A 57,671-nucleotide genomic window follows, 5' to 3' on the forward strand; every position below is an offset into this window, starting at 1 on the left:
AGAAGCCGCAGTGCTTGCTGCGAATGCTGGAGTTAATATCGAGCTCCCTGATCCCGATTGCTACCCTAGTCTAAAGCAGCTTGTTCAGGAAGGCAAAATTGCCGAAGAAGTTGTGGATGAGTTAGTTGCCTCTCTTTTGAAGTACAAGTTCGAGCTCGGCCTGTTCGAGGATCCTTATGTTGATCCTGGGTCCATTAAGAATGAAATCAAGTTAGAGAAGGATCGACCGCTTGCATTACGTGCGGCCAGCGAAACCATCACTCTTCTCAAGAATGAGAACGATTTGTTGCCGCTCGATCTGAAGAAGTACAAATCAATTGCAGTTATCGGTCCCAATGCCGACCGCACGCTCATAGGGGGCTATAGCGGCACCCCGAAATATTTTGTTTCTGTATTGGGAGGAATAACGGAAAAGGTTGGAGCTAATGCCAGGGTCTTATACAGTGAAGGATGTAAAATCACCATCGGTGGGTCTTGGAACGAAGACAAAGTGACATTTGCGAATCCCGAAGATAATCGGAAGTTGATCGCTGAGGCGGTAGAAACAGCGAAGAAATCCGACGTCGTTGTGCTCGTTCTCGGCGACAACGAGCAGACATCGCGTGAGGCGTGGAGCAAAGTTCACCTTGGTGACAGGGCGAATTTGAATTTATTCGGTATGCAGGAAGAGCTTGCAAGAGCGATTGTGGAAACCGGCAAGCCTGTTGTGGTCTTGCTGTTTAACGGGAGGCCGATTTCTATCGGCTATATTGCAGAACACATCCCGGCAATACTTGAATGCTGGTATCTCGGGCAGGAGGCTGGTCGCGCGGCGGCAGATGTGCTTTTTGGGGATTGTAACCCGGGAGGGAAGCTGCCGATTTCCGTTCCGAGGTCCTCTGGGCACGTGCCCTGTTACTACAATCGTAAGCCGTCCGCACGCCGCGGATATTTGGATGACGATATTACTCCGCTATTCCCCTTTGGTTATGGGTTAAGTTACACGAGATTTAAGTTCAACAACCTTAGGCTTGAAAAGGCAACTATTCTTCCTGATGAATCGGCTAAGGTCTTCGTCGACGTGACAAACGCTGGCAGGCGAACTGGCGATGAAGTAGTTCAACTCTACATTCATGATGTCATAAGCTCCGTCACGCGACCGGTAAAGGAACTGAAAGGGTTCGAGAGAATCAGGGTCGAGCCGGGCGCGACCAAGACAGTTGCGTTGACTATCTCGCCTGAGCTCTTGGCTTTCACGAACATTGACATGGAACATGTGGTTGAGCCGGGAGATTTTGAGATAATGGTTGGGAATTCTTCACGCGATGAAGATCTATCGAAGATTATTCTTCATGTGCTGTGATGGTGCGGAAGAACGGCGATGAATTGTTGGAAAAAAGAGGCGAGAAAAGTTAGATGCTAATTGCTAAACGCTAATATCTAAAGGAAGACAATGCAGGAAAAAGGTGAAAACGTTTCAGTCGAAATTGCCACCGGTGTCGCGGGAACATCCGAAACCGCCGTTACAAAACTTTCCGTAAGGGAAAAAATCGGCTACGGCTTCGGTGACGGAGCGGCGAACTTTGTCTTCCAGACGATGCTGATTTTTCAGCTTCCTTTCTACACGAATGTCTTTGGCATTACTGCCGCTGCTGCTGGCACACTCCTTCTTGTCGGACGCTTCTGGGATGCGGTATTCGATCCGTTTATGGGTACCCTGGCAGACCGCACAAACACAAGATGGGGAAAATTTCGGCCTTGGGTTCTATGGTCGGCGGTTCCTTTCGCGGTGATATTTGTCCTGTCATTTACCACACCCCATTTCGGTGCGACGGGAAAGATCATATATGCTTATATAACTTACGTCCTTTTGATGACTCTTTATTCGGTTAACAACACTCCTTACTCTGCTCTCAATGGTGTCATTACCGGCGATGTGAATGAAAGGACATCGCTTTCGTCTTACAGATTCTTTTTCTCAATGGCAGTTGCGCTGATAGTTCAGGGTTTCACGCTGCCGATGGTATATAAACTAGGTCAGGACGACCCTCAAAAAGGATGGTCGATGACGATCGGAGTTTTCGCGATCGTCTGCATAATCTTTTTCCTCATAACCTTTTTCAGCGTCAGGGAACGCATCAAGCCTGATCCGAAGCAGAAGTCTTCCCCGAGGAAAGACCTGGTGGGTCTTTTGAAGACCGGACCATGGATCACGATGTTTATCACGACTCTTTTTGTCTTCATAACACTCGCGATGTGGGGAAGCGGCATGTTTTATTACTTCACCTATTACGTGGACAAAGATGCGCTGTTTAACTTCCTTCAATCAATAGGTTTGGGTCAAGTTCAACCGGGGACCGGCGGTTTTTGGTATGGAATTCTGAATGCATTCGGGCTCATTGTCGGCAAAGACGGAAGCAATGTCTCGGGTGTTGGGTTCAGCCTGTTCAATATGGCAGGCATGCTCATGAACATCCTCGGCGTCATGGTTTCTACGGTTCTGGCGAAGCGCTTCGGGAAAAAAGCCGTATTTACCATTGGACTTTTCTTCACGGCGGTTTTCACGGCGATGTTCATCTTGCTGCCGGCGCAGGCGGTCGGTCCCGCGTTTGTTTTGAATATTCTTAAGTCGCTCGCGTATGGTCCTACTATTCCTCTCCTGTGGGCGATGATGGCTGATGTAGCCGATTATTCGGAATGGAAAACGAGCAGGCGTGCTACGGGACTTGTGTTTGCGGGAATAGTTTTCGGTCTGAAGGCAGGACTTGGACTGGGCGGCGCAATATGCGGATGGATTCTTTCGGCATATGACTACGTCCCGAATGCCGTACAGACCGCTCATGCCCTCTTTGGAATCCGAATGGCTTCCAGCATATATCCGGCGTTGACTTTCTTTGCGGGCGTTGTTGCGATTTTGTTTTACGGCATCAGCAAGAAACTAAATTTACAAATCCAGGATGAGTTGGCAGAGCGGAGAAAGAGTTTTTGAGTATTGGCAAGCTGGAACCCATTGCGAGGCAAAAGAAAATTGATTGCGTCATTGAAATGAATTCGGCAGATACAACGGACGGAGTGTGAGCGGCAGCATGGACACATTTATGAGTTACGCTGTGTCGCAAGGCTGGTTGAGCAGTTCAATGTGCGGTGATTGAGTGCGGCAACGAACTAATGCAAGGAGATGGAACATTTGCTTATAACATTGCTTCGATTAACTGAGAGTTGAAAAGAATCTCCTAGTTACCCTTACTCTTCGCAGAGAGAGGGAACTAAAGAGATGAATTCGGAATTACAAAAAAGGGAGAAGAATATGTTCTATAGTGCAAACCGAATGATAAGAAGGGCGTTGCTCTTTCTGGGCATGGTATCCCTTTTGGCGATTCAATCGGCCTTGGCGGCGGGGACCGGAACACTGAAAGGAAAAGTGTTCGATGCGACGACAAAGGATGCACTGCCGGGAGCGACGGTTCTTGTGAAAGGCACTAGCGTTGGAGCGTCTACCGACCTGAATGGAGATTTCTTGGTTCATAACGCCCCGAGCGGCAATCAAAGTGTCGTTGTCTCCTATATCGGTTATACTCCAATCACCGTGACTGTAGATATTCCTGATGGTGAGACTTTGACAAAGGATTTTTATCTGGAGGCAACCGCCGTGCAAGGTAAGGTGGTTGTCGTGACAGCTCAGGCGCAAGGGCAAATACAAGCAATCAACCAACAGCTTGCCTCGAACAAGATTGCGAATGTCGTCTCCGAGGCAAGGATACAGGAGCTCCCGGACTTCAACGCGGCAGCGGCTATTGGCCGCCTGCCCGGCGTTTCGACTCTGAAAAGTTCGGGCGAGGATGATAAGGTCGTGATCAGAGGTTTGGCTCCACAATACAACGAAGTAGCCGTGAGCGGAGTAACGCTTGCGGCAACTGGAAGTAACCAGATCGGTGCGACCTCACATATTACTTCACCCAACCCTGCCAATTCGATTGACAATGACAGAAGCGTTGATCTTACGATGATTACCCCGTACATGATCAAATCTATAGAAGTTTATAAGACGCTCACTCCGGACATGAATGCGAATGCCATCGGCGGCTTTGTCGATATGTCTCTAAGAGAGGCACCGTCCGGACTCCATGGCGACGCATTGTGGCAATCAGGCTACACGGAGAAAAGCAACACCTATGGAAATTATAGGGCTGTGGCATCGGCCAGCGATCGCTTTTTCAATGATATGCTCGGTGTGTATGTTCTTGGAAATATGGAGCAGTATGACCGAAATGCAGATAACATGACTGCCACCTACACCAGTCCAAAGCCTGATTCGGTTGAGGTAAATACTGTTGGACTTCAACGTCATCTCGAAACCAGGAAGCGCTACGGTGCAAATCTAATTCTTGATTACAGCCTCCCTTCGGGCTCTATAAAGTCGGTAAATATGATAAGCCGCCTCAATTCCAATTATCAAGATTACCAGGAGAACCTGGACTATTCGACCGTGACGAAACTGCTTGCTTTCACATATGGAGCAGGTAACGACAATACTGATCTCGCCATCAACACATTAAATATTACGAATGATTTTGGATTCATGTCTGTGGAATTATTAGCTGCGAATACTTATTCCCGCAATCATCTTCCATCCTTCCCTGATTTTCAGTTTCAACAGCAGCAATCATATCCTCCAACTCCTCTCAATACACCTCCAGAGGGTTTAATAAATGAGACAAAGTATGCAGGTGACAGTGTGACCACATTGACCAATATGGGTTTGTTTAGTTCCGATTATCATGAGAACGACCAGGTTTACAAGGGGGACTTCAAAATGCCTTTTGATTTGGGGACATCGGTTTCGGGCTACTTCAAATTCGGCGGTGAGTATCGTTACAATTATCACACTAATGCTCAAAGTACCCCTTACGGCAATGTAAGCGGACCTGTGACCGGAGGAGGGACTACCACCGATCCCAATACAATAATGGGTGATTCCCTCATAGCCCATTTTCCCCAGCTGGCAGGGGCCAGCGGTAATTTCACCGCTAATTTTTTCACAACACCTCGCAGTTCAAATCTCTATGACAGTTTCCTAAGCGATAGGTTTGGAAGGATGTACTGGGTTGTCGACCCAACTATTTTGAATTATGCCGTTAATTATCTCTCCAGGGATACCGTGTTCCGTGCGATAAGTGGTGCGGGCGGGTGGTATGATGGCATATATCAAAATTATCCTAACGACTATAAATATATAGAGAGGTATTATGCAGCGTACTTGATGTCAGAATTGGATTTCGGACCTGACTTTATGGTGGTTGGCGGTGCGAGATTTGAAGAGGACAAATCATTGTTTGCTGCATGGGATGTGCTCGATGATCCTACTCCCTCAGGTCAACGTAAATACCCTGTGACTGCCTATCCAGAAAATCATTACTGGCTCCCCATGGTAACGGCAAGATATAACGTTCTTGATTGGGTTGACGTACGATATGCTTACACTCAGACACTTGCGCGGCCTGGTTATTCGCAGCTTGATCCACACTTCTACCTGGATTACAGCCATAATAATGTTTGGGCAGGGAACCCTGATCTCAGGCCTGCACAGGCATACAATCACGACGTCGAGATTACGTTTCACAGCAACACCATTGGCCTCCTGACAATAGGAGGATTTTACAAAACCATTTCTCACTTTACATTCTCCACGAACTACCCGATGTTTGATAATCCAAAGTCCGTTCCAGCAGGGTTCGATTCTACCGGGTCGTTCGTCTTTCCCAATGGAGTTCGGCCAAATCAGCAAGTTGGGGCAGTGTATACTTACATAAATAGCCCTTACAAGGCCTATGTCAAAGGTGTAGAAGCAGATTTCGAAACGAGATTTTGGTACCTGCCGGCTCCGTTAAATGGGGTCGTTTTCGGCATTAACTATACTCACATTTCGTCGTCAGCGACCTATCCGTTCCTGTTCCCTCGTACTATTAACAATCCTACTCCGCCGCCGAGGTTCACGACCATTTTGATCGATAGTTCACGCAGTGGAAGATTGATTGACCAGCCAAACGACATAATGAATTCCTATATCGGATACGACTATAAAGGCTTCTCTGCCAGAGTCTCTTTTGTCTTCCAGGGTAATTCCGTCAACTACGTCGGAGGTTTTCCTTACCAGGATGGATTTACCAGGAACTACTTTCGAATAGATGCCTCTGTGAGGCAGATGCTTCCCTGGGCAGGTCTCCAGCTTTATGCGGATGCCAACAACTTGAACAGTGAATCCAATATTGCTGCTCAGCAGACGATCGGTGGTTTCACTTCCGAAAACTTTTATGGTTTAACAGCAGACCTTGGAGTTAGGGTTACACTGTGAATAACGTGAATAGTGTCCCGGAGGGATTCCTTTGGGAAAAAGTGAATGACGAAAAGTCATTTGAAACGCAAATCAACTATAAGGAGAAGTAAAATGAGACATTTTATTTGGGCTCTGCTTTTCGCAGCAGCCATGATACCGGTATCGTTATACGCACAAACCGATACTTTAGATGTTCCTCCTGATGGCGCCAGTGGTGGAAATCTTGATCATGCGATTGACTCTGTCATCAGTGCAGGAACGCTTTCAAACACCGTTTTCAGATTAGTTCCCTCCGGATTTGGATATGGTCAGGATTATGTCTTGAATGGCATAGTCACCACTCCGGTCCATCAGAAACTCACCATTATTGCGCCCGATCCGACACCGACATCACCTCCACCGCAAATAGTTATGCAAACTGGCAATGGAGTAACATGGACACAGAATTTCGACTGTTTCGGTGATCTCTACATGAAGAATATCTGGATGATGTATGTAAACACCAGCGGCACTCAAAATGGAGCAGGTATATTCATAGAGGACGATAGTATTGCAAATAATAGCGGTGAAGGAGAACATGCCTATTTTGAAAATTGCATATTCGATTTGCAGAAAACCAGTGCGAATGGTTGTATAAATCCAGAATGCCAGCATTTCAGAGGGACTTTCAAGAACTGCTATTTCCGGAATGACGTTGATAATTACTTCATCTATTATGGCAGAGCAATCTCGTGGCAATTTGGTGATACCAAATGGCACACCGACAGTCTCTCGTTCGAGAATTGTACCTTTGCTAACATGGGGTACGTTCTCATGAATGAGAAGCCTTGCTACTCAGACTATGTGTGGCTCAATCATTGCACGTTCCTAAATATTTGCTGTTTCCCTCTGGAAGGAGACGTGTGGCACTGGCTTGACGTCACTAACTGCATTTTCGTGAATACATGGATGTACGGTGACAACATGAGTGCTACTTATAGTAGATTCTCGAGGGCTGCAGGTACTAATCCGATCGGCGCCATACTTCAGGTTGACAGTTTGGCAGCCAGCAACTATTCTCAAGGCACTGACGCAGTAACTTTTCCTTACACCGATGCCGATCGGCATATACTTTTTGCCAACAACAGCTTTTATGAAGAGAAATGGCTGACCGACTTCTGGTTTAGCAACCCTGTCACGGTCAATCCGGCCAGCGACACTTCTCAGCCGCGTCCCCAGCCGATGATGAATTTACCTGCACGTCAAATGTTTGGGAACGATTCTCTGGGGAATAAGCGCTTTCCCTATATTAACTTAGCCAATCTTTATCCTTCCGACGATACTTCCTATAACGCTTCCATCGCAAATCCAAACTTCAACTTGCCGCCGACCCAGGTCGACAGCATCGAAGGTTTCTTGGATGGGAGATACTTTACCAGCGCGCAAATTAATTGGGCATACAATCAAGGTAGTGATGACAAAAATGGAGCATGGCCAATGAGCGAAGATTTATCCTACGACACTAAATCCGCATTATACACTGCAGGAATAGGTGGATTCCCGCTTGGAGATTTGTATCATTGGTGGGGACCTAATTCATCGACGGGAATAGACCAATATACTCCGTGGAAAGCACAGGCAGCTGGTGAAGATTCAGTTATCCTTCATGCGCTTACTACAGGAGATCTTACTGGAATTATGGCCGGCGTGAAGTCGCGTCCCGGTACGCCTGAGAGTTATGTGCTTTCTCAAAACTATCCGAACCCGTTCAACCCGTCAACCACGATCGAGTATTCTGTGCCACGAAATGGTTTTGTAACGCTGAAAGTCTATAACATTCTTGGACAGGAAGTATCGACGTTGTTCTCCGGTGTTCAGCACGCAGGAAATTATCAAGCTACATTCGATGGTGCAAAGTTCGCCAGCGGAGTCTATTTCTATCGCTTGCAGGCTGGAAATGTTTCAATTACGAAAAAACTTGTTTTGATAAAGTAATAACTATTTGTGACAGCCGCTTTCACTCTTGTCAGCCTTGCGAAGGTTTCATCGAACAAGTCCGGTGATCTTCGCAAGGCCCGGAGAGAAGCGGGTCGCAATTTGGCCAAAGGAGGTGATTGGGTTCAGAGCTTATCCTGACGAATGTCAGGATCGAAAATCTTTTGAAAGAATCTCATTTGAAGAAATCCTTCAAAAGAAGTTGTTCGGTAATCAAACTTAACTAAACAACTCCGATAACAAAAAACTTAGGAGGAAGTATGAAAACTTTTCTACGCTCGCTCGCGGCCGGAGTATTTCTGCTCCTGCTGGGATTGAGCACATCCGACGCACAGGAAGTGACATTCACTGCCGGTCCGTCAGTTACGGCAACGGGAGGCGCCGGAAACGGCGGCTTCGCTTGGGGAGATTTGGATGGGAGCGGTAATCTAAGCATCTTTATCCCGTACAATATTGTTGAGCTGAATAGTATCACTGCATTCACTAAGGCAGCGTCAACGGCGACGGCGAACATCCCGATTAATACTAACTCAACAGGCCTGTTGCTCGCCGATTTCAACGGCGACGGCGTTCCCGACCTGTTTACAACAAATGGCGGCAATCCAAGCACTAGTGGCGTTAATTCCAGTCTATTTTATGACAGCGCTGGTGTATTTATACTGGCTACCGGGGTTGGCGATCTTGCCACGGCGGGAGCTACCGGCGAAGTCTTCCAGGGAGCTTCGGCGGCACCAATCGATCACAGCAATTACCTTAGCATCGCCTATCCTGGAGGCTTTACAGGCATCGCCGGCAGTAATCAGGCAGCACCGGTACCACCCAACGGTGGTGTATGGCTTCTCAAAGGAGGTCCGACTGGATTTACTGACATAGGCAAAGGAGCCGCTGCTGGAAATCTTGGCATAGACAGTACCCTTTCATATGAATCGTGGGATGTGCGTTTCTTCGATGCGAATAATGACGGCTACCTGGATTTGTTGATGCCGAGCTTCCGAAATGGATTCTCAAAAATTGACACGGGTACGTCGGGCGCTCGAAAAGGATGCGTCATGCTCTTGAACGACGGGACCGGGAAGTTTATTATTCCAACAGCAGCGACTCTTGGACGATCAATCTATGCTCTTGATTCAGTGAAGCTTAACAAAGCCGGGACTGCTGACAGTATTGAATATTCCAGCGTTCATGGAGATACAGGAATCATTGTCGATGATACAGTCCGCCACTTCGCTGCCATTGGAGAACAATGGGGTGATCTCAACAACGATGGTATCGAGGATCTTGTATTGAACGGGCTTAACGCAACCGATAACAGAGACGGCAACGATACTTTAAGGGCCGATGTTATCCTCTACGGAAAGGGAGACGGCACGTTTACGTACAAGTGGGATGGAGTACACGTTGTTGCCAACAACGGATTGGTTCAGAGTACGGCGCAACGCGCAATATCCATTGGCGACTACAACAATGATGGGCTACTGGATATATACACGGCCCAAACATTCACCCCCCAACATCTGTACAGGAACAATGGTGATGGCACGTTCACAGACATCGCAAGCACGGATGGCGTGACTGGAGGTCCTGGTACTCAGCGAGGAGCACAGCTCGTTGATTACGACAACGACGGCTTCCTTGACGTATTCGTATATACCGGTGGCAATACTCTTTTGCTGAAGAACGGCGGCAACACCAACAACTGGATTGCATTCAAGCCGATTGGCACAGGTAATAACAAATCGGCAATCGGAGCAAAGTTCACCGTGTGGACTGGAGGGCATAAGCAGATTCGCGAGATCAGCGCTTCGGGCGGTTCCGCAGGCATGGGCGGAACATTGAGAGCAAACTTCGGACTTGGAACGGCGACCGCGGTTGACAGCGTGCACGTTCAGTGGCCCGACGGCAACAGCCAGACCCTTGTCCTCAAAGATGGCGTTAACCGATATTATACCGTCAGAGAAGGCGACCTTGTTCCCGCGGTCCCGGTGCTTGTAAGTCCGAAGAATGACTCGACTGGAGCTCCGACATCCATGACGTTAAACTGGAACAGCTCCGCAAATGCTGCCCATTATCAGGTACAGCTCTCTCTTGATCGGACGTTTGCAACAAATGTCGTTGCGAACGATTCTTCGTTGACCACAACGAGCAAATCGGTCAGCGGACTCGGCTATAGTTCATGGTACTACTGGCGTGTCCTTGCTTACGATACGTTCTACACAAGCGGCTATTCAGTTGTAGATTCTTTCCAGACGATCGTGCAAGCTCCGACAGCAGTGCCGACGTTGCTGTCGCCGGCAAACAATGCAACGAACCAGCCTTACAAGCTTAAACTGGTGATAAGCAAGACATCGGATGCTGCGCAATATAACTGGCAGGTGACGACAGACGGTACATTCGGTTCGACCTTCGCCGTCAACGATTCAACTATCGACACGACGAATACCGTGACATTAGCAGGCGGCACGAAGTATTTTTGGCGTGTACGCGGAGTTAATCCCGGCGGTGCGGCCAACTTCTCGTCTGCCGATACGTTTACTGTCATGACAGTTCCGGCGGTAGCGGTGCTCGCGTTCCCGGCCCAGGGTCAAGTCTCAATTCCTGCCGACACTCTGGTTCTGAAGTGGCATTCGGTGGCGGCTGACACCGGCTACATTTGCCAAATTTCTACCAGCAAATCGTTCTCGTCGTTGGTTTTCACTTCCGATACGACGAGAGACACGACGTTTAAAGCTACGTCGCTGCAGACTCTAACGTGGTATTACTGGCGCGTAGCCTCGTACAACGCCGGCGGCGCGAGTGCGTTTACTGCGGTGGACTCTTTCCAGACGATCGTTCCGATCCCTGCTGCTCCGTTGCTTTCTTCGCCTCTAGCCAGCGCAACGGGCGTGGCGCGATTGACCACCTTTGTATGGCGCTCGGTAACGTACGCGTCAAAGTATCACCTCCAGGTTTCTACAGCCAACGACTTCTCCGCTGTGGTTCGCGACACGACTGTAGGTGATACGACCGCGACTTTGACGAATCATTTGGACGCCAGCACAAGATACTATTGGCATGTCAGCGCAATAGATACTGCTGGAGAAGGTGCGTTCGCGTCAACCAGGTTATTCACCACAGGATTAGTGGATGCACTCAACGAACAAGGCGGTCCTCCAAAAGAGTTCGCTCTGTTCCAGAACTATCCGAATCCTTTCAATCCATCTACAATGATTAACTATGACATACCAAAGAATGCGTATGTCAAGGTAGTTATCTACGATGTACTTGGCCGAGTCGTTGCAACGCTGGTAAACGGTGTGCAGCAGCCAAGCCATTATAGTGTAGAATGGAACCCGGCAGGCTTGAGCAGCGGAATTTATTTCTGCCGTATCCAGGCCCAAAGCCAGGATGGATCAGGCAATTTTGTCTCGGTGAAAAAACTGGTTTACATGAAGTAAGATTTAATAGCGTTTAGCCAAGAACCGATAGCTAATAGCTAACGGACTTATTGCAAGTAAATCTTCTCCTTATGGTTATCCCGACCCGGCCTCATCCGGGTCGGGATATTTTTTCGGATCTACTAATTGTCGGAAAGGTTATGCAGACGAAAACACGGGCAATGTTTTTTCTAATCATAGCGACAATTATGCTCGTCAATCCGGCAATCGTACCGGGGGCTGATAAGAAGGGAGCTTACTATACAGGGGTTTATGAAAACCTGTTTGCAGAATTGTTGGGTAAGAATGAGTCACAGGTAAAATCCAAACTCGACAGCGCTTTCAGCCAGTTATTTTTTGGGAACGACAGCACACAGCGGGTGTATTTCCCTGACAGCTCCGACTCTACCATGGCATATGTCGAGGATATTGCGAACCATGATGTCCGGACTGAAGGCATGTCTTATGGGATGATGATTGCGGTGCAAATGGATAACAAGAATGTGTTCAATCGGATTTGGAAGTGGGCAAAGTCTTACATGCAGGTCAAAAGTGGTCCGCACGAAGGATATTTCGCATGGCACTGCAGACCCGACGGGACACTTCTTGACTCGAACGCCGCGTCCGACGGTGAGCAATGGTTCGTGATGTCCCTGTTTTTCGCGTCGGCGAGATGGGGAAACGGCGATGGGATTTACAATTATACGGCAGAAGCGCAAAAGATTTTGTACACCATGATGCACAAGGAAGACGACCCGGCGCATGACAAAGTAACTAATATGTTCAATAATGAGAGGAGGCTGGTCGTTTTCGTCCCGACTGTTAGCGCCGACGGATTTACTGACCCATCATACCAGCTTCCTCATTATTATGAGCTTTGGTCGCGATGGGCAGATAAGGATAATCAATTTTGGTGTGATGCTGCTTCAACAAGTCGAAAGCTTATAAGGGAGGCCGCAAACCCGACCACCGGATTGTGCCCCGACTACTGCAACTTCGACGGAACCATTGTGACTTTTTGGCATGGTGGACATCAGGATTTCAGATTTGATGCCTGGCGTGTTGCCATGAACGTTGCCGTTGATTATGAATGGTTCATGGCTGATGATTGGGAATCAACCGAATGCAACCGCCTGCTGGCTTTTTTTCGATCGGAGGGAATAAATAGTTATGGAAATCAATACGCGCTTGAGGGGAAGAGACTTGGAAACGATCACAGCACGGGTTTGGTAGCGATGAACGCAGTCGCTGCGCTCGCTTCCACGAGTGATGACAGGAAAGCGTTTGTCGAAGCATTGTGGAATGCCAGAGTGCCGGCTGGTCTGTACCGATACTATGACGGCATGCTATACATGCTGGCAATGCTGCAAGTGAGCGGAAATTTTAAAATTTATGACCCGACGGGCAAGCCGGTTCCGGCCTGCGGGAAATAAATCAGGCAGGAGATCACTTAATTATGGAACGGTGGAGTAATGGATCAGGATGGAACGCGAGAGCGGGAGCGAGAATCCAGGAACTAGAATCCAGAAACAAAGAGACTTATTTATCACCTTTTGCCACCTGCGTCTTGCTTCTTGCATCATGGCTTGTGTTTCCGCAAACCGCATTTTCCATCGGAGGCGAACGATATGTCAGGTTCGAGAACGGAAGAGGCTACTTCCCTCTTGTCGTAAATGGCAAGTCCGCACCGCTATGCGTGAGCTCGGATGACTTTCCGGGAGTCAGACTCATTCTGAAATATTTCCAGACCGACATTGCAAATGTTGCTGGAACGAAACCTGAAATCTCGATTGATACCATCCCACCGTCGAAAAATATTGTCATGGTCGGCACAATCGGGAAGAGTCCGGTGATCGATCGGTTGATTTCAAAAAAGAAAATAGACGTATCCGGAGTCGAGGGAGAATGGGAAACTTCATTGATTCAGGTCGTGAACAACCCATACCCAGGCGTGGATCATGCTCTGGTAATTGCGGGAAGTGACAAACGTGGTACGATATATGGGATGTTCAGCATCTCCGAAAGGATCGGCGTGTCCCCTTGGTACTGGTGGGCAGACGTGTCGATAAAGCAACACAGGGATATTTTCATACTCCCCGGCCGACACTCGGATGGGCCGCCCTCAGTCAGATACCGGGGAATTTTCCTTAACGACGAGTGGCCGGATTTGACGAACTGGGTGGCGGCGAAATACGGTTTCGCGACACAGAGCGAGAATCCTCCAGTCCCGCCGGGAGTTGCAAACTACGGGCACGAATTCTATGAACGGATATTTGAGCTGCTTCTGAGATTGAAGGCAAATTATCTCTGGCCCGCCATGTGGGACAACGCGTTCAATGAAGACGACACTTTGAATCCGAAGCTCGCCAATGAGTACGGCATCGTCATGGGAACGTCTCATCAGGAGCCGATGCTGAGAGCACAGAAAGAATGGGACCGGCGCTATCTCAATACCATCGGCACCTGGAACTTTGCCAAATATCCAGATACGCTGGAGAATTTCTGGCGCGCTGGTGTCAGACGAAATAAGGATTATGAAAGCATTATCACGATCGGCCTTCGCGGTGCGAACGACACTCCGATGGCTCCCGGAGGACCGGAAGCGAACATGGCTTTGCTGGGAAAGATCGTGGACCTCCAACGGAGAATTTTGAAAGAAGAGGTGAATCCTGACGTTACGAAAGTGCCTCAGTTGTGGTGTCCCTATAAAGAAGTGCTTGATTTCTACAACGCTGGATTCCGCGTTCCCGATGACGTCACGATCCTCTGGACTGACGACAACTGGGGAAATATTCGCCGACTTCCGAGTCTCGAAGAGCGCGCGCGGATCGGTCGAGCGGGGGTCTATTATCATTTCGATTATCATGGCGGCCCGCGGAATTATCAATGGATCAACACAAACCCGATCTCCAAAATATGGGATCAGATGTCGCTGGCAAAGAAGTACAGTGCAGATGAAATTTGGATCGTAAATGTCGGCCATCTGAAAGGATATGAGCTGCCGATCAGCTATTTCATGGATCTTGCCTGGAACACAAATAGATGGACGGACAGCAACATCGACGACTATACGAGGCTTTGGGCGGAACAACAATTTGGTGATGAGTACGCGAAAGAGATTGCCGACGTACTTGCAAAATACACGAAGTATAATGGCCGAAGAAAGCCTGAGCTATTGAGTCCGACGACCTACAGCTTGGTCAACTATCAGGAGGCTGACAACATCGTGGCTGACTTCGAGTCGATTACTGCCAAAGCCGAAGAGATTGGTAGCAAATTACCCGAAGACGAACGAGATGCATTCTGCGAGCTGGTGTTGTTGCCGACGAAGGCTAGCGAAATTGTGAACGAGCTCTACGTTGCAGCAGGTAAGAATGAATTATATGGCGAACAGAAACGGGCGAGCACAAATGATATGGCTGCTGAGGTCCATTCGCTGTTCGAGGCAGACACAAGCTTAATGGGGTATTTCAATAGAACGTTCGCCCGAGGGAAGTGGGATCATTTCATGGATCAACCGGTACTTGGATATACAAGCTGGAACCAGCCGCAGAACAATAATCTCGATGCTATTCACCTCGTGGAGCTAAGCGTGCCGGATACTGCGTCGATGGGCGTCGCTGTTGAAGGCTCTGAATCAGCCTGGCCGGGAACGGAGAATGATCCAACATTGCCGATTTTTGACCCATTTGGCGAGAGGCAGCATTACATTGATGTATTCAACAAGGGAAAGACTCCGTTCGAATATACCGCGGAGGCTGACAAACCCTGGATAAAAATATTATTGCCAAACGGGAAGGTCGATAAGGAGAGCCGGATCTGGATCAACATTGATTGGAGCGCTTCGCCAAAGGGCACATCAAACGGTATTGTCAAGATAAACGGGGGGAATCGCGTAGTATCAGTGAATGTCAAGATTAACAATCCATCGGGCATCACACGCAGGTCTTTGCATGGGTTCATTGAAGGGGATGGATGTGTTTCGATTGAAGCGGCGCACTATACGAAACTAACGGACGCCGGCAGTAACCGATGGATTAATGTCGAAGACTATGGAAATACATTATCCGGAATGAGAGCTACATCTGCCGCAGATGCGCCGGCCGCCGCGCCCGGTAAAAACTCACCATGTCTGGAGTATAGAGTGTTCTTATTTGATACGGGGAAAGTCGACGTCGAAGGAATTTTCGGTTCATCTTTGAACTTCATGCCGGGCAGTGGTCTTCGGTACGAGGTTTCACTTGATGATGCGGATCCACAACCCGTTGAGCTTGTCCGAGAAAATTATAATGCACAGAACGGAAATTTGGACTGGGAAAGGTCTGTCGCGCACGATGTGCGCTGCGGGCACAGCAGATTCACGATTACGGAGCCGGGCTATCATACGTTGAAAGTGTGGATGATAGATCCCGGAGTTGTGCTCGAAAAAATTGTCGTGAATCTTGGTGGAGTGAGGCCGAGTTATTTGGGACCGCCGGAGAGTTTTCACAGAGATGTCGCAAATAGTGAATGAAAAGAAAAAATGGTGTCTGTATTACCTCGCAAGATCGGATTGTTACTGAGTGGTTTGTTTCGCCATGTCTCAGTCGTGAAAATCGGTATCATCTGTGTTATCAGCATCTGGTTACTTGCTTCTCCCCCGGTTGCTTATGCGCAGACGAAAGATGTTTTTCAGATGTCTCCAGATGAGCGTCTAGCCTATCTCGCGAAGATCAACGCAGAATCAGAAAAGGATTGGCGACGAACAATCAATGTTCTGAACATCAAGCTTCCAGATTCCTTGCCGCCGGTGGCTGAGGACCAAAATCGCCCAAAGAATACATTCCAGAAGAAAGGATCATCGAACTGGAATGACAGCACCGGAAACACATATACTCGTTCTGCGTGGGGAACATGGAACAACTACGATGAGGCAACGGCAAACCTATTTGCGAAACTGCCGGATCCTTTGGTCCTGGATGACGGCGCACCTGTGAAGAGTGCGGAGATGTGGTGGAAAGTCCGGAGACCTCAGATCATGGCACAGTTTGACAGTGAGATCTTCGGTGAGGTGCCGAAGAACATACCACCTGTGCGGTGGGAAATTGTCTCAACGAAAGACACAGCGGTTGGCAACATTGCCGTTATTACGAAAGAGATCGTGGGACATGTGGAAAACTCGGCGGATACGGATACGCATGTGGATATCCGCTTGACTCTGACGATCCCCGTGAAAGCAAATCACCCCGTGCCGGTCATAATGGAATTTGGTTTCGTTTTCCCGCCTGGGTTCAAATTCCCGGGGATGCCTCAACAGGAAGGTCCGAGCTGGCAGGAGCAGGTTCTCGGCAAAGGCTGGGGTTACGCGATCTACGTCCCGACCAGTGTTCAGCCGGACAACGGTGCCGGATTGACCCAGGGAATTATCGGACTGGTGAACAAAGGTCAGCCGCGCACTCCTGAACAGTGGGGAGCACTGCGAGCCTGGGCTTGGGGAGCAAGCAGGGTTTTGGATTACTTCGAAACCGACAAGTCAGTGGATGCGAGGAAAGTCGGCATCGAAGGTGTATCCCGATATGGGAAAGCGGTTCTTCTAACCATGGCCGAAGACCAGCGGTTTGCTATTGTACTTGTCGGCTCCTCTGGCAAAGGCGGAGCAGCGCTTTACCGGCGCGACTTCGGAGAAGACATGGGAAATATTTGTTCGTCAGGCGAGTACCATTGGTTCTCGGAAAACTTTCTCAGATACGTCTTGACACCGGAGACCTTATCCGTGGATTCACACGAATTAATCTCTGCATGTGCGCCGCGCCCCGTCTTCATAAGTTGTGGCTCTCCAGAGAAAGAAGGAAACTGGGTCGATGACAAAGGACAATTCATGGCAGCGGTCGCCGCCGGACCTGTCTATGAATTACTCGGCCAAAAAGGTCTAGGTACGTCAAGTATGCCCCAGATCGGTGTTCCGCTTATGGATGGTGCTCTTGCATTCCGTCAGCACGATGACGGACATACGGTTGGACCAAACTGGCCATACTTCTTGAAGTTTGCGGAAAAATGTTTTAACGTCTCCAATTCACCCGACTCTAAGTAGGAATGCTCTTAATGATTTCTAAGTTAAACAAACAAGGTTGTTTTCGAATGAGAACCAGCAGAATGTTCCTTGTACCTTTTTCCGTTCTTGTCCTCTTTGCTGCGGAGACAGCCTATTCTTACGTGAGGCTTCCGCACCTGATCAGCGATGGGATGGTGTTGCAAAGAGACGATTCGGTCCGTATTTGGGGCTGGGCTTCGCCGGGCGAGAAGGTGGTCGTCAGGTTCTTGGGTCGAGCCGATTCTATTATGGCTGGTTCAGACGGGAGGTGGGCGATCATGCTTTCTCCGATGAATGCCGGCGGACCATACAGTATGGAGATTGATGGGAGCAATCACATTGTGTTGAATGATATCCTGGTCGGCGACGTATGGGTTTGTTCGGGTCAGTCGAACATGCAGTTGCCGATGGCAAGAGTCAAGTGGAAGTACGAAGATGTGGTTGCCAATTCCGCCAATCCTTACATAAGACAACTGCTCGTTCCCAATGCGTACGACTTCGGCGCGCCAAAGGAAGATATTCAATGGGCACAATGGCAGCCGGCGAATCCTTGGACAGTACTTCAGTTTACTGCCGCGGGTTACTTTTTTGCGAAAACGCTGTATGAAAAATATCACGTGCCAATCGGTCTGATCAATGCAAGCGTAGGCGGGACGCCCATCGAGGCATGGATGAGTAAGGATGCATTGAAGGATTTTCCTTTAATTCTCGAAAGAGGCGAAAAGTTCAGCGACAGTGCCTTCAGGGACAGCATTACGAAGGTAAATAATTCTGTAAGCGATGAGTGGAATAGCAATGTGTGGCAGCAGGATGAAGGATTGAAGGGCGACAGGCCGTGGTATGATCCGACATGTGATGACTCTCAGTGGTCTACGATGGATTTGCCGGCATATTGGGCAGATGAGGGTCTGAAGAATACGAATGGGGTCGTCTGGTTCAGAAGACAGTTTAACGTTCCGGCGTCCCTGGCAGGTAAACCGGCAAAGCTAATCATGGGCAGGATAGTCGATGCTGATTATGATTATGTCAACGGTGTCTTTGTTGGTTCCGTTTCATATCAATATCCGCCGCGTAGATACGACGTTGCGCCGGGAGTACTTAAGGCAGGCAGGAACACAGTAGTAGTACGTGTGATTAATTCAGGCGGTCGAGGGGGGTTCATAAAAGATAAACAATATGCACTGGTGATTGGAAATCACACGATCAATCTCGCCGGGAGTTGGAAATGTAAAGTAGGCGTTGCCGTGCCGCCGATGCCGTTTGGCGGGCCGACAATAATCTATCAACCCTTCGGGTGCTTCAACGCGATGATCGCTCCGCTTTTGAACTACACGATCAAAGGTGTCATATGGTATCAGGGCGAATCGAACGCGGGCAATCCCGGTGGGTATGCTGAGAAATTTGCAGCGATGATCACAGATTGGAGAAAAAAATGGCACGAAGGGGATTTTCCATTCTTATACGTCCAGCTTCCCAACTATGGCGAACCCGTCGTGCAACCAGCCGAAAGCGGCATGGCACGGCTGAGGGAAGCGCAGCTTCAAACACTCTCAGTTCCAAACACCGGCATGGCAATCACGATTGACATCGGCGAGTGGAACGATATTCATCCTCTGGACAAGGGTGACGTTGGGAAAAGACTGACGCTCGCTGCCGAGCGTGTTGCGTACCATGATACCACCGTAGTTTATTCAGGTCCAATCTTCAAATCGATAGAGTTCAAGGATAACAAAGCGATCCTTTCGTTTACGAATATTGGAAAAGGTTTGATTTCCAGAGGTGGTCCGCTTAAGACCTTTGAGGTATGTGGAGGAGACGGTAAGACTGTTTGGGCGAAGGCAATAATCAAACGAGACCAAGTGATTGTTTGGAGCGACTCCATCTCTGATCCAACCGGTGTTCGCTATGCATGGGCAGACACTCCACAGGGCGCAAACCTCTACAACAAGGAAGGCTTGCCTGCATCGCCTTTCGTGGCTGGGACATGGGTACAAAGGGAATATTGAAATGCCATACAAAGAAATAATAAATGGATTTGTAGAATGCATGTTCGCGATGGATGAAACGTCCCCCGGAAAATCGAGCCAAAGCATAGGTTACTTCAGTTGGTTCAGATATGAAGGTCACGATGAAGCATACGTCAAATGAAATATCGTCTGCAGGCACTTATAGGGATCTACGGGATAAGGTCGTTCTTGTGACAGGCGGTGCAAGCGGCATAGGTTATGCGATTACGCAAGCGTTCTCGGCAAATGGTTCGAAGGTGGTCGTCGTCGGAAGAGACAGGGAGAAACTTGAGTCTGCCAAAAAGGAAATTGGTGGAAAGATCAACTCCATTCGATTTGACCTGAATGAAACAGACAGTTTATCCGATTTGGTTAATGAAATAAGGATCGATATTGGCGAGGTTGACGTGCTGGTGAATAATGCCGGAATCAACTTGAAAAAAGATGCGCTCGACGTTTCTAATGAAGAATATGAGAACATAGTTAGGACAAACCAGACAGCAGTTTTCGCGCTGACAAGAGAAGTCGGCAAAGCGATGGTCGCCCGTAGTTCCGGAAGCATAATAATGATCAGCTCGATGGCATCGCAATATGGCATTCCGAAAGTGGTTGCATATACGGCTTCAAAGTCTGCCATCGAAGGGATGACCCGAGCGCTCGCCGTCGAATGGTCACCGCACGGTGTGCGTGTCAATTGCATCGCTCCCGGTTTCATCAAAACCGCGATGTCGTCAAGAGCGCTCGACAATGACTCGGAGCGGAAGAGGAAAGTTCTATCTCGCACACCGGTGGGCAAACTTGGTGAGCCTTCCGATGTGGCTGATGCAGCATTGTTCCTTGCATCATCCCAATCGAAATACATCACTGGTGTGGTCCTGCCGGTCGACGGGGGGAACTCAATAGGGTTTTGAAAGGAGAAGTCAAGTGTGAACAACGAGAAACGGAAAGACCAGAGTTCGGTTTTTTTGAAATATAAATTAGTTTATGAAGGAGAATGATCATGTCAACGCGGTTCTTTTTGAACAACATATGCAAAAACTTTTTTTGTCAGTCCGAGGGAAGCGGAAAATCTTCCCATCACTGTCGCACAGGCGGAGTTTTTCTTGTGTCGCAAATGATAGTGGCTGTCGTCATTTTGTGCTTCTTATCCACTCCGTCATTTTCACAGTTGGCTCTCGGCAGGAGCAAGTTTGTTGGAAACGCGATTACTTATGGTTTCCAGATGCCGGATAATTTCCTGACATATTGGAACCAGGTTACGCCGGGGAACGATGGCAAGTGGGGGAGCGTCGAAAACAGTCAAGGCGCGTTCGGCTGGTCCGGACTTGATGTCATTTACAGCTTTGCCCTGACGAACGGCATTCCTTTCAAGTATCACAACTTGATATGGGGATCGCAGCAACCTGGATGGATTAGTTCACTCGACTCAGCCAGTCAGAGGGCCGCCGTGGAAGCCTGGATCGACAGCGTCGGAAGCCGGTATCGAAATATGGATTTCATTGACGTTGTCAACGAGCCTTTCAACTCGCCTCCGGATGGGCAGAACGGAAGGGCAAATTACATTCGCGCGCTGGGAGGAACTGGAGCCACAGGTTGGGATTGGATCGTCACGGCATTTACGTGGGCGAGACAGTACTGCGCACCAGGCGTGAAGCTCCTGATTAACGAGTACAATATTTTGCAGGACAACAGTAGAACGAGCAATTACATTGCACTGATCGATACGCTTAAGGTAAGAGGTTTGATTGATGGAATCGGAATCCAGGGTCATTACTTCGAATTCAAGGATGCGGCTTATCTCGGCTCGAGATACTCTTATCCGGTAAGCACGCTGAAAAATAACCTTGACAGGATAGCCTCCGCCACGGGTTTACCAATCTACATTTCTGAATTTGATATTGACGAAAAAGATCCTATCGTTCAACTTCATAACTTTCAAATATATTTTCCTCTCTTCTGGACCGATCCTGCAGTGAAAGGCATGACTCTGTGGGGATATAATTTTGGTGACACATGGAAGCCTTATGCTTACCTGGATTCACTCGGGGTGGAGCGTCCGGCCCTTAAGTGGCTTCGGACGTATCTTGCACAATATTTGCTGCAGCCGGTAGTTATATCGCCTATCGATACGGTCGGCGAGTCAACCACCCCCACCATGATATGGCATTCATCAGAAGCTGCATCGTCGTATCGTTTGCAGGTAGCTACTGACGATATATTCTCCGCGGTCGTGGTAGATTCGACAGTTGGAGATACTCTTTTGCAGCTGCCCTCGTTAAATGAGAATACGAAATATTATTGGCGTGTTGCGGCGATGAATGCGAGTGACACAGGCGATTACAGTTCTTCAGTGAGCTTTGTTGTAGGAGATACGATCGATGCGGTAAGAAAGTTGGAAGGAATCCCGGCACAGTTCGCGCTTAGCCAGAATTATCCGAATCCATTTAACCCATCGACAGTGATCAGCTATCAGTTGCCGTCCGTCAGTCATGTTACATTGAAAGTCTACGATGTACTTGGCAGAGAAGTGGCAATGCTGGTGGATCAGAAGCAAGGAGCTGGATATTACAATGTCACGTTCAATGCCGGCAATCTGCCCAGCGGTGTGTACTTTTACCGTTTATCGGCCGACAGCAAGTTGATCACAAGAAAATTAGTTCTGGTGAAATAAGAAAGGAGAATATCAATGGCTACGCGAGCGTGGGATTCTTACAAAGCATTCGATCATCGCGGAATTAAATCCCGAACTGCAAATCATCCGGAGGTGCCGGTGATCACATTGTTGCTGTTTCTTTTGTCATTTAGCCATGGTGGCATCGCCCAGACACTCTCGGGTCCCTATCAGGTGGGGACATGGCAGGGATTTCGTTCCGCGGCTGTGAGCTACACGTTCGATGATAATTGTCCCAATCAGCTTTCAATTGCCGTCCCCATGTTCGATGAGTTTGGGTTCAAGCTGACGCTGTTCACGGTAACGAGCTCCAGCTGGGGTTGGAAAGCTGACTGGAGTGGATTGCAGAAAGCCGCCTCAGAAGGACACGAAATTGCAAGCCACACGATCACTCATCCTAATTTCAGTACGCTGGCCGATTCGCTGCAGAAACAGGAACTGGAGTTTTCTCAGGATACTATCAATGCTCATGTCACAGGCCAGAAGTGCATAACGATCGCCTATCCTTATTGTGTCACAGGTAACAGTGCATTGGTCGCCAGCTATTACATTGCGGCACGCGGCTGCTCGGGTCAGATAGTGGCTAAGACCCCGAGCGATTTTATGAATATTAGTTCCATTGTCTTAGGTGATCAGGGCCTGAACGCGGTCGCTGCTATCGAGTCTCCGGCGAACAGTGCAGTTGCTGCAAAAGGATGGTGCGTGTATCTGATTCATGGAATCAACGGGACCGAGCCAGGAGCATATTCGCCCATTTCACAAGATACGTTGCTCGCCACTCTCCAATACTTGAATGCCAATCCGGATGAATTCTGGGTTGCACCTTTCGGTACCGTGGCGAGATATATCATAGAAAGAAATTCAACGTCGGTCACGGAGATCTCTAATTACGGAGATAGTATTAGAGTTCAATTGACCGACAATTTGGATAGCGACTACTATGACATTCCGATCACGATCAGGCGTTCTCTTCCCGAAGGCTGGGATTCGGTGGTTGTCCTGCAAAATGGCGACACCCTGTCTTCACAAATGGTCAAGGTCGACACAGTTAAATACGTAATGTTTGATGGAGTGCCCAACGCCGGCAATATTACAATCGTCAACGAAACCGGAACGGCGGTCGGCCTGCGTGGTGGATTTGCTTCGCCCGAAGCGTTTGGACTCCTGCAAAATTATCCGAATCCGTTCAACCCTAGCACAAAGATCACTTATCAATTATCGAAAAGTGGTTACGTGACATTGAAAGTTTACGATGTACTTGGAAGGGCTGTGGCGGTGCTGGTAAATCAAAGGCAGAATGCGGGCAACTACAATGTCACTTTCGACGCAAACAATTTGTCGAGCGGTGCATATTTCTACAGAATCTCAACGGAAGAGTTTTCGGATGTAAAAAAACTTGTGTTAGTCAGATAAAGTGAGATGATACAATGTGCCATCACGTGTTGAGCATTAGATCGACAATCATTGCATTGATGATTGGGTTAATGGCCGCGGGTTGCTCAAAAAAAAATTCGGTCACCGGCCCTGGTGTAATACCAAATTCTGCAAATATCGATCTAAACAATACCCAGCAGATCATCAGGGGATTTGGTGCCGCCAACATTGTCGGCTGGCGGCCTGATATGACTCCTGCGCAAATCCAGACCGCTTTCGGCGACGGCGATGGACAGGTTGGTTTGACAATAATGCGGCTGCGAATCCCTCCCGACTCGACGGAGTTCGGCATCGATGTTCCTTCGGCACTGTCGGCGGAAGCGCTCGGTGTGACTGTCATTGCAACGCCGTGGACGCCTCCGGCGTGGATGAAGATAAATGATAACTTAGTCGGAGGCTACCTCGATCCTAACGAGTACGCGGCCTACGCCGCCCATCTTAAGGCATTTGCCGATACGATGAAAAACAACGGTGTCTCAATCTACGCCATCTCGGTTCAGAATGAACCCGATGCCCAAGTGGTGTACGAATCATGTTTTTGGAATGCAACACAGTTTCTCAGCTTCATGAAACATTATGCGCCGTCCGTTGGTGTTCCGGTTTTCATGCCTGAGTCGGAGAGTTTCGATCACCAGTTCTCAGACTCCACGCTGAACGATCCTGTCGCCTGCGCCAATGTCGCATTGATTGGAGGACACCTGTACGGGAACACGAATTTGGGTTACCCTTTAGCTATTGCCAAAGGGAAGGAATTGTGGATGACCGAATACCTCCTCACCGATACATCGTGGGCGGCAGTGCTCGGAACTGCGAAGCAGATCAATGATTGCATGAACGCTCAAATGAGCGCATATATATGGTGGTACATAGTAAGATATTACGGTCCGATCGCCGAAACGGGTAATGCGCCGACGAAGCGCGGTTACGTCATGTCCCAGTATGCGAGATTTGTAAGACCGGGCTTTTACAGAGTTTCTGCCACAGCTAACCCGCAATCAAATGTTTACGTGACGGCATACAAGAATAGCTCCAAAGTGGTCATCGTGGCACTGAACATGGACACGTCTGCAGTCAGTCAGACATTTACGATGCAGAACGGAAGCGCTGCTACCTTTACGCCTTACGTCACATCGGTCAATGTGAATTGTGTCCAGGGAAGGGTCGATACCGTATCGAGCGGATACTTCACGACCACTCTTGAGCCGTCGAGCGTAACGACTTTTGTGTCGAACTGAGAGGGCTCTGACAGAGTATATCTTTGTTAGATCAATAACTAGGTTGCATCACGACGTGAAAAACATAATCTTGAAGATTGTTTCGACCATGCTTCTTGTCGCAGCTTGCATTACCGTCCGTGCCGAAAACGGACACGGTCTCTGGCTGAGATATAAGCTTGTCTCAGATAAGCATCTGCGGGAAGAGTACACAAAGTTAGTCGATGGAATGATCGTAGAAGGAGAATCGCCGACAATCCAGGCTGCTAAGAATGAACTTCAGAAAGGATTAAGCGGATTGTTGGGAAGGATGGTTCCTGAAATCAAAAGTGTAAATCATAACGGAGAAATATTAGTAGGGAGCTATAAAAGTTCGCCATTGATCGAACATGCCGGTGTGAAAAGTGATCTGTCGAAAACCGGACCGGAAGGTTTTGTCATCAAAAGTTTAGAGGTCGGCGGACGAAGAGTAACTGTCATCACCGCTAACGAAGATGTAGGCGTGCTTTACGGCGCTTTCCATTTCTTAAATTTACTGCAGACGAACCAGGATATTTCCCACATCAACATTGTCTCCTTTCCGAGAATTAAACTGAGAATGTTAAATCACTGGGACAATCTTGATGGTACAAGAGTCTATCCTGGTTTTTCAATCTGGGATTGGCACACGCTTCCAACTTACATAAAGCAGATATATGTCGATTACGCCCGCGCCGACGCATCGATCGGCATCAATGGTACCGTGTTGAACAACGTCAACGCTGATCCGCGAATTATTACTCATGATTATCTTGTTAAGATTGCCGCGCTCGCAGATGTGTTCCGTCCTTATGGAATAAAAGTTTTTCTCAGTGCCAATTTCGACTCGCCCGTGAAATTGGGAGAATTGAAATCTGCAGATCCATTCGATCCACAAGTAAGAGAATGGTGGAAAAACAAAGTCAAGGAAATTTATTCCTTCATTCCGGATTTCGGAGGCTTTCTCGTGAAGGCCAATTCGGAAGGTGAACCCGGACCCGGAGACTACAATAGAACTCAGGCCGATGGTGCAAACGTGCTCGCGGAAGCGGTGAAACCTTATGGCGGAATCGTGATCTGGAGAGCTTTCGTCTATGCTTACAACCCCAAGGATCGTGCGCGCGAAGCCTACGATATATTCAAGCCGCTGGACGGAAAGTTCGACAGCAACGTCCTGCTACAGGTGAAGAACGGTCCGCTTGATTTTCAGCCGCGCGAACCGTTCAGCCCCTTGTTCGGCGCCATGCCAAAGACACCTCTGATGATGGAATTGGACATAGGTCAAGGTGCTTTGGGCGAAGATGTGGGTTTAGTTTATCTTGCTCCGATGTGGAGAGAGTGTCTTATGTCGGATACTTACTGCAGAGGAAAAGGATCCACGGTCGCGAAAGTCGTCGACGGCTCAATCGATGGTTACGAAACAACTGGCATTGCGGGAGTTTCAAATGTCAGCAACGAATGCAGCTGGACGGGGAACATTTTCGGACAGGCGAACTGGTACGCGTTCGGCCGCCTTGCCTGGGACTATGATCTTACTTCGAGTCAGATAGCCGACGAATGGATCAGGATGACCTTTTCGAACGACACGTCCGTAATAAATCCCGTTGAAGAAATAATGATGACTTCGCGAGAGAATGTAGTGAACTATAGAGATCCGATCGGTCTCAACATGTTAGGCGGGTGGAGTGTTTATCATGGACCATGGGTTAACAATTCGGTACATGCCGATTGGAATTCTCCATATTACCACAGAGCCGACAGCATCGGCATCGGCTTCGATCGTACGAGAACCGGCAGCGATGCCGTGGACCAGTATTATCCGCCGGTCGCCGACCAATTAAATTCCCTCGACACTTGCCCGGAAGAATATCTCCTCTGGTTTCATCATGTACCATGGAACTACAAGATGAGATCGGGTAATACCCTCTGGGATGAGCTTTCCTATCATTATTATAGAGGCGTCGAAGGCGTACAGGAAATTCAGAGCATATGGAATTCTTTAAAAGGGAAAGTAGACAGCGAGGAGTTCAATTCGGTACGAATGCTGCTAAAGATACAGCATGACGATGCTGTCAGCTGGAGAGACGGTTGCGTTCTATATTTCCAGACTTTTTCTCATTTGCCCATTCCTGCCGGATTACCTGCACCTGAACACGATCTTGAATATTACGAGGAGCATAATCCGAGGTGAACTATTGTGGTGTTAGGTTGGTCATGCGAATGTTCATTTTGTTCCTAACTTTGGCACTCCATTCAACAACTCTCCGTGCTCAGGATTTTGGGAATTCGGCATTGATACCACCGATGGGATGGAACAGCTGGGATTGCTATGGACCTACTGTCACCGAGCAGGAAGTAAAGGCAAACGCAGATTATATGGCTGCTCATCTAAGAAATTTTGGATGGAATTATATCGTGGTCGATATTCGCTGGTATGTCTCAAATGACAAAGCGCATGGATACAATGAAACGGACCCCGCCATTAACATGGACGAATACGGCAGGCTTTTGCCTGCAGTTAATCGATTCCCCTCCGCTGCGGACGGCGAGGGATTCAGACCGCTTGCGGACTACGTTCACGGCAAGGGATTGAAATTTGGTATTCATATTATGCGCGGTATCCCGAAGCTGGCAGTTGAAAAAAACACACCGATCTTCCGGACCAGCGCGACTGCCAGAGATATTTACAGCGATAAGGAATTATGCGCGTGGCTCGGCGACATGTACACAGTGGACGCGAGCAAACCGGGCGCGCAGGAATATTACAATTCACTTTTCAAAATGTACGCATCATGGGGGGTTGATTTTGTAAAAGTGGACGACATCTCGCGTCCTTATCATAAAGATGAAATCGACATGATCCGCAAAGCCATAGACAGCTGCGGACGGCCGATCGTCCTTAGCCTGTCGCCGGGCGAAACGCCTATGGAAGACGCCCGGCATGTCAGCACCCACGCAAACATGTGGCGCATCATAGACGATTTCTGGGACAACTGGTCTCAACTGGAGTCGCACTTTGTACTCTTCGAGAAATGGATTCCGTACATGAGTCCGGGTCATTGGCCGGACGGTGACATGCTTCCGCTGGGGATGATTGGCGTCCGTGCGGAGAACGGCAACGCCCGTATGACCAGGTTCACCAAAGACGAGCAGAGTACTCTGATGTCGCTATTCTTAATCTGCCGATCGCCGTTGATGTTCGGCGGCAATCTTCCTGATAATGACGAATTTACTTACGGCCTGATCACGAATGAGGAGGCGCTCGCCGTCCTGCAAAGAAGCAATAACAACAGATTGCTTTTCGATGATGGGGACAAAATCGCGTGGGTAGCCGATGATGCAGGGAGCGGCGACAAATATGTCGCTCTCTTCTATGCCGCTGACAGGAAACCGATATTGGAAAGCAATGCAATATGGAACAGCAAACTTCTTACATATAAACCGTCTGAACAAAGTGCCGATGTGAAAGTGAGAATTGACGGGGCCAAGAAACTTTACCTTGTAGTCACCGACGGCGGAGACGGAAACAATTGGGATCATGCCGATTGGATAGAACCGAAACTTACGGGCAAGAAAGGCTCACTGAACCTGACAGCTCTTGAATGGTCAAGCGCAACTTCAGGATGGGATACGCCAAAGATAGACAGAAGCGTGGGCGGAAATAAATTGATCGTCGGCGGCAAAGAATATGCTGACGGGATCGGCACACATGCCACGTCGGTCATAGAATATGATATCCCTGAAGGATATGATACTTTTTCTTCCATCGTGGGGCTCGATAAAGAATGTGTTGACCATACCGAAGGAGCAACCGTCAAGTTCCAGGTGTTCACCCGGTATCCCACCGGCACTATGCCGGAAGATTCGATTGAAATTTTTCTGGATACTGAGCAACTGGGTTTCAAAGGGACATGTAAAGTTCGCGACCTGTGGGCGAATGGGGATATTGGAGAATACACGAATGCGATACCGCTGAACGTGAGGAATCATGGAGCGAGGCTGCTGAAGATCAGTGAAGTCAAATGAAGCAGACTAAATTTTTTGTTACAAATGCTTACGGGAGAAATTCATGTCAAGAATATTTACAGTTGTGAGTTGCTTTTTGTTTTTTATCAATTCAGGATTCGGGCAGTCAGCATCGTTCCAGACTTACATGAATCCTGTGATCCCCGGTGACCACCCCGATTGCACATTAACAAAGGTTGGCAATGACTTTTACACGACCGGGTCATCGTTCAATCCGACGCCGGTCATTTATCATTCCACCGATCTGGTTCATTGGGAAGCGATAGCCCAGCCTGTGAGCGCTGCCTGGTCAAACTACGGAGATGCGCCCGCCGGCGGATGCTGGGGCGGTCAGGTAGTTTATTATAACAATAAGTGGTGGGATTTCTTCTGTCGAAATTGGCAAATGTATTTTGTCACTGCTGACAGCGTCAGAGGGCCATGGTCGATGCCGACGTTGGTGAATAATCCTTCGAGTGTCTCCGGCGGCTTGGGCTACGACAACTCTATCTTTGTCGACGACGACAGCACGTGGTATTTATTGGTGAAAAACGGTCAGGCAGGTAACTGGATAGTGCAGCTGGGGAATAACGGTCAGCCAAGCGGGAAGGTTTTGAATTTGACGTGGATAAATCCCGCACCTTCGTATCCATACAGTTGGGCGGAAGGACCGGTTATGTGGAAGCACGGCGGCTATTACTACTATGCTTTTGCTCAGAACGTCGCCGGTGGGGAATACGTCATGAGAAGCAAGACTCTGACGGATAGCTCATCTTCCTGGACGACGCCGGTTAATTTCTTCAACACGAGCGATCCGCAAGCTTCATCAGCAGTGTTCGGCAATCCTAATCATTGCTCAGCTGCGGTAGTGATTGATGACAGTACGGTCTGGATTCTCCATCCGGTGTGGCGCACCGGAAGCAGCAATGAATGGTACAGTCAGGGACGGCAGGGATTGCTCAATCAAGTTCGTTATGATTCCACCGGCGAACCGACTGCCGACTACCCGGTGAATGCTCCGAAGGATGCGCCCAAATTACCAAGCAGCGGTATTCCGTGGATGGTGCCGCATTCAGATTTTTTTGATTCGAACAAACTGAATCCCGAGTGGTCGTTCCTGGGATATACCGCTTCCAATGCATATTCTCTCACCGCTCGTCCGGGGTGGCTGACACTTTCTCCAAGAGGCGGAGAGTTCAATACAGTAATCAAGAATGACGGTGAACATAATTATTCAGTAACCACCAGATTGGAATTCAAACCGCAATCAGTCAGTGATGAAGCCGGCATCTGGATCGTAAACGGACCGGAAGCTATAAGCGCAAAATTGTTCAGCTCGATCGACAGTTCAGGAAACAAGATCGTGACGTTCAGTTATGAAATCACTCGTTACACAATTCCTGACCCTGCAGGTGTCGGTGATAGTACATTGTGGCTTAAGCTTGTCCGTGTCAACCATATGCTTACCGGTTATTGCAGCACTGATGGTTATGACTGGATCCGCGTGGGAAGCAGTATCAATGTAACCGATCTGGATGGGTATCAATCCAATTACAACAGCTCATGGACAGGAAACCGACAGGGGTTGTTTGTACAAGGAGGAGTCCCGGCCGGCTTTGATTTTTATATTTATCGCGACGCTTATACACCGATATTGGCCGAATGTCCCGCGAACCAGTACGGCACGACCGTTTCGGCAAGAGTCAACGGAATGAGTTCGTTGACCAATATACATGATGGTGACTGGGCATTATATGCCGGCCTGGAGTTTGGGAACTCGGAATACGTAATTGAACCTGATTCTATTCATATTACGGCTTCATGTGCTTCTTCGGGTGGTGTTGTCGAAGTCTGGCTTGATTCGATCGATACCGGTACCAAAATAGCTGAATGCAATATCACCAATACCGGCAGCTGGAGTAATTACGAAACATTCTCCACCAATGTTCTCACAACCGTTTCGGGCAACCGTGATGTCTACTTGAAATTCAAAGGTGCAGGCTCGGGTAATCTTTTTATGCTCCAGTGGGTGAGTTTTGTTGATAAATCCCATCCTTTAACATCTATCCACGAATCACGATCAGGACTGCTTCCGAAACACTTTGAGCTTGAACAAAATTATCCCAACCCATTTAACCCGGCGACAAGGATCAGCTACCAGTTGCCGGTTGCAAGTAACGTCACTCTGAAGATTTATGATGTGTTGGGCCGAGAAGTTGCGACACTGGTGGATGAGAGACAGAGCGCGGGATACCATGGCGTCACATTCGACGCAGGAAATTTGGCGAGTGGTGTGTATTTCTATCGAATCGGGACAGAGATGTCTTCTGCAGTGAAGAAGCTTACGTTAGTGAAGTAAGAGAGGGGAGCAAAATTGCGGTGCCGGGAAGGTTTCTCCCGACCGGATGTAAAATAATGGATGTTAGATACGATTAATTTAATTCCAGATAGAAAGGTGCTATATGAAAAAGATTTCATTATATATAAAGAAAGATTTTAAGAGGTGGATTATCCTGGTATTGCTGGCAGTATCTGCCTCGCAAGCGCACGCCCAAACAGGTTGGGGCAATATTCAAACAAACGTGCCGGAGCTTAAGAATGTTTATGCAAAGGATTTTTATATCGGTTGCATCTTATCATATCCGCACATTGGGTTCACCACTGATCCGCCCGTCCCGGGTCAATCGGCTGTAGTAGATACCAATGGCGGGTACTTAGTGAAATTTCATATGAACTCCATGTCGCCCGGCAACAATATGAAACCGATGTATACCGTCAATATTAGTGCGAGTGCTGCGGCTTATTCTGCCGCAACTACTCAGGCGCAGAAGGATTCGATCAACACCCACCCGATAATAACTTTCAATGGCAACCTGATTGCTCAACTCAATTGGGCACAAAGGCAGGGCTTTACGTTTCGAGGACATACGCTGGTTTGGCATAACCAGACTCCGACACAGTTCTTCCGGACAGGTTATACGACTACGGGCGGTTACGTGTCAAAGGATACGATGATCCAGCGTATGGGGTGGTACATACACGAGGTGATTCGATCAATTCACCAGAGTTGGCCGGGCTTATTATCCGCAATCGACGTGGTGAACGAAGCGATCGCTGACGGCACAGGAGCAGTCCGCACCACCGGCAACGAATGGTACACCGTGTTTGGTGATTCAACTTATGTCATGACTGCCTTCCAACTGGCCCGCCAATATACTCAGCAATACGGCGAGACGCAGATCAAGCTGTATTATAATGATTACAATACCGAGGTCCCAACGAAGGCTGACGGCATCGTGAGACTACTGACTCCGATTTATCAGGCAGGTTATCTCGATGGTATCGGAATGCAAAATCACAATAGCCTTTCAACTCCGACCGCGCAAACTTTCATAGACTCGTACAATAAATTCTATCCGATATGCAACGAGATGGCCGTAACAGAATTGGATGTAACGACCGGCACCAGTACCCCTTCTGCTTCGCAACTGGCCGCACAGGCGAACCAATACGGCATGCTTTTCAAATGTTTTGTTGAGCGCAGTTATAGATCCGGCAGGGGAAAGATTGTCAATGTTACGAAAGATGGTTTGAATGATAAGTATACATTCGTGACTACGGGGGCCACCTCATTATGGGATTCCAACGACCAGTGCAAGCCGGCGTTCTTCGCGGTCGCAGATGTTGGTACCAACTATAACGCTTTAGACTCGCTCATCTCGTATGCTGATTCTTTGCACGAAAGCAAATATACCGCATCATCATGGTCGCAATTTGCTGCAGCATTGGACTCGTCGAAGAGCGCCATGGCACAGGAATATTCAGTATCTGTATCGGCGGATACCGCTTTAAGCAATGCAAGAGTCGGTCTTCAGACTGCCATTGCAGGATTGGTACTGAACATCGTGAAGATGCCTGTCATCAATATTTCATCGCACTCCATCGATTTTGGAGCGGTCCCTTACGGTTCTACCAAGAAAGATACCGTTCAAATTTACAATACTGGTACAGACACACTGAAGGTAACCTCGATCACCTCGACTGACACGACATTCACTTTTGCGCCGGCCGCTTTCAACATCGCACCATCGGACAGCCTTAATTTTGTAGTAACATTCGCGCCGAGAGAAATTGCGAACTATACTGGATTCATCATTCTCACCCACGATGCTGCCGGATCGCCGGATTCGATTCCGGTCAGCGGTCAAGGCATTGAAATATATGCGGTTCATAATGGAGGGGGGTTGCCGACTGAGTTTGCATTAAGTCAGAACTATCCCAATCCATTTAATCCGTCGACAACGATCAATTATCAATTGCCTGTACATAGTCGAGTAACGTTGAAGGTCTATGATGTTCTCGGAAGAGAAGTCGCAACGTTGGTGAATGAAAGGAAAGACGCGGGCTATTATAATGTTTCGTTGGATGCGGGCGATTTGCCGAGCGGTGTGTATTTTTACAGGATTGAGACCGAGAAATTTACCGATGTCAAGAAATTTATCCTGATAAAATGATGATTGGTTTACCTTTCGTTAGGAAAAGCGTATGCAGTATTCAGAACTATAACAAATACAGGGACAACTAATGAAACATTCCTTCCAAATAAATATTAGCGTTACTGCTTTTTGTCTGAGTCTGATTTTTACTACAGCCACCGCTCAGCCTTCCGGAGGCCCTTACGGTCCGGTCCGCCAAAGTTACAGGTTGCCGACAGCGACGGGAAAAATATATTACGTCGCAACGGATGGCGATTCAAGCGCGTCAGGCGAATCTCTGAGTAAACCGGCTACGTTGGAAGCAGCCATCGCGCAAGTGCAAACCGGTGACGCTATCGTCATGCGCGGCGGGATATACCGTATCGGCAATCTTGAATTGAATCAGGGAATCACGATCCAGCCGTATGAGGATGAACGGCCCGTACTGAAAGGAACTGAAGTTGCCTCGGACTGGAAGAACCTCGGAAACGGTGTCTGGGTAACAAGATGGGCTCACCTGTTTCCTGCTCAGCCCGCGGACTGGTGGCAGCGCGGAATCGATGGGAGGAAAACTCCGTTGTGGCGTTTCAACAACGACATGGTTTTTATTGACGGCAGATATCTACGATCTGCCGGATGGGTGGGAGCCGTGGATTCAAATTTATACTATATCGATTACTCAGATAGTCTCGTTTACATCGGTACCAACCCGGCGAACCGGCTCATCGAAATCACTGCCCATGATGCTGCGATAGTTAGAGCCACCGGCGAATGCCACGGTAAAGAATCGGACCACAAGGGATATGCCATTCGCGGGATCACATTCACGCAGTATGCGTATCGCGCGCTTGAGGTCGAAGGTACCGAGCCTGAAGGAGTAGCCGACGAGTCGAAGTATGGAAAGGATGTAGTTGGTACAACGTTAGATAATTGCACCATTTCTTACTGCTCGCGCGTCGCAGGCTATTTCCGCGGAGATCATCTGACGATTCGCCACTGCAAAATAAGTGACACAAGGACCGAAGGTATCTACGTAATAGCTTCAAATGACATTCTGCTGGAAGGAAATATTTTTACTCGCAATAACATCGACAGCATAAGCGGATATTTCCCCGCAGCGGTAAAGATATTCAACCAGTGCCATCATGCGGAGTGTCGCGATAATCTGATAATTGATCTGCCTAACTCGAACGGCGTGTGGTACGATGTCGGTGAAGTTGATGGCGTATTCGTCGATAATTGGGTCGAAGGAGTCGGCGCGGTTATCAAGACAACTCCAACTGATCAGCTCTGGCCGAGCAACAACGGGTTCTTCTTTGAAATCTCAAAGGGTGTCGTGGTGGCCGGAAATGTGTTCGTGAATTGCGACCATGGCATGATGATTCTCAACAGCTCGGACGCTAAAATTTACCAGAACACTTTTGTGAACAGCATGGCGTGCATCGGACGGAATGGGCGTACTCCGGCGGGGGATCGCTTCGGCTGGCATTCCAGCACGGGGCCAGCAGTTGATGAGCGGGAAGGCCACATATTCGAGAACAATCTTCTCACAGGTGATGCTGACTTTAGCAGGCCGCTTCTCTTTGTCTGGCAGCCGGCCTCGCTTTGCGGTCAACTCACAAAACCTCAGCTAAGCGAGATGGATCACGACGCTTACGTGCGTGCAGCCGAGAAAATATCTTATCCGTTGATTCTTTGGAGCCCTGCAGAAAACGAAAAATGCCAATTAGGATTCGATTCGTTGGATGGTTTGCGAAGACTCTATCCTGAGTTCGAGGCGAACAGCCGCTTTTACACTAACTATGATGGACCTTTGTTCAAAAGTGCTCAACTAGGCAATTACGAATTGCTAACCAGCTTTCCAGGAGCGAAATTAGGAACGAGGCTGCCGGATGAAATCAGAGTTCTCCTTGAGAATTCCAGGAATGAACAGCGATATGTTGGAGCGTTCCCTCCAGTCCAATGAAAATCTCGAGTACCATTAAATTAGGTTAACTCTACCCATGCAGAAGCTGAGACTATCCTTGTTGATCATTTCGTTACTGTTGTTCGGACATTCTATTAAGGTCCTATCACAGAACTCTAGCAGTATCTTTGATTTGCCTCATCTGGCGAGGCATGGTACAGCGACTCAACTTATTGTTGACGGCAAGCCTTTCCTTATGCTCGCAGGTGAGTTGGGAAATTCCAGTGCGTCGAGTTTGGATTACATGGAGCCGAATTGGATTAAACTGAAAAAGATGCACCTGAACACCGTGCTTGTTCCTGTCTACTGGGAGCTCATAGAGCCGACTGAAGGGTCATTCGATTTCACTCTCGTTGATGGCGCCGTCTATGCTGCGAGAGAAAACAATCTGAGGATCGTCTTCTTGTGGTTTGGAACATGGAAGAATAGCATGTCGTGCTACGCGCCGTACTGGATCAAATCTGGCGAAAATAGATTTCCCCGGGCTCGAACTAAAGACCGGAAAGTGGAAGAAATACTTACCCCGTTCAGCGACGAGAACATGAATACTGACGCGCGCGCGTTTGCGGCGCTGATGAAACACATCTGCGCTATGGACACGAAGAAGCACACTGTCATCATGGTACAAGTCGAGAATGAAATTGGAATGATTCCAGACGCACGTGATTATTGTGATTTGGCAAATGGGGCATTCTCAAAGGGAGTGCCGTCAGAATTGATGACGTACCTCTTGAAGGACAGGGACTCATCGAGCCTGGAGCTTCGTAAGCTGTGGCAGGATGCTGGTTTCAAAACTTCCGGTACCTGGGAGGAAGTGTTCGGGAGTAGCTTGCAGACGGATGAACTGTTTATGGCCTGGTACTTTGCGAAGTACACGAACTATGTTGCCGAAGCGGGAAAAAAGGAATATCCACTTCCCATGTACGTGAACGCAGCGTTGATCCGGCCCGGCTACAAACCGGGCCAGTATCCGAGTGCCGGTCCATTACCACACCTTTTCGATATTTGGAAACTCGCTGCGCCAGAAATAGATTTCCTGTCGCCGGATATTTATTTCAAGAATTTTGCGGAATGGACCGAGAAGTATGCCCGGCCGGACAATCCGATGTTCATACCGGAGGCGGCCAACTTTCAAAGTATCGCGAATGCCTATTACGCCTTTGCCCAGGAGAATGCGATGGGGTACAGCCCATTCTCGATTGAATCGCTTGATCCCGATAACAGCCAGGTTACAAAGGGGTATGACGTTCTTCGCCAACTGGAACCTTTGATTCTTGAGAATCAGGGAACGGACAAGATTGCCAGCGTGCTGATCGACAGTGTGAACCAGAAAGCACAAGTTAAAATTGGAGATTATTTGATTAACGTCAGGCATGAGTATAGCTGGCCTTATGCCGTCCGCTCAGGTGTCGACACTCCGAGGGTCGGCGGAATGATTATCATGCTTTCGCCTGATGAGTTCCTGATCGCAGGGAGCGGTATCGTAGTGACATTTCAGTCCGCTACAGATGACAGCACCGCCGGAATTGCAGGTATGGAAGAAGGTAAGTTTGTCGATGGGAAATGGATTGCCGGCAGAAGAATGAACGGCGATCAGGACAACCAGGGGCGGCAGATGCACCTGCCGGGCGGAACTTTCGGCATTCAGAAAGTAAAACTTTATAAGTATAAATAAAATCAGATCCGACGTTGGAAATTCATAATTTAAAAATTTCAGGAGGGGCTTGTTGTGGTTGAGAATAAATCGACGGCAATCTTATTACTCTCGTGCAAAGATCGGACGGGATTGATCTCCAGGATTTCTCACTTCGTGTTCGAACGCGGTGGAAATATTCTCGACCTGGATGAGCATGTAGACGTAGATGACAAACAGTTCTTTATCAGGATAGCATGGGATATGAAAAATTTTACAGTCCCGGAGTCCGAAGTGGCGGATGCGTTTACGCCTCTGGCGAAAGAATTCGGCGCGACATATAAGATCAATTTCACCGGCAAGAATCTGAGAGTAGCGGTCTTCGTATCGAAGCTTGAACATTGCCTTCAGGAGATTTTATGGCGCCAGAGGCTCGGTGAGTTTAATATTGAAATCCCGCTGATCGTATCGAATCATGAAGATCTTCGGCACCTCGCCGAGCAGTACAGCATCCCGTTTTTCGTTTTTCCCGTGACAAAAGAAAATAAACCTGAGCAGGAAAGGAAAGAATTGGCATTGCTGGAGGAACAGCGGATCAATACAATTGTGCTGGCGCGCTACATGCAGGTTTTGTCTCCGCAGATTGTCTGCAAATTTCAGAATGAGATCATCAACATTCATCATTCATTCCTTCCTGCGTTTGCAGGGAGCGATCCATACAGGCAGGCCTATGAGCGGGGCGTAAAAATAATCGGCGCGACGAGCCACTATGTTACTGAAGAACTCGACGAGGGCCCGATCATCGAGCAGGACATCATCCGGATATCTCATAAAGACACAGTGAGCGATCTCGTGCGCAAAGGAAGAGATCTCGAGCGCCTGATACTCGCTCGCGCTATGTATTTCCACGCCCAGCACCGCATACTGGTTCATGGCAAACGAACTATTGTCTTCGAATAAGGAGAGAGCATAAAATGACTGATCAGCAATGGGATACACTTCTTAGAATAGTCAAGGGGGAGAGAGTCAGGCCGCTTCCGGCCGGTTTCATCATTGACAGTCCGTGGCTTCCAAACTGGTACGGAGTGAAGATATTGGATTATTTTTCAAACGACGAGGTTTGGCTGAATGCGAACCTGAAAGCCATGAATGATTTTCCCGACGTTATGTTCCTGCCCGGATTTTGGTCGGAATTTGGAATGTGCACTGAGCCGTCTGCATTTGGCGTGCGTTGCACCTTCCCGCCGAACGAATTCCCGTTTGCGCACAAGGTCATTCAGTCGTCGGATGATATCGATTCGCTGCCTCAGCCGAATCCGAAGACGGATGGGCTTTTGCCTTTTGTCTTGAATAGGTTGAAGCTTGCCCAGCCAAAAATCGAGGCGGCCGGTCATAAGATTCGGTTTGCCGTCGCTCGCGGTCCATTGAACATCGCCAGCTATTTGATGGGCTCGACGGAATTCTTGACGACCATGATGATGGAACCGGAGAAGGCAGAATTGCTTATGAAGAAGATCACTATCTATTTGAAAGATTGGCTTCATCTCCAAATGGAGACCTTCCCTTCAATCGATGGCATCCTCATGCTCGATGATATCATCGGATTCATGGGGGCAGATCAATTTGAAGCTTTCGGCATGTCGTATTTCAAAGAGTTGTACAATCAAAATGTTTCCGTGAAGTTCCTTCACAACGACGCACCGAGCAGGGAATCGGCGAAATTCCTTCCGGAAATTGGAGTGAACTTATTCAACATGGGATTCGATGTCACTCTGAACGAGTTAAAGCAGTTAACCCAGAACAAGGTGGCGTTGCTTGGAAATATTCCTCCACGCGATGTTCTTGCGAGCGGAACACCGGAACAGGTGACAGAGACGATCGTTGACTTGATGAATTCGCTCAAAGACAATTCAAGGGTGATATTATCTTGCGGAGGAGGAATGCCTCCAGCGGTCAGCACGGAAAATATAGAAGCGTTTGTCCGGGCAGTTAAAGACAATTCGCTCGTCTGAAGATTTGATGTGAACTAAATGTCTCAGGAGTCTGTTGTTGAGACATTGAATGTGAGAAGAAAAGTTCATGCTGCTATTTCAATCTAAGGTCCTGTAAGTTCATGAATATTCGTTGTAATGAGGGGTTAGGAAATTGAGGGATGATGAGTAAGGAGAGATCACGATGAAAAGAAGAGACTTTATCAGATACACTGCTCTTTCTGCAGGAGCGGTCACATTTTCGCCTTACACGAAGCTCTTCCCGCCTGATGATAAGAAGAAATATGCGAGCGATGTGGTGACGTTAGGCAAGACCGGGATCAAAGCGTCCCGGCTTGCGATGGGGACAGGGACTCATGGCTATAATCATCAATCTGATCAATCGAGAAGTGACTTACCGGGTTTACTCCGCGCCGCCTTCGACCATGGTATCAACTTTTGGGATTCAGCGGATCAATACGGCACGCACCCCGATCTGAAAGAAGCTCTCAAAAGTGTGCCGCGCGAGAAAGTTGTTATCCTGACAAAGACGGAGGCGACGACAGCTGATGAGATGAAGTCCGATCTCGACCGTTTTCGCGAAGAGATCGGCACCGACTATATTGACGTCGTCCTCCTGCACATGATGACGAGCGCCGATTGGCCAACCGAGAAACAAGGCACCATGGAAGTGCTGGAACGAGCGCGGCAGGAGGGAACGATTCGTGCCCACGGCGTCTCATGTCATACGTTTGAAGCGCTCGAGGCAGCATCGAACTCGGATTGGGTGCAGGTTGATTTCGCGAGGATCAATCCGGCAGGTATCATCATGGATGCGGAAGTGAATGCAGTTGTGAAGGTACTGAAAAAAATGCATGACGATGGCAAGGGTGTGGTGGGAATGAAAATCTTTGGGGCGGGACGGCTTGTCGATAGAAGAGACGAATGCCTGCGATATGTCTTGAGTCTCGATTTTGTCGATGCATTTACAATCGGCCAGCGCAGCCAGGATGAGATGCTCGATTTGGTGAAACGCATACCGGCGGTGAGCACTTCAGACTGATCTGAAATTTCTTACCTCATTTTTTTCTGCACACGAATTCTCCTTTTCCTATGGGAACCAGTAAACAGTCGAGCCCCGGATCCTTTTCCGCCTTATCTATCATCGGTCTAATCATTTCATAATGACTGATCGCGTTGTCCGCCACTATAAAACCGTTCTTAATCAACTTCGGTAACACAAGATCAAAGCATCTTTCATAGATCTCTTTCTCCGCATCCAAAAAACAGAATGCGATGTCGTCAATTTTTTTCTCTTCGTTCAAAAAGTCCCCCTCGATTAATTCCACATAGTTTTCTATGCCTGCCGTTTTAATAGTTTCCCTTGCCAGTCTCGCCTTCTCAGGTAATATCTCGAAAGTTTTTATTTTCGTGTTTCTTTCTTTTGCAGCTAGCGACAGCCACATTGTCGAGTAACCGGCGCTCGTGCCTATCTCTATGAACTCGCCCGTCGGACAATTAGCCGCCATCAATGATATGAATCTGCCGGTTTCAGGAGGGATTTGACGCAGCCTTTGATTTTTGGGCGTACCATCATGTCTGTCTTTCCTGTCAATCTCCTCCAAATAGTTCATCCGTTTTAACATCGCGTCGGAAATATCATGGAACATTTTTTCTCCTTCAGCTAGGCATTCCTGGAATGTGAGATGAGACTCCGCAGATTAGGCCCGCTATTGTAACCCAAGCGAGCGTCTGATTCCAAGTTCCAGTCCGCGCAGTTCGGAAAGTCCCCGCATCCGGCCGAACAGTGAGTATCCTGGGTAGATCCCTTTCCTGTTCATGTCGGGAATCATGAGATGGCCGTGGTCGGGCCGCATCGGCAGACTCTTCAATCCTTTCTCCGCGCGCCGCTCCTGTTCGAGTACGAGCGGTTTCATCACGCGGTACATATCCACGTCGCCGTCGAGGTGATTGTCTTCGATAAAGCCTCCCGTCCCGTCCCGCTTCACATTCCGAAGGTGGATAAAATTTATACGAGATGCGAACGCTTCGGCCATTTCCACGATGTTGTTTCCCGTAGAAGCCGCTAGCGAACCCGGGCAATAAGTAATTCCGTTCGACTGCGAATCCGAGACGCTTAGTATCTGCTCGAAATCTTGCTTGCTGCTGACTACTCTCGGCAGGCCGAAGAACTGAAATGGCGGATCATCGGGGTGAATGCCCAAGAGCACATCCGATTCTTCGGCGGAGGCGATTATTTCCTTGATGAAAAAATACAAATTTTCCCGGAGTTCGCCCGCGTCGATCTTTTCATATTTTGCCAACTCCGACCTGAATCCATCCAGCGTGTAAGCATCAAGGGAACCCGGAAAGCCGAGAAGAATTGTCCGGTGCAGAGTATCCCGTTGCTCGCTTGTCATGGCGCGAAAATATTTTTCGGCTTCTTTTATTTCCTGGTTGCGATAATCTTTTTCGGAATCTTTTCTTTTCAACATGAAGATATCGAACGCGGCAAGAACCCGTCTCTCAAATTTCGTGGTTATCGATCCGTCTTTGAAAACGACCCGCAGATCTGTGCGCAGCCAATCGAGCACCGGCATGAAATTGTAGCACACGACGCCGATTCCGCATTGACCGAGATTTCTTATCGTCTCTTTGTAATTGTCGATATACTTGCGATAATTACCTATTCGTTTCTTGATATCCTCATGTACCGGGATACTTTCGGTGACGGACCACCTTAGTCCCGCCTTCTCGATCAGATTTTTTCGCTCGAGGATTTTTTCGATACTCCATGTTTCTCCAGTCGGGATTTGATGGAGCGAAGTAACGATGCCGGTCGCGCCGGTTTGCCTTACTTCCTCAAGCGAGATCGGATCGTTCGGACCGAACCATCTCCACGTTTGTTCGAATGGCATTTATTTATTTTCCCCAACAGGCCTAGCGCAATCCCGGCCTGCTTCATTCAGTCGTTCAATACCCTCGTTGATTCTCTGATGACAAATTCCGTCTCGAAGACAACTTTTTCGACAGGGAGCAATTTCGGAGATTCGATATTTCGAATAAGTATTTCGGCTGCCCTTCGTCCTATCTCATGTTGAGGCGCCCTTATCGTCGTCAATGGTACCGGATAGATTTTCGCATAGTAGATATCGTCGTTACCGACGATCGATATATCGCCCGGCACCGAGATATTCAACTGTTTCAGCGCCATCATGACGGCGAGCGCCTGATGGTCGTTAAAGCAGACAATCGCCGTAGGATATTGGTCTTTCGTTTTCTTCTTAAAATATTCTACCGTCTTCGGGAACACTTCATCGTAATGAGAACCGATGGGTACGATCATATCCCTGTTGAACACCGAGGTACTCTCGCTGAAAGCGTCGCGGAATCCTTCAATGCGCTCCTGTGTGTGAGACGACTGATGGGGGCCGGCAAAGTGCACGATTTTTTTATGGCCGCTTTCTATCAGATACTTCACAGCTTTCTTGATGGCCCTCAAGTTGTCAATCGCCACGACATTTGCCTGAATCCCTTTGACTTCTTCCAGCAGAACGAACGGATAATTTATCATTTTCAATTTGAAGAGATGTTCAATCTCCGCCGTCCCCTCGACAACCGGAGCTATTATAGTCCCTTTGATGTCCTTCGTCGAGAAAAGATGGGACAGCTTCTTCTCGTTCTCATGATTATCATCCGAGCTTGTCACGATCACGGAGTATCCCTTGGTACTTGCGTAGTCCTTCACGCCGGTTGCTATGGAAGTATAAAAAGGATAGTTTAAGTCTTTTATGATTATCGCGATGGATTTGTCCTGAGTTCCGTTCTTCAGATTTCTTGCGACTCCCCTTGGCCGGAAGTTCAGTTCTTTCATTACTTCGAGTATGTGGTCCCTCGTTCCGGGTCTCACAGAGTTTTTCGCATTGATGACGGCGGAGACTGTTCCTTTCGAGACCCCTGCTCTCTTCGCAACATCGTCTATCGTTATTCTTTTCAGCAAAATTCCTGCCCTTTTGGATTTATTAAATTGAAACGGTTTTGTGAATTCCTACACAGTTCAAATTACCTCACAATTGTTTGAAAATCAACTAACTACGTGACTGTGTCAATTGAAAGTATTATCAAGAGGTAGTATAATTCACACGAAATGAATGGCTTGCGCGTCGGTTAATGTGCAATGATTGTGACACCGAAAAAAACAATTCGCCGAATTTTCTGATTAAGTGAAAAGGGAGACTGTAATGTCCAAGATATTTTTTCTTTTATTTTATTTCCTTTCGTCAGCTTTGTCCGCTCAAACATCGAACGTTTCTCTTCAGACAATTTCAAATTATGACAAATGGGGATGGGGTGCGATCGTTATTCAAAACGGTGTCATAACTCTTGCTACAGTGCCTGCCATTGGAGCCCGCGTCATGCAGTACGACTTGGACACTCTGCAGTCAATAATGGTAAATCCAAGTTTGTTGGGAAAAACTTACACACCTTCGACCAGTATTCCGTGGCCGAATTTCGGCGGATACAAAACATGGCCGTCACCTCAGAGTAACTGGAACTCTGGACAGTGGCCTCCACCGCCGACGCTGGACTACGGTGCATATACTGTCACCGACACCATTCGGGCAAGCGACTCCGTAACAGTGGGAGTAGCCAGCCAAACTGAACAGTGGTACGCACCGGGGATCCAGTTCACGCGTAAGGCGACGATCTATAACGGAACCAGTCGCGTAAAGATGGAACAAACAATAATCAACCAGGGAACAACAGACGTGACCTGGGGCGTCTGGAGTATCATTCAATCGGTCGTGAATCATACAGGGAAAAGTGATAACCAGAACTTCTGGGCATATTTTCCTATCAATCCCACCAGCATTTTTGGGAGTGGCGGCGTCGGAATGCCTCAAGGTCAAAGCAGAGCATGGAAAGGTGAAGTAGCACCCGGCATCTACGGCGTTCAGTTCTATCCGGACAACAACAAGATCTTTGCTGATCCTGACAAAGGTTGGATTGCGTACACAAGTCTTTCTGACACTGTCGTGTTTGCAAGGACATTCCCAATTTATGATTCGCTTCAATACCCTGATGGTGGTGCGAGAGTTTCGGTGTATGTAAGTTCTCCAAGCTCAAGCAGCGCGCCTGCATATATGGAAGTGGAAGTGAAAGGTCCGCTGGTGAGCCTCGCTGCCGGCGGTGGAGAATACACCTTCACGGAAAATTGGTGGGCTGCTAAGGTTCGCGCGCCTGTTCTCGATGTGGATTCCGCGGGCGCTGTCGGTGAACGTATGTCATACGGCGCAACGACTCATGTGATATCCGCCGCCTACGGCGTATTTTATAATGGTACAGCCAAATTGTCATTTGTCGACAGGCAGGGAAATATTATAGCCGAAGGACAGGAACATCCGGTCTCTCCGCTTAATGAATTTCGACTCGGGGAAACAGTCGCTATACCCGATAGCGCAAGTGCGGTGGAAGTCTTGATTCGCGACGGCAGCGGAACATTGATGGGCATATTGGAGAAGGAGGATATTTCTCAACTTCTATCAGTAGTGAATCCAAAGACGCAGGCCGGCGCTTCGAATTATCGTCTCGCTCGAAATTATCCCAACCCGTTCAATGGAGGCACGGTGGTTACATTCTTCTGCCCGGTGGTCACGCGTGGCTCGCTCAAGATTTACGATATACTGGGAAGAGAAGTGGCGCAGCTCGCATCAGGAAGATTTGAAGCGGGTGAGCATCGTTACAACTGGAATCCTGAGAATCTTGCCAGCGGTGTTTACATAGCAACCTTTGAAGCTAACGGCCTTCGGCTGACTCAAAAAATGTTATACCTCCGGTGAGGGTATTGGTATTAGTGACCGCGGGAAAACTATATTAAGCAAGCGGATCGATTCTTGAAGATGATGATATGCACGAAATACTGGAACAATTGACAACCTGCATCGAGCTTGGAAAAATCAATAAGGCTTCACCATACCCGCCTGCTTTGAAAGGACAAGATGGAGCCGATGAGCTTTGCAAGATGGCACTGGATCAGGGGATAGCCCCGGACGATGTTTTGAACAAGGCGTTGATACCGGGAATGTCGAGAATCGGTCAAAAATTTTCACAAGGTAAGGCGTTCGTTCCGGAGATGTTGATCGCCGCGAAGGCGATGACGGCGGCAATGAAACACCTGAAGCCATTTTTTACGTCGGGCGAAATAAAGAGGAAAGGCACATTCGTTGTCGGAACCGTCATGGGTGACCTCCACGATATAGGTAAAAATATTTTGTCGATGACTATTGAAGGCGCAGGATGGGAAGTGGTAGATTTGGGCGTCGATGTGAAGGCAGAGAAATTCTTAGAGGCAATTGACAAACACCCGGATTGCGTTGTCGGTTTGTCTGCACTGCTTACAACTACGATGGCAAATATGGAGTCGATCGTGAAGACAATCAGAGACAAATACCCCAACAAGGTAATCCTCGTAGGCGGGGCGCCGTTATCGATGGACTTCTGCAAAAAGATCGGAGCGAATTTTTATTCTCCTGACCCTCATGGAGCTGTCGAGTTTCTGAACAAACTTGCAGCATGAGCATATGAACGTATCCGAGTGGATAGTCTCCTTAGGTAATTCTCCGAACAGACTTGCGGTCCCGATCATGACGCATCCGGGTATTGAATCTACAGGCAAGACCATTGTCGAAGCGGTCAGTGACGGCGAGACACAATTCCGGGCAATCAAAGCAGTTCAGGAAAAATATTCGCCTGATGCTGCAACGATGATCATGGATCTGACGGTTGAAGCTGAGGCTTTTGGCAGCAGGATAAATTTGTCCGACAAAGAAATACCTTCACTCACCGACAGACTTGTGGGTGATCAGGAATCTGTGGAAAGGTTGAGGGTTCCTTCACTTGAATCCGCACGCGTTCCACAGTATCTCAGGGCTGCTCAGCTTGCGGTTAAGGAAATAAAAGATAAGCCGGTGTTTGCGGGATGCATCGGACCTTTCTCGCTTGCCGGAAGATTGTTCGGCATGTCCGAAATTATGACCTCGCTTTTCATCGAGCCTGATGTAATTAAACTTCTCCTGGACAAGTGTTCTTCATTTTTGCGTTCGTACATCGGAGCGATGAAAAATCTCGGCACTGATGGAATTCTAATGGCTGAGCCGGCTGCAGGACTTTTATCGGCGGAAATGTGCGATGAGTTTTCCTCGGATTACATAAAAGGAATCGTAGATGATGTTCAGGACGGGGATTTTCTTTTTATACTCCACAACTGCGGGAACACGGGTCACGTAACGCAATCCATGATATACACGGGCTCCGGCGGGCTGCATTTTGGAAACAGGGTCAGTATGGTCGAGGTACTGAATGAAGTACCCAAAAACAGACTTGTGTTCGGCAATCTCGATCCTGTTAGCGTTTTCAAGTCAGGCTCGCCAAAACATGTTTTCGATGAGACGACTAAACTCTTGCGCCAGACTACCGATCATAGAAATTTCATAATATCTTCCGGCTGTGATACCCCGCCCGGCTCTCCTCCGGAAAATGTGGAAGCTTTCTTTCACGCCGTCAGAATATTCAATGCTGGAGACTGATGCTGTTGGCAAAGACTTTTGCGAGTGCCGAGACTTTTTCTTTTGATCATGACGAGATAAGGATTTCGCGAAATGCCTTTGCATGTGCATTGGGCTACGATCCGGATTCAATGCCCGCTCCGCTAATCGAATCGATCGATGATATTCTCGAAAATGGTAACACATTATGTAACATTGAAGGTGGATACAAAATAATCGGCCCGGTTCAGTTTGATCGTGTTAGCCATTCCCTTATGCTAAGTTCTTATAGCTTCAATGTAAAGAAAGTGGTTTTCCAGCAGTTGAAGAAAGCCGAGAACATCGCCCTTTTTGCATGCACTGCGGGAAACGAAATAATCGAAAAGTCGAGAGATTTGATGAAGGGGGGAGAGCTCCTGAAAGGTTATGTCTACGACGTGTTCGGGTCCTTGGTAGTTGAAGAGGCGATGGATCACATACAGAACGCGCTTAGAAACAAAATGCTGGAAGAAAAGCTGAAGATTACAAATCGCTACAGCCCGGGATATTGCGGATGGGATGTGTCGGAGCAGAAAAAGCTGTTCAGTATGCTGCCTAAAAAATTCTGCGGTATTGAGCTAACCGATTCATGTCTCATGCGGCCGATCAAGTCGGTCAGCGGAATCATCGGCATCGGGAAATCCGTCAAGTTCAATGAGTACACGTGCAATTTGTGCGATGAAGCAGACTGTCTTTATAGAAATCTGAGACACAAGACAGCGTTATCAAGTTAAAGGACTGAAAAATGAAGAGAATCAAAGAGAGAGTTCTATTCGGCGAGATTCTACTGTCGGATGGTGCATGGGGTACCATGCTACACTCGAAAGGTTTAAAAATAGGAGATTGTCCTGAAAGATGGAATCTCGAAAGACGCGCCGACGTGCTGGACGTGGCAAAAAGTTACGTCGATGCGGGTTCAGACATGATTGAGACGAATAGCTTCGGCGGAAGCAAATTCAAGTTGGACTATTACGGATTGGGAGATAGAGTCGTTGATGTAAACAGAATTGCCGCCGAGATATCCAGGGAAGCCGCCGGAGACATAGTTTATGTCCTCGGATCCGTCGGGCCGACGGGAAAGATGCTGCTGACAGGCGATGTGACCAAGGAAGAGTTATATGAATGCTTTGGGGAGCAGGCAAAGGCACTCGAGGCTGGCGGGGCGGATGCTATTGTTGTAGAAACGATGTTCGATTTAGATGAAGCGAAGTGTGCGATAAAGGCGGCGAAGGAAAACACAAAGTGCGAAGTCATTTGTACCATGACGTTCGATTCCAGCGGAACGGGATTCCACACCATGATGGGGACAACTCCCGAAGTCGCTGCACGATCATTGATGGAAGCCGGCGCAGACATCATCGGATCAAACTGCGGCAACGGTGTTGAGAATATGGTTAGCATTGTGAGACAAATGCGCTCCGTCGATGGGAAGATCCCAATCTTAGTCCAGGCAAACGCCGGCCTGCCGATGGTAGTTGAAGGTAAAACAATATTTCCCGAAACGCCTGAAGCGATGGCAAGGTGGATCAATCCATTGATAGACGGAGGCGCCAACATAATCGGTGGATGCTGTGGAACTACCCCGGAGCACATCAGGAAAATTGCCGAAGTCGTCAGAGCAAGTTGAAAATAATATCAATATTATGAAAGGGTATGCTTGATGAGCTCGACTCAATTCTTTCCTTCTGAAGAAATGATCTTGAAAGAACGGCTGAAGAACTGCAGAGAGTTATGCGATGACCCGCAGCTGATCGGAGATCCGGGTTTCAAAAATCCAATAGCCGAATCGCGTATCGGTCGATATGTAACAGGTAAAAGAATTTGTGCGACCGGAGATATCGATATCATTAAGGCTTATTTAGATGTGAATCGGAACCTGCCGAGTTTTCCTGCAGCGGGCCCGCGGGAGCACCTGTTCTTTGACCCCGCCGAAGTGAGAGTTGGAATCGTGACTGCCGGCGGAATCGCACCGGGACTTAACACCGTGATTCATTCGATTGTGAATATGCACTCGACCGTTTACGGAACGCGGGAGAAGGCGGTCGGTTTCCTCGGCGGATTCCGCGGTATTGAACAGCAGCATACCGTTGAGTTGGAGCCGATGAAGACAATCGAATGGCTTCAAAAAGGGGGAACGGGGATCTACACGGGCCGCGACAAAGCAGATGTGAAAGCAATCGTGACGAGTATCGTGCAATTGGATATCAATATCCTTTATGTAATCGGCGGAGATGGATCGTTGAGCATGGCCCATGCAATCGCGAAAGAAATCGAGGCGAGGAGGCTTAAGATTGTGGTGGCAGGGATCCCTAAGACGATGGACAATGACGTGATGTGGATTTCCCACTCATTCGGATTCGATACGGCGGTCGAAGAGGCGGCTCGCATCGTAAACGCGATCCATGATGAGGCAAAGTCTACGAGAAGAATTTGTCTCCTGCCGCTTTTCGGAAGGGAAGCAGGCTTCGTCGCAGCCCATGCAGCGCTCGCATGCGGGCATGTCGACGCAATCCTTGTTCCCGAAGTGGAATTCAAACTCGAGCCGCTTCTCGAATATGTGGATAAACTTGTCAAGCGGAAGGGGCACGCGCTTATTGTTTTGGCAGAGGGTGCGTGCCCGTGGGGTTATGCCGAGAAGGACATTGAGAGAGAACTAAGAGGACGTGGACTCGATCCGGCGGATAGAACTAACCCGCATGTCAGCGATGCGCTGCGTTCGTGGCGCCTGAACGTGATCCTCGACAGATTCAGGGAATACTTCGGAAAGTTGTGGGGAGATGAACATCAGGTTTTTGTAGAAGAACCGCGATACCTTATCCGCGCGATTCCTGCGAACTCGGTCGACCAGATTTACTGCCAGCGGCTTGCTGACCTTGCCGTCCACAATGCGCTTGCCGGTTATACCGATTTCATGATAAGCCAGTGGCTCGATGAGTATGTGTTGGTTCCGTTGAAGCTGGTCGCAGAAGAGAAGGGTCCGGACGGGAGGCGGCTCACAAAAAAAATTCATCCGGGGAGTGTCTTCTGGGCAACAGTCATAAACAGCACAGACCAGCCGTCGTTCGCGTGACAGCACTCTTCACGTTTGAAGATAAGAGAGCCCTGCATGTTCAATGACGCAAGAAGCAAGAAAATAGTCGTTACCGCTCACTGTTTGTTGAATCAGAATTCAATATCAGATGGCACCGCAGACATGCCGAGCCAGTTCGACACCATCGTAAACCTGCTCATCACTAACAAAGTCGGAATAATTCAATTGCCATGTCCAGAATTCCTATGTTTGGGATTGGCACGAAGAGATGAAGGTGGCGCAAATAGAGAGCTGCTGGCCGAAAATACCAGGATAAGAGCTTTAATGCGCGAAGAAAGGAATAAAGAGATATTAATAAAAAAGGCACAAGAAATAGCAGAACAATTACGGGACTACCAAAAGTATCATTTCAAAATTCTTGGTCTGATCGGAATAAATAGATCTCCTAGCTGTGGAGTAGATACGACTACCTTGGATGGGCGAGAGATGGAGGGACACGGAGTTTTCATGGAAATACTCGAAGGGGAATTATCGCGGAAGAAAATCCGATTGAACATGGTAGGGGTAAAAACGAATCGGGAAGAAGAGTCCATAGAAAAAGTGAGAAATCTGCTTGAAGAATGAAGGAGAGATTGCTCCTGATTTTTTACAAAAATTCAGTCCCACGTTTCAAACCAGAATTCGTGGGTGTTGCCTAATCCTATATTGGCATTTTAGGATTAAAGATTATTCTCAACAAAGTTTTTCAGTCGTCAAATTTGAACTAAAAGAATGATATTCATAACGGGGACAGCAATAGCTTTTTTCCTGGAGCTCCTGCTTCTGAGTAAGAGAGGCAAAGCTAAATCGGATATCATTCTTGCTCTCTGGATTTTTTTTATAGGGCTGCATCTGTTTTTGTTTTACTTGCAATATGCCGGTCTTTACAGCAAATTCCCCATGACTATCGGGCTGTTGTTTCCGCTTCCTTTAGTACATGGTCCTTTCCTGTACTTGTACGTCTCAACGCTAACCGGCCAACAGCCCAGGAGGAAAATTCTCCTGCTCATCCATTTTATTCCTCCTCTGTTCATGTACCTGTACTTGCTTCCCTTTTTCTTTTTGCCGGCCAGTGAAAAGATTGCGGTCGTGAGATCAGGCGGAGGCGGACACGAGGTATTCAGTGCCATAAATCTGGCTTTGATTATCGTTTCCGGCATTACTTATGTCACATGGTCTCAGATTATCCTGTACAGGCATAGGAAAAACATTGAAGAACAATTTTCGAATATTGAAAAGATTAACCTGAACTGGTTGCGATACCTTGTCGGAGGTATGGCTATTATCTGGTTTGTTATCTTATGCGTCAGCCTGATTTTCTCGGAATTTTTGAAAACGAATGGTCTCGATGCCGATGCGCTTATCTACACTACCGTGGTACTGTTCGTCTGCTTCTTGGGTTTCTTTGGATTGAAACAGACCAATGTCTTCATTGCTTCAATAAGCCTGGTGCCGCAAATTCAGGAAGCCCAACCTTTTGTGCATACAGAAAAATATGCTAAGTCGGGATTAAAAGATGCAGATGCCGAACGGTTGCATAAAAATCTAAATGAATATATGAAGGTTGGAAAGCCTTACCTCGACAGTGATTTGTCATCATCAAAGCTGGCAGAACAATTCGACGTTCATCCTAATTATCTCTCTCAGGTTATCAACGAAAGGGAGCGGAAGAATTTTTATGATTTTGTGAATACTTACCGCATCGAGGAATTCAAGCGAACGATATCTGATTCCCAGAAAAAGAACTTAACCATATTAGCGCTGGCCCTGGAATGCGGTTTTAAATCCAAATCTGCTTTCAATAAGTGTTTCAAAAAAATGACAGGGCAAACTCCTTCCGAATATATAAAGCAGATAAAGTAGATTATCTGCGAGTTACTTTACTGCTTTCTTGGAACGCCTCCTGTTTCCTCACCCAAACTACTTATGTCAATACCCTCATAAGCTTCTCCTTGCAAGACGGTGCTTCTATTTGGTGCAGCCTTGCAAGCAAAGTCGATTAGCTCTCCTCGCCTTTGTATTTTTTTAAGCGAAAATTAAAAAGGAGAAATCATGAGAAGATATTATTTCTTTCCTATCGTAATAGTATTAGCACTTGCAATAATGGGAGGTTGCGAACCCTTCGATCCGATGGAACCGGGCAACCTAGTTCCGAAGACCGTCGATGAAGACAGCACTTTGCCTTTCATCGAGGTAAACGGGACGAAACTCCATGTAGAAACCTTCGGCAATCCCTCAGATCCTATTATTATCATCCTTCATGGCGGCCCCGGAAACGATTATCGTTATATGCTCAACTGCAGAAAGTTTACGGATGACGGCTTCTTCGTTGTGTTCTTCGATCAGCGCGGCGCAGGTCTTTCAAGACGCCATAGTTCGGATGTTTTTACCGGGAAAACGTATCTGGAAGATTTGCGTCAGGTCATCGATCATTATCGCCGCTCACCAGATCAAAAGGTCTATCTCATGGGACATTCATGGGGTGCCATGTACGCCACAATGTATATCAATGCTTATCCCGCTGAAATTGCAGGAGCAATATTATCTGAACCAGGAGGTTTTACTTATGACGATATGTATGGATATGTTAGCAGAGTTTCTTCAGGAGTGAATGTTTTTTCAGAGAACACAAATGATGTATTGTGGCAGGATCAGTTTCTTACAGGGAAAGGCCACGAAATGCTCGATTACAAATACATGCTCTCGACTGTCGGCGAGAGCAGCGCAACAGGCGACACGGCTAATGTGCCGATTTGGAGACTTGGAAAAGTATGTTGTCAGGCCATGATGGAAAACAACAAAAGTTTTGACTGGACAACAAACTTACATTCATTCAACATCAAGGTTTTGTTTTTCTACAGCGAGAGAAACAAAGCCTATGGAGACGAATACGCCAGGAAAGTGTCATCGGCCTATCCGAATGTCGAATTGGTGAAAATCAATGGTGTTGGGCATGAGTTGACGTATTTCGCCTTTGATACCTATTACCAGCATTGCCTTACTTATCTGCGGAATTTATAAAAACCACTTAAATAGCATTGAGAGTCTAAAAGTCATGAAAATAATATTGTTCTCATTAATCATTACGACAGCAATCTTTCAGAAATCTTACTCGCAACAATACAACTGGCATGAATTATCGGGCAAAACAAATCACGTCGTTTCGTTGAGCTATGGATTGGACTACGGCATGACAACTTGTCTTGGATACGGTTATAGTTCGTCTGTGGCAGGTCTTCCTTTGGTACTTGCAGTGGATTACAGTTTCCCGTCCGGAAATAAACTATTTGATGATTTCAAAGTGCATACGGGTTTCCATATATGCAGTCCAACGTTCGACAATTTTAGAGCAATCGGCAAATTATGTGCAGACTTCAGGCGTTTGGAGTCCGACTACACGCGCCAATTCAATTTTGGAAGCGATGCAAGTCTCGTTGCAGGCTATTTCCCATCGTCTTTTTTTGTTGCGGCGGAATTCGGATTCGATAAAGCGATCGTTTCATATATCAAACATAAGGAAATGTATTTGGAAATTTATCCAGAGGCGAAAAGCGGCTGGTACATTCCGATGGGCGGGAATTATTATTATGGTTTACAAACAGGTTACTCGTTCGGAAGGCTGAGTTTTATCCTGCGTGTCGGCCAAACCAAAGCCGAGACTAATTTTGATGAGAACTTCTTGCCTTATTACCTAACTCTGGGTGTCAATTTCAGAATAGGTGAAGAGCGATGGAACGCAGGTGAATAGGAAAATTGTCGAAAGTAGAACGGGAATATTTCTCAATCGCTAAACTGCATAGGCCGGGAGCTGTCGTCTCTGCGGTTGCTTTGAGCATTTGGTATAAATTAAAGGACATGAATAATGAGAGCCGCTGCAGGAGAAGGCAGTAGTTATTTGTCCAATGAACTTAGCGCGAACGCGTAAGCTCCAATTGAAATTGCCCTACTGGTTCCGATCTTCGATATCCCCACGCCCGTTCTCATTTCTGCGTCATACTTTATTTTCTTGCTCGTTCCATAAACCTCAATTTCTTTTGCAACGCCTTTCAAAAATTTTTCAAGTTCGGCATCATCTTCCAGGTTATAAGCGTTTTGGACCAGTCTTCGAAATGGTTTCCCTTCCGAACCGACAAAACTGCTGTTCATCTCCTTGACAACATATGGCAGGAAAATCTCTGACGCGCCTGCAAGTCCTCCGCCGATGACTGCGATTCCATCGATCAGAGTGAGCGCGCTCGAAATCGCATCGCCGACGGCCTCTCCCATTTCCTGGAACGATCTGAATCCTGCTTGCTTGTCGCCAATCTTATTCCCAATGCAAATCTCAAAAATATCCTTCGGTTCGGGAGCATCTTCGAATCTGATTCCCGCCTCGCGTGCGTAGACTCTTCTAACTCCGCGGATGCTCGCGTGCTCTTCGATGTTTGCCCTCGGACTCAGCTTGTCTCTCAGCAGCCAGATCTCGGCAGCATTGGAATTATCTCCTATAATGAGCATCCCATCATGGACTATTCCCGCCCCGAAGCCGGTTCCGAGTGTTAATCCCAGCAGGCTCTTATATCTCTTCGGATTTCCTGCTTCAGCTAGAAGACCGTTAATGTAAGGCAAGTAACCTGCATTAGCCTCACCGTAAGCAAACAAGTTACCGTCATTATTGATGAACACCGGAAGTCCGAATTTCTCTTGAAGCATCGGACCCAGGGCAACATCGCCTCTGAAAGCCGGAAGGTTCGGAAGTGCACCGATGATTCCCTTCGGATAGTCTGCCGGGCCGGGAAAAGCGAAGCTTATCGCAACCGGTTTATCCTTGAGCTTACTTTTTATCTGAGAGAATCCATCGACAATATTCGACAGGCATTTATCCAGGTCGTCTGCATCTGATGGCACTGCGATTTCTTCCACGGTTTGGTCGTTTCCTCGGATCGCAGCGAACACGAGGTTTGTCCCACCTGCGTCAAGTGTCATGACGGTCCTTTTGTCGGAGTCAAAATTCATTGATCGCACCTGCCGCCGATTCGTTCTGTCCGTTTGACACCCGACTTCATGTCAAGCGGTCTCGGAAAGTCTGCTGCGGCCAACACTGTGTCCTCTGAGACCATAAAACCCGACGTATGCATACGCGATCAGCGGGACGATGTAAGAAATCTGGAGTCCACCTAGATCGGCGATGTGACCTTGTAGCGGAGGCAGAATTGCGCCGCCGAGAATTGCGGCGACAAGTAACGACGAAACCTGACTCTTATATATACCGGTTCCTTCAAGGGCGAGAGAAAATGTGTTCGACCAACCAATCGAAGTGAACAATCCGACGCCTACTACGCACCACATCGCGATTTTACCTCCTGCCGCGATAGCCGTGAATAATAACAGAACTATAGCTGCCATAAAAATCGTCAGCGTGCGTGCGGCATTCGCTTTTCCGAATTGAAAAAGGAGCCAGCAAGCTGCGAGGAGCGGAAGATAATTCTGTACCATTTGCCACCCGCTGATGAAACCCAAAACAATGAATGCGGCGATCGGAATGCCGGCGAGGAGTACGCGCTTGTTCCTCTGTTTCATTTCGCCGAGCTCAACCGCCCCCATGAATCTGCCGATCAGCATCCCGCCCCAGAACAGAGATACGAACCTGCTTGCTTCTACCGGTGATAAGCCGGCGATGCTTTTCTGTCCGAGAAAGTTGATTATGGAGCTGCCGATTGAAACTTCACCTCCGACGTACATGAAAATCGCGATTACACCGAGGATCACGTGAGGGAACTTTAGTGCTCGCGCACCGCGCTCGATTTTTCCTTCGCCGACGTGTGGTAAATGTACGAAGAAGAAGATAACAGCGAGAATCAGAAATACGATGCAAAATGCGAGATATGGAACTCTGACAGACTCTGCTCCATTAACACCCGCTCTGTTGAAGTATTCGAAGATCAGGTAGCCGCCGATCAAGGGTCCCAAAGTGGTTCCCACGGAGTTGAAGCCTTGAGCGAGGTTCAATCGGCTCGAAGCTGTTCTTTCCGGACCGAGTATAGTGACGTAAGGATTCGCGGCGATCTGCAGCATTGCGAAACCAAGTCCGACAATGAAGAGAGCTATCAGAAACAGCGGGTATGAAATTGCCCCCGCGGCAGGCCAGAACAACGAGCTTCCGACCGCCGAAATCAGCAGGCTGATGACAACTGCATTCTTATACCCGATCTTTGCGATCGGATCTCCGGTCGTCGAGGAAATCAGGAAGTAAAGGAGTGAGCCGATAAAATAAGCGCCGAAAAAGGCGAATTGTACCAGCATCGCCTGGAAATAATTCAGCGTAAAAGCTTCTTTGAACCGTGGTATTAGGATATCGTTCCACGCGGTCATGAAACCCCACATGAAGAAAAGTGTGGTCATGATTGCAAAAGGGCCGCGATATGTCGGTGTCCTGCGAAAGTTTTCGCGCGAGACCGTGTTTTCGCCTTGTGCGTTCGTCATCGGTAGACTCCAATCAGATTAGTTCATAGCATGATCTTACATTGGCTGAGAAGAAATATCTCCTGTCGCGCTATCTCATGCACCAGCGACGACAATTTTCTCGAGCTCCTCCAGCGATTTCCCTTTTGTCTCGGGCATGATCTTCCATACGAAGAAGAAGAATGGAATCATCATGATCGCGAAGAACATAAACACGTTTCCCCCGCCGAAATTTGTGAGTGCCATGGGAAAAACCAGCCCGATGACCGCGTTCATGATCCAATGTGTAAATGAACCAAGCGCCTGGCCCTTCGATCTAACCTTGTTCGGGAATATTTCCGCCAGGAAAACCCAGATGACTGCTCCTTGTGAGAATGCAAAAAATGCTATAAAGCCGATAATAAATGCTACGACTCCGGTGGCACCGAAAAGCGTCTCATCATAATAGTGAAGTGCGGCGCCGCCGAGCGAGAGAAACATTCCTACGGCTCCCACCAGGAGCAAGCTCTTTCGCCCGAATCTGTCGATAAAAAACATGGCTACTATGGTGAACGCCATGTTGGTGACACCGACGGCGACGGCCTGGAGCATCGCAGCGTTTGTGCTTGCGCCCGCCTTCTCAAATATCATGGGGGCATAATACATTATTACGTTTATTCCGGACAACTGGTTGAATATCGCAAGCAGCACGGCGCATGTGATTGCGAATCTATACTTCTTCTGGAAAAGGCTCGTTGTCTTCCGGCCGGATTCGTCTTTTAAAGAGTTGACGATGTCATTTAGTTCGGATGCCGCGTTGAGTGCTCCGACTTTCCGGAGGACTGATCTTGCTTTTTCAACATGATTTTTCTTGACTAGCCATCGTGGACTCTCCGGCACTAAGAAGAGGAGAACGAAAAATATTGCGGCGGGTACCGCCATCACGCCGAACATCCAGCGCCAGTTGTCTGAGCCGGTACTGACAAGTAGATAGTTCGAGAAAAATGCGACGAGAATCCCGAACACTATGTTGAATTGGGCAATCGCAACCAGCCTTCCTCTCAATCGACCGGGGGAAATTTCGGCGATATACATCGGCGCCATTACGGAGGCAGCTCCAATTGCCAGACCTCCGACAAATCTTGAGACAAGGAGCGTCCACCATGCGGTCGACAACGCACAACCGATGGCAGAGACGAAGTACATCGCTCCGCAGATGAAAAGCATGATGCGCCTCCCGAAGGTATCCCCGGGTTTGCCGACTGAAATCGCTCCGACAACTGTGCCCCACAAGGCGACCGACACCGTAATCCCGAGAGTTGCATCGGAGAGGCTAAAATATTGCGATATGAATTTTGTCGTTCCCGAAATTACTGCCGTATCGAAGCCAAACAGGAAGCTCCCCAAAGCCGACACAACTGTGGCAAACAAGAGGT

39 protein-coding genes (2 of these 39 cut by a window edge) are annotated in these 57,671 nt (G+C 48.2%); 33 read left to right on the forward strand and 6 right to left on the reverse strand.

Annotation, left to right across the window (positions count from 1 at the left end; all coding sequences use genetic code 11):
* From VLX91_04100 to VLX91_04210, 23 genes are all read left to right on the forward strand, one after another.
* Positions 1–1,342 carry the 3' portion of a glycoside hydrolase family 3 N-terminal domain-containing protein gene (locus VLX91_04100; protein HUI29377.1) on the forward strand. The gene continues 1,010 nt to the left of window position 1, outside the view, so only the last 1,342 of its 2,352 coding nucleotides appear in the window; its start codon lies beyond the left edge, outside the window; it ends in the stop codon at positions 1,340–1,342.
* 90 nt (positions 1,343–1,432) lie between these two features.
* A complete protein-coding gene (locus tag VLX91_04105; GenBank protein ID HUI29378.1) occupies positions 1,433–2,968 on the forward strand; it encodes an MFS transporter in 1,536 nt (511 codons plus the stop codon).
* A gap of 318 nt (positions 2,969–3,286) precedes the next feature.
* Entirely contained in the window at positions 3,287–6,331 is a 3,045-nt protein-coding gene (locus VLX91_04110) for a TonB-dependent receptor (protein ID HUI29379.1), read from the forward strand.
* Positions 6,332–6,424: 93 nt separating this feature from the next.
* A complete protein-coding gene (locus VLX91_04115; GenBank protein ID HUI29380.1) occupies positions 6,425–8,287 on the forward strand; it encodes a T9SS type A sorting domain-containing protein in 1,863 nt (620 codons plus the stop codon).
* Between the two features lie 260 nt (positions 8,288–8,547).
* Positions 8,548–11,721 carry an FG-GAP-like repeat-containing protein gene (locus VLX91_04120; GenBank protein ID HUI29381.1) on the forward strand — a complete coding sequence of 1,058 codons (3,174 nt, stop codon included), beginning with the start codon at positions 8,548–8,550 and terminating at the stop codon, positions 11,719–11,721.
* A 140-nt stretch (positions 11,722–11,861) separates the two neighbouring features.
* Positions 11,862–13,133, forward strand: a complete 1,272-nt coding sequence (locus tag VLX91_04125) for a glycosyl hydrolase family 8 (GenBank protein ID HUI29382.1) — start codon at positions 11,862–11,864, stop codon at positions 13,131–13,133.
* Between the two features lie 23 nt (positions 13,134–13,156).
* The gene (locus tag VLX91_04130) at positions 13,157–16,213 is read left to right on the forward strand and encodes a glycosyl hydrolase 115 family protein (protein ID HUI29383.1); all 3,057 of its coding nucleotides are present in this window, start codon (positions 13,157–13,159) and stop codon (positions 16,211–16,213) included.
* 9 nt (positions 16,214–16,222) lie between these two features.
* The gene (locus tag VLX91_04135) at positions 16,223–17,770 is read left to right on the forward strand and encodes a hypothetical protein (GenBank protein HUI29384.1); all 1,548 of its coding nucleotides are present in this window, start codon (positions 16,223–16,225) and stop codon (positions 17,768–17,770) included.
* Between the two features lie 47 nt (positions 17,771–17,817).
* Positions 17,818–19,776 carry a sialate O-acetylesterase gene (locus VLX91_04140; GenBank protein ID HUI29385.1) on the forward strand — a complete coding sequence of 653 codons (1,959 nt, stop codon included), beginning with the start codon at positions 17,818–17,820 and terminating at the stop codon, positions 19,774–19,776.
* Between the two features lies 1 nt (position 19,777).
* Positions 19,778–19,918: a hypothetical protein gene (locus VLX91_04145; protein HUI29386.1), complete on the forward strand. Its 141-nt coding sequence runs from the start codon at positions 19,778–19,780 to the stop codon at positions 19,916–19,918.
* Positions 19,899–20,687 carry an SDR family oxidoreductase gene (locus VLX91_04150; GenBank protein ID HUI29387.1) on the forward strand — a complete coding sequence of 263 codons (789 nt, stop codon included), beginning with the start codon at positions 19,899–19,901 and terminating at the stop codon, positions 20,685–20,687. The genes VLX91_04145 and VLX91_04150 overlap by 20 nt, the downstream gene beginning before the upstream one ends.
* Before the next feature lie 203 nt (positions 20,688–20,890).
* Entirely contained in the window at positions 20,891–22,447 is a 1,557-nt protein-coding gene (locus VLX91_04155) for an endo-1,4-beta-xylanase (GenBank protein ID HUI29388.1), read from the forward strand.
* A gap of 15 nt (positions 22,448–22,462) precedes the next feature.
* Positions 22,463–23,860: a polysaccharide deacetylase family protein gene (locus VLX91_04160; GenBank protein ID HUI29389.1), complete on the forward strand. Its 1,398-nt coding sequence runs from the start codon at positions 22,463–22,465 to the stop codon at positions 23,858–23,860.
* 59 nt (positions 23,861–23,919) lie between these two features.
* Positions 23,920–25,116 carry a glucuronoxylanase gene (locus tag VLX91_04165; protein HUI29390.1) on the forward strand — a complete coding sequence of 399 codons (1,197 nt, stop codon included), beginning with the start codon at positions 23,920–23,922 and terminating at the stop codon, positions 25,114–25,116.
* A gap of 55 nt (positions 25,117–25,171) precedes the next feature.
* Positions 25,172–27,304, forward strand: a complete 2,133-nt coding sequence (locus tag VLX91_04170; GenBank protein ID HUI29391.1) for an alpha-glucuronidase family glycosyl hydrolase — start codon at positions 25,172–25,174, stop codon at positions 27,302–27,304.
* Between the two features lie 50 nt (positions 27,305–27,354).
* On the forward strand, positions 27,355–29,139 hold the full coding sequence (locus VLX91_04175; protein HUI29392.1) for an NPCBM/NEW2 domain-containing protein: 1,785 nt from the start codon (positions 27,355–27,357) through the stop codon (positions 29,137–29,139).
* Between the two features lie 43 nt (positions 29,140–29,182).
* Positions 29,183–31,477: a family 43 glycosylhydrolase gene (locus VLX91_04180; protein ID HUI29393.1), complete on the forward strand. Its 2,295-nt coding sequence runs from the start codon at positions 29,183–29,185 to the stop codon at positions 31,475–31,477.
* 103 nt (positions 31,478–31,580) lie between these two features.
* Positions 31,581–33,632, forward strand: a complete 2,052-nt coding sequence (locus VLX91_04185) for an endo-1,4-beta-xylanase (protein ID HUI29394.1) — start codon at positions 31,581–31,583, stop codon at positions 33,630–33,632.
* Between the two features lie 70 nt (positions 33,633–33,702).
* Positions 33,703–35,559 carry a right-handed parallel beta-helix repeat-containing protein gene (locus VLX91_04190; GenBank protein HUI29395.1) on the forward strand — a complete coding sequence of 619 codons (1,857 nt, stop codon included), beginning with the start codon at positions 33,703–33,705 and terminating at the stop codon, positions 35,557–35,559.
* A gap of 133 nt (positions 35,560–35,692) precedes the next feature.
* Entirely contained in the window at positions 35,693–37,234 is a 1,542-nt protein-coding gene (locus tag VLX91_04195) for a DUF5597 domain-containing protein (protein ID HUI29396.1), read from the forward strand.
* 54 nt (positions 37,235–37,288) lie between these two features.
* Positions 37,289–38,152 (forward strand): formyltetrahydrofolate deformylase, encoded by an 864-nt coding sequence (purU, locus tag VLX91_04200; GenBank protein HUI29397.1) that lies wholly within the window; start codon positions 37,289–37,291, stop codon positions 38,150–38,152.
* A 14-nt stretch (positions 38,153–38,166) separates the two neighbouring features.
* Entirely contained in the window at positions 38,167–39,204 is a 1,038-nt protein-coding gene (locus VLX91_04205; GenBank protein ID HUI29398.1) for a uroporphyrinogen decarboxylase family protein, read from the forward strand.
* Between the two features lie 163 nt (positions 39,205–39,367).
* Positions 39,368–40,225 (forward strand): aldo/keto reductase, encoded by an 858-nt coding sequence (locus VLX91_04210; GenBank protein ID HUI29399.1) that lies wholly within the window; start codon positions 39,368–39,370, stop codon positions 40,223–40,225.
* A 16-nt stretch (positions 40,226–40,241) separates the two neighbouring features.
* Here VLX91_04210 and VLX91_04215 read toward each other — a convergent pair whose 3' ends face one another.
* From VLX91_04215 to VLX91_04225, 3 genes are read right to left on the reverse strand one after another with little or no spacing between them, the layout of a single operon-like run.
* The gene (locus VLX91_04215) at positions 40,242–40,832 is read right to left on the reverse strand and encodes a class I SAM-dependent methyltransferase (protein ID HUI29400.1); all 591 of its coding nucleotides are present in this window, start codon (positions 40,830–40,832) and stop codon (positions 40,242–40,244) included.
* Between the two features lie 60 nt (positions 40,833–40,892).
* Positions 40,893–42,080 (reverse strand): mannonate dehydratase, encoded by a 1,188-nt coding sequence (uxuA, locus tag VLX91_04220; protein HUI29401.1) that lies wholly within the window; start codon positions 42,078–42,080, stop codon positions 40,893–40,895.
* Positions 42,081–42,127: 47 nt separating this feature from the next.
* Entirely contained in the window at positions 42,128–43,162 is a 1,035-nt protein-coding gene (locus tag VLX91_04225) for a LacI family DNA-binding transcriptional regulator (GenBank protein ID HUI29402.1), read from the reverse strand.
* Positions 43,163–43,403: 241 nt separating this feature from the next.
* Here VLX91_04225 and VLX91_04230 point away from each other — a divergent pair, with 241 nt between their 5' ends.
* The 10 genes from VLX91_04230 to VLX91_04275 all read left to right on the forward strand — a co-directional run bounded on the left by VLX91_04230 (position 43,404) and on the right by VLX91_04275 (position 53,563).
* Positions 43,404–45,002, forward strand: coding sequence for a T9SS type A sorting domain-containing protein (locus VLX91_04230; protein ID HUI29403.1), 1,599 nt, complete (start codon positions 43,404–43,406; stop codon positions 45,000–45,002).
* A 68-nt stretch (positions 45,003–45,070) separates the two neighbouring features.
* Positions 45,071–45,739 (forward strand): cobalamin-dependent protein, encoded by a 669-nt coding sequence (locus tag VLX91_04235; protein HUI29404.1) that lies wholly within the window; start codon positions 45,071–45,073, stop codon positions 45,737–45,739.
* A 4-nt stretch (positions 45,740–45,743) separates the two neighbouring features.
* Positions 45,744–46,748, forward strand: coding sequence for a uroporphyrinogen decarboxylase family protein (locus VLX91_04240; GenBank protein HUI29405.1), 1,005 nt, complete (start codon positions 45,744–45,746; stop codon positions 46,746–46,748).
* A gap of 5 nt (positions 46,749–46,753) precedes the next feature.
* Positions 46,754–47,479, forward strand: coding sequence for a vitamin B12 dependent-methionine synthase activation domain-containing protein (locus VLX91_04245; GenBank protein HUI29406.1), 726 nt, complete (start codon positions 46,754–46,756; stop codon positions 47,477–47,479).
* Positions 47,480–47,490: 11 nt separating this feature from the next.
* Entirely contained in the window at positions 47,491–48,372 is an 882-nt protein-coding gene (locus VLX91_04250; GenBank protein ID HUI29407.1) for a homocysteine S-methyltransferase family protein, read from the forward strand.
* A gap of 33 nt (positions 48,373–48,405) precedes the next feature.
* On the forward strand, positions 48,406–49,815 hold the full coding sequence (locus VLX91_04255) for a 6-phosphofructokinase (protein HUI29408.1): 1,410 nt from the start codon (positions 48,406–48,408) through the stop codon (positions 49,813–49,815).
* 36 nt (positions 49,816–49,851) lie between these two features.
* The gene (locus tag VLX91_04260; protein ID HUI29409.1) at positions 49,852–50,400 is read left to right on the forward strand and encodes a hypothetical protein; all 549 of its coding nucleotides are present in this window, start codon (positions 49,852–49,854) and stop codon (positions 50,398–50,400) included.
* A gap of 147 nt (positions 50,401–50,547) precedes the next feature.
* Positions 50,548–51,678, forward strand: coding sequence for a helix-turn-helix domain-containing protein (locus tag VLX91_04265; protein ID HUI29410.1), 1,131 nt, complete (start codon positions 50,548–50,550; stop codon positions 51,676–51,678).
* Between the two features lie 189 nt (positions 51,679–51,867).
* The gene (locus tag VLX91_04270; protein HUI29411.1) at positions 51,868–52,836 is read left to right on the forward strand and encodes an alpha/beta hydrolase; all 969 of its coding nucleotides are present in this window, start codon (positions 51,868–51,870) and stop codon (positions 52,834–52,836) included.
* Between the two features lie 34 nt (positions 52,837–52,870).
* Positions 52,871–53,563 (forward strand): hypothetical protein, encoded by a 693-nt coding sequence (locus VLX91_04275; GenBank protein HUI29412.1) that lies wholly within the window; start codon positions 52,871–52,873, stop codon positions 53,561–53,563.
* Between the two features lie 143 nt (positions 53,564–53,706).
* Here VLX91_04275 and VLX91_04280 read toward each other — a convergent pair whose 3' ends face one another.
* The 3 genes from VLX91_04280 to VLX91_04290 form a co-directional block, all read right to left on the reverse strand.
* Entirely contained in the window at positions 53,707–54,810 is a 1,104-nt protein-coding gene (locus VLX91_04280; protein HUI29413.1) for an ROK family protein, read from the reverse strand.
* Positions 54,811–54,861: 51 nt separating this feature from the next.
* A complete protein-coding gene (locus tag VLX91_04285; protein ID HUI29414.1) occupies positions 54,862–56,277 on the reverse strand; it encodes a sugar MFS transporter in 1,416 nt (471 codons plus the stop codon).
* 75 nt (positions 56,278–56,352) lie between these two features.
* A protein-coding gene (locus tag VLX91_04290) for a sugar porter family MFS transporter (GenBank protein ID HUI29415.1) crosses the window boundary here: on the reverse strand, positions 56,353–57,671 show its 3' portion. It continues 10 nt past the right edge of the window; only the last 1,319 of its 1,329 coding nucleotides appear in the window; the start codon falls outside the window, past its right edge — the gene reads right to left on this strand; it ends in the stop codon at positions 56,353–56,355.

The organism is Candidatus Acidiferrales bacterium, from assembly GCA_035515795.1.
Classification (GTDB): domain Bacteria; phylum Bacteroidota; class Ignavibacteria; order Kryptoniales; family JAKASW01; genus JAKASW01.

Bases quoted from the DNA above. Each gene is read 5' to 3' on its own strand.
- VLX91_04155 (HUI29388.1), top strand. From the start codon at position 20,891: ATGATAGTGGCTGTCGTCATTTTGTGCTTCTTATCCACTCCGTCATTT.
- VLX91_04145 (HUI29386.1), top strand. From the start codon at position 19,778: ATGCCATACAAAGAAATAATAAATGGATTTGTAGAATGCATGTTCGCG.
- VLX91_04235 (HUI29404.1), top strand. From the start codon at position 45,071: ATGCACGAAATACTGGAACAATTGACAACCTGCATCGAGCTTGGAAAA.
- VLX91_04205 (HUI29398.1), top strand. From the start codon at position 38,167: ATGACTGATCAGCAATGGGATACACTTCTTAGAATAGTCAAGGGGGAG.
- VLX91_04265 (HUI29410.1), top strand. From the start codon at position 50,548: ATGATATTCATAACGGGGACAGCAATAGCTTTTTTCCTGGAGCTCCTG.
- VLX91_04210 (HUI29399.1), top strand. From the start codon at position 39,368: ATGAAAAGAAGAGACTTTATCAGATACACTGCTCTTTCTGCAGGAGCG.
- VLX91_04280 (HUI29413.1), bottom strand. From the start codon at position 54,810: ATGAATTTTGACTCCGACAAAAGGACCGTCATGACACTTGACGCAGGT.
- VLX91_04140 (HUI29385.1), top strand. From the start codon at position 17,818: ATGAGAACCAGCAGAATGTTCCTTGTACCTTTTTCCGTTCTTGTCCTC.
- VLX91_04215 (HUI29400.1), bottom strand. From the start codon at position 40,832: ATGTTCCATGATATTTCCGACGCGATGTTAAAACGGATGAACTATTTG.
- VLX91_04185 (HUI29394.1), top strand. From the start codon at position 31,581: ATGAAAAAGATTTCATTATATATAAAGAAAGATTTTAAGAGGTGGATT.
- VLX91_04190 (HUI29395.1), top strand. From the start codon at position 33,703: ATGAAACATTCCTTCCAAATAAATATTAGCGTTACTGCTTTTTGTCTG.
- VLX91_04180 (HUI29393.1), top strand. From the start codon at position 29,183: ATGTCAAGAATATTTACAGTTGTGAGTTGCTTTTTGTTTTTTATCAAT.
- VLX91_04105 (HUI29378.1), top strand. From the start codon at position 1,433: ATGCAGGAAAAAGGTGAAAACGTTTCAGTCGAAATTGCCACCGGTGTC.
- VLX91_04285 (HUI29414.1), bottom strand. From the start codon at position 56,277: ATGACGAACGCACAAGGCGAAAACACGGTCTCGCGCGAAAACTTTCGC.
- VLX91_04270 (HUI29411.1), top strand. From the start codon at position 51,868: ATGAGAAGATATTATTTCTTTCCTATCGTAATAGTATTAGCACTTGCA.
- VLX91_04160 (HUI29389.1), top strand. From the start codon at position 22,463: ATGGCTACGCGAGCGTGGGATTCTTACAAAGCATTCGATCATCGCGGA.
- VLX91_04260 (HUI29409.1), top strand. From the start codon at position 49,852: ATGTTCAATGACGCAAGAAGCAAGAAAATAGTCGTTACCGCTCACTGT.
- VLX91_04135 (HUI29384.1), top strand. From the start codon at position 16,223: ATGGTGTCTGTATTACCTCGCAAGATCGGATTGTTACTGAGTGGTTTG.
- VLX91_04240 (HUI29405.1), top strand. From the start codon at position 45,744: ATGAACGTATCCGAGTGGATAGTCTCCTTAGGTAATTCTCCGAACAGA.
- VLX91_04255 (HUI29408.1), top strand. From the start codon at position 48,406: ATGAGCTCGACTCAATTCTTTCCTTCTGAAGAAATGATCTTGAAAGAA.
- VLX91_04165 (HUI29390.1), top strand. From the start codon at position 23,920: ATGATTGGGTTAATGGCCGCGGGTTGCTCAAAAAAAAATTCGGTCACC.
- VLX91_04275 (HUI29412.1), top strand. From the start codon at position 52,871: ATGAAAATAATATTGTTCTCATTAATCATTACGACAGCAATCTTTCAG.
- VLX91_04125 (HUI29382.1), top strand. From the start codon at position 11,862: ATGCAGACGAAAACACGGGCAATGTTTTTTCTAATCATAGCGACAATT.
- VLX91_04110 (HUI29379.1), top strand. From the start codon at position 3,287: ATGTTCTATAGTGCAAACCGAATGATAAGAAGGGCGTTGCTCTTTCTG.
- VLX91_04230 (HUI29403.1), top strand. From the start codon at position 43,404: ATGTCCAAGATATTTTTTCTTTTATTTTATTTCCTTTCGTCAGCTTTG.
- VLX91_04150 (HUI29387.1), top strand. From the start codon at position 19,899: ATGAAGCATACGTCAAATGAAATATCGTCTGCAGGCACTTATAGGGAT.
- VLX91_04120 (HUI29381.1), top strand. From the start codon at position 8,548: ATGAAAACTTTTCTACGCTCGCTCGCGGCCGGAGTATTTCTGCTCCTG.
- VLX91_04130 (HUI29383.1), top strand. From the start codon at position 13,157: ATGGAACGGTGGAGTAATGGATCAGGATGGAACGCGAGAGCGGGAGCG.
- VLX91_04250 (HUI29407.1), top strand. From the start codon at position 47,491: ATGAAGAGAATCAAAGAGAGAGTTCTATTCGGCGAGATTCTACTGTCG.
- VLX91_04115 (HUI29380.1), top strand. From the start codon at position 6,425: ATGAGACATTTTATTTGGGCTCTGCTTTTCGCAGCAGCCATGATACCG.
- uxuA (HUI29401.1), bottom strand. From the start codon at position 42,080: ATGCCATTCGAACAAACGTGGAGATGGTTCGGTCCGAACGATCCGATC.